We start from the raw sequence: 51,387 nt of genomic DNA, 5'->3' as shown, positions 1-51,387 counted from the left end.
AAACTTATTATGTAATAATGAAAAATAAATGAATAATTCTATATCAATCAATGGTTTGTTATGGTATCAAACCAGAGACAATGACTCTCAAAAACAAAAGATATCATTTAATTTCTTATACTTAACAGTTGTTTAAAACATAAATTTTTCATCATTAGCGCATGTGCTATTTTAATCTCTGCTCCATGAACTGGTTATCGCTAAAATCTTGGGTTCAATATTCATTTCAAGTACTTTTTAACAGCCAATCTAATATATTTGCTAAGCGAATAAACATATGGCTAGTTTATTTTTAGAGTACTGGGTTTTTTGTGCATGAGTGACACAGCTTTATCGCTAAAAAGTAGCTGTACAGCTGTTATTTTTGCTGACACATAGCGCGTCTTTACGAATCCAATGCCACCATAACTACGACACTTTACGAAAGTCTAAAACCTGCTGTCTGACCACTCGCTCAATTTGCTGCCAATCCGCAAGATTATGGCGAGAATATTGCACACTAAGATCTAATGCCATCTGTGGCTCCAAATCGAAGAGGTGTTGACAAGGTGGGCTTGGCACATATCTATTACTGCACTCTATATAGGTTATGATTTGTCCCGTCTTATCTCGCTGTATAAAAACATCTTTTGCATATCTGTTTTCACGGTAAGGACGATTCGTCTTCGAGTCTATACCGGGCGGCGCATAAACTTCTAATCCGTATTGGTCGTTATCAAGTTGTTCATATTCGTGAACAGGACTTGCTGCTGAGCTAGGATGGAGCGCTCCATCACCAATACGATGGATTCCGCCTGCACCGTAATACCTGTCTCCAGAAGTGACATTTACCGATATCCAAGGACTGTCTGGTAGGTTCTTTTCCTCATTATAAGCACGCTTTATCTCCTTGTTACTCCCATCAAGTATGGTATGGTCGGTGTAGCGCACATCAAAACCAAAGCTATTGATCTTTGAGTCATAGCTGCGTGTGGGTTTGGGACCTTCTCGTTTTTTACTCCAAGCAGGGTCGCCGTCATACTCAACCAAATGTACGAGGTTTTTAGGCAAATCCACAGGGACACCACCCAAATCGCCAATATAGTTGGGCTTTGGTAAAAACTTTGCCAAGATCCCTTTATGGTTACCCAGCGCTTGCAAGGTTTCAAAAGCAGATTTATGACCAGAATAAAGACTGAATAGCGATAGCAAAAAGAACAAAGTTAGACTTAGTTTTCGATACAGATTCATTGTGTTTACGACCTTGACCAACGGTAAAATACATACTAACAATAGTTTGCTAAATTACACAGCCTTATTGTTTACTGACATAAAAAAAGCCTCACAATCGTTGTGAGGCTTTTTTCTTAGCGTGAAGATTTAGCGGTATGTCGGCAAAAAGACGACTTATTACTATCAGTCACCCTTTGCAATCTTAGGTGGACCCTTGAGTAAGTGCTCATCGACGAACTCATCTGCTGAGTTATGGTCTGCTGATTCATCCGTAATATAGCTTTGCTGCGCACGATACAGGATCAGACGATCTCGTCCTAAGCCGCGCAATAACGCATACATCATCACGAATATCACCAAGGCAAACGGTAGCCCTGCCACGATAGCCGCAGCCTGCAAAGCTCCCAATCCACCAGCAGCAAGCAATACAGCGGCGATGAGACCTTCTGCCGTTGCCCAGAATACGCGCTGGATTTTTGGTGGGTTGGTATCACCACCAGCCGTCAGCATATCAATAACAAAACTGGCCGAATCTGATGAGGTCACAAACCAGAGGATAATCATCACCACAACCATCAACGTGATCGGTTTTGCAAATGGATAATACTCGACCAATTTGAAAATCGCACTACCCGTATCGTCTTGTACTGCGGCTACTAAGCCTGGGCTGACGCCTGTCACAGAAGACAGAAGCTCCATATGAACAGCGACGCCACCAAAGGTAGTGAACCAGAAGAACAAAATCAGCATTGGAATGAGCAGTACGCCAAGCGTGAATTCACGAATGGTACGACCACGAGAGATACGAGCGATAAAGATACCAACGAATGGTGCCCAGCTTACCCACCATGCCCAGTAAAATATCGTCCAACTGCTCTGCCAATCTGTTCCACTATAAGCCTCACCCCATGTGCCCAAAGACACGATAGCGGTCAGGTAGTTACCGATGTTTTCGATAAAGCTATTAAAGATAAACAACGTTGGCCCTAAGACCACCATGAATACCAACAGCACAACGGTGAAACCAATATTGATATCACTCAGTCGTTTGATACCTTTATCTAAACCCATCATAAGAGAGGCGATGGCAAGGGCGGTAATAAAGGCAATCAGAATAAACTGTAACATCAGACTATTCGGCGCACCAAACAGCTTCTCAAGTCCAGAATTGATCTGCATCACCCCAAGCCCAAGCGAGGTAACCACACCGAACATCGTACCGAATACGGCTAAGATATCGACGGTATGACCCCATTTGCCATAAATCTTTTTACCCAGTAGCGGGTATAGGGTAGATCGAATCGATAACGGCAAACCACGGCGAAAATGGAAATACGCCAAAGACAATGCCACAACCGTATAAATACCCCAAGCGTGTAGTCCCCAATGCATAAAGGAGATGTTCATCGCTTGCTTGGCAGCTTCAACCGTTTCGGCCTCGCCCATTGGTGGTGCCATGTAGTGATACAGCGGCTCCGCGGTACCCCAATAAACCAGACCAATACCGATACCTGCTGAAAACAGCATACCGATCCAAGAAAACAGGTTGTACTGTGGTCGCTCCGTCTGCTTACCTAGCCGAATGTCGCCATAGCGACTCATTGCTAAATAAATACAAAGCGCCAGTGCTGAGTTGACCAAAATGATGAACAACCAGCCGAATTTATGAGTAAGAAAGTCTTGTAAAAAACTAAAGACCGCCGCTGCTGTTTCGGTAAAGAGCGCACCAAAAATGATGAACCCAACGATCAGTAGCGACGATGTAATGAACACGGGTTTACTCACCCGTGGAAAAGGTCCTAATCTGCCTACTTTTACTTCATCCATGTGCAAGTCTCAAAATTTAAGGAATATAACTTTAACAAAATAGGCATTAACTATCAATGAATTACAAAATAAACCTTGATAAACACTCTATTTTGCTCTAGACAATACATCGATTTTTCTATATTAACCAGAAAAGTATCGGTTGGTAGATGACTTTATTGTCATGCTACTCAGGCATCAGCCTGAGTAGCTGTGCATCGTTGCCATCTTCCAATACCCAAACCTGCCCGTGGGCCACGAGCACGCTGCGAATACGGTGACCCATATCATAGCGGTAGCGCTCATGTGCTGTTGGTGGCGTCTCATCATTATCTAGCTCTACCACGATCAGCGCTTTTGAAGACAAGCCGCTGATCAGCACATCGCCTTGCCATGCAGGAAAGTCATTGTGCGTGCCAGCTTGGTAAAAGCTGATTGATGATGGCGATATCACAGGCGTCCACGAAATGTGCGGCGCGGCAAATTCAGAGCGTGTGTCGTGATCGGGAATATCAATGCCTGAGTAGTTGCGGCCATTTGATACCACAGGCCAGCCATAGTTCAGACCTTTTTTAATTAAATTAAACTCATCACCACCGCGCGGACCCATTTCATGCGCCCATAACTGACCACGCTCATCAAACATCATACCCAATACGTTGCGATGTCCCAACGTCCACAACTGCTTGGTCACGCTATTGTTATTTTTATTGTCAATAAACGGATTGTCCTCAGGCACGCTACCATCAGGATAAAGCCGCACAATTTTGCCCAAATTGACACTCATGTCTTGTGCTGGTGTTTTTTTCTGCCGTTCACCTGAGCTGATGTACAAATACTGACCATCAGGGGAAAACAGCAGGCGGTGACTATAATGCCCTTGACCTTCCACTTTGGGCATTTGTTGCCAAATGGGCGTGATGTCCTGCAAACGTGGTGTCTGTGTATCCAGACCCGTCAACGTCGCTTTGATGACCTTCGCGCCATAGGTATTACCACTGCTGCCCGCTTCAACATAACTGATATAAATGGCCTGACTGCTGGCAAAATCGGGCGCTAAGATAATATCACCCAGTCCGCCCTGTCCACCATACGCCACGTTAGGAACACCGCTAATACGGCGCTTGTCCCCTGAAGCGCTATCGACCACAAACAGCTCGCCTGACTTTTGCGTGACCAGCAGCATAGGGTCAGTACCATCGGTGGTCGGCAGAGCAGTCATCGCCCACGGTTCGATAAAGCGCGCGATGGTTTGGGTGGTAAAGGCGGGTTTGTCTGCCTTTGTTCTTTCGTGGTCTATGTCCGCTTGTGCCTCTGCTGAAGTATTGGTAGCACTGGGGCTACTGGTCGCTTGCGCGTTGCTCTCAGCGGTATCTGTCTGAGCCGCACGCTCAGGCTCCGTCGTTGAGGAGTTGGAGCATGCCGATACGCTCATCAAGAGCGCCGCGACACTGACAATACCGCCAAGGCGTTTGCTATTTGAGATGGTCATGGTCGTCACCTACTTAACCTGTCAATGGAAACTTTTATATCCTTTACAGTTATAACACAGCACAGACGCCTTAATCGTAAACAAATAAAACCCCCTACCTGTTTATACCAGTAGAGGGTTCCGATGAATACGATGTCTGGGTTAGCCGTATGATCAGCTCATCCGCAGCTTATCAAAGGTTAATTTATCATCCGCGCCGACATCGACCTTGATGATGTCGCCCGCCACAAAGTCGCCCGCTAAGAGCTTGAGTGACAACGGGTTTTCGATCTCTTGCTGGATGGCGCGTTTGAGTGGACGCGCGCCATACACTGGATCGTAACCGACAGAAACCAGTTGACTCATGGCAGCATCGCTTAGGGTGATACCCAGCTCACGTTCTTGCAAACGGTGACGCAAGCGATCCATTTGAATATCCGCAATGCCTGCCATTTGCGCTTGTCCTAACGCATGGAAAACCACAATCTCGTCAATACGGTTGACAAACTCAGGACGGAAGTGCTCACCGACCGACTCCATGACGGCTGCTTTGACGTCTTGATAGTCTTCACCGACCATCTCTTGGATTTTGTTTGAGCCTAAGTTACTGGTCATAATGATGACGGTATTTTTAAAGTCCACCACGCGCCCTTGAGAGTCAGTTAAGCGACCATCGTCCAAGACTTGCAGCAAAATATTAAACACATCAGGATGCGCTTTTTCTACCTCGTCAAACAGTACCACGCTATATGGCTTACGGCGTACCGCTTCGGTCAACGCGCCGCCTTCTTCATAACCGACGTAACCTGGGGGCGCACCCACCAAACGGCTGACACTGTGTTTTTCCATAAATTCACTCATGTCGATACGTACCATCGCCTCTTCTGAGTCAAATAAGAAATTGGCCAGTGATTTGGTCAGCTCAGTTTTCCCCACCCCCGTTGGCCCAAGGAACAAGAACGAACCTGAAGGACGGTTGGGATCAGACAGTCCCGCACGGCTACGGCGTACCGCATTAGCAACCGCTTCGACTGCTTCGTCTTGACCGATGACACGCTCATGGAGTTTGTCTTCCATGCTCAGCATTTTTTCACGCTCACCCTGCATCATTTTGGTAACAGGAATACCAGTAGCGGCGCTGACCACTTCTGCGATTTCATTGTCAGTGACTTTGTTACGCAGCAGCTTGACATTTGGCGCATTGGTTTGCTCTTTTTGCTCTGCCAAATCCGACTCATGAATACGGCGCTCAAGCTGGGGAATGGTTTCATATTGCAGCTTAGACATGGCTTCATAATCACCTTCGCGGCTGGCCTTGTCATAAGCAATACGTGCTTTGTCCAGCTCGTCTTTGAGCTGCTGGCTGCCTTTCACTAGTGCTTTTTCGGCTTGCCAGATCTCATTCAGATCAGCGTATTCTTTTTCCAGCTCGTCCACTTGCTGGTTAAGGGCTTTAAGCTCAGCTTGTGCGCCTGCATCTTCTTCGTTTTTGAGCACTTCACGCTGCATTTTGAGCTGAATCAAGCGACTGTCCAGCTTGCCCAAAGACTCAGGCTTGCTGTCCATTTCCATACGCAGACGACTGGCCGCTTCGTCGACCAAATCAATGGCCTTGTCTGGTAGCTTGCGATCGGTGATGTAGCGATGGCTCATACGCGCCGCCGCAATGATGGCGCTGTCTTGAATATCGACGCCATGATGCAGCTCGTAACGCTCTTTGAGACCACGCAAGATGGCGATGGTGTCTTCAACCGTCGGCTCATCAACCAGTACTTTTTGAAAACGGCGCTCAAGAGCGGCGTCTTTTTCAATATATTGGCGATACTCATCCAGTGTGGTTGCGCCGACGCAGTGCAGCTCACCACGTGCCAATGCAGGTTTGAGCATGTTGCCTGCGTCCATCGCGCCATCACTTTTGCCTGCGCCAACCATGGTGTGCAGCTCGTCGATAAACAAGATGACGTTGCCTTCTTGCTTTGCCAAATCGCTCAGTACGCTTTTGAGGCGCTCTTCAAACTCACCGCGAAATTTCGCGCCAGCGATCAATGCACCCAGATCTAGCGACAAGACTTCTTTATGGCGCAAGCCTTCTGGTACGTCGCCGTTGACGATTTTTTGAGCCAAGCCTTCTACAATCGCGGTTTTCCCCACACCCGGCTCACCGATCAACACAGGGTTGTTTTTGGTACGGCGCGAGAGCACTTGAATGGTACGGCGGATTTCTTCGTCACGACCAATCACAGGATCAAGCTTGCCCAATTCGGCACGCTCAGTCAGATTGATGGTGTATTTATTGAGCGAGTCGCGCTGGTCTTCTGCGTTTTGGTTGTTCACCGTGTCATCACCGCGCAGATTTTCGATAACGTCTTTGAGCTTGCTGGCGGTCACACCCGCGCTTGCAAATATCTTTTTGGTGTCGCCTTGCTCAGCGAGCGTTAGCATCACCCATTCGGTAGCGATAAAATCATCGCCTGCTTTTTGCGCTTGACGATCGGCTAGGTTCAGTACTTTGACCGAATTTGGGTTAAGGTTAACTTCACCTGTCGGCTCTGCGATGGTGGCTTGGTTATCAAGCGCCTTTGCCACGCCATTTTTAAGTGCAGGAATCGACGCACCTGCCTGCTGGCAAATGGCGAGGTTGGCTTCATCTTGTAGCAAAACGGCCAATAAATGCACAGGGTCGATACCCGTATGGTCACGACCAAGCGCGAGGCTTTGGGCTTCTTGGATAGCGCCTTGCAATTTTTGCGTAAACTTTTCAAATCTCATTGTGATGTCCTTAGATTATCGGGATAAAGTAGCGGCTTGTTATAAGTATGTGCCGCTTACTGATGTTTTCTATATAGGGCACAGTCGCTGCGCTTTCAATACAAATGAGTGAAAAATACACTATTTTTTATTAAGTTTTACCTCACAATATATCTGTTATGGCTTATAACCATTCTATTGGCAATGGTATCCTAATGTCACTATTTATTGCGAGTTCAGCTATTGTTTAAGAGTGTTCATCACCAGTATGGCGCGCAATAAATACAGACAAATGACAGCGCGCCGAGACAACAACGCCAAGCGGATATGCGTTAATAAGGTCTGGATATAATCAACGATGGTTAGGATGGGAATGGGCAAGTACGGCGCTTGCCCTTTGGTTATGGCTTATCTTTTATTCGACTTATCCTTTATTCATAAACAGTAGCTCTTCATAAACAGAGGCGCGGCATACGCACTTATTCGACGATTTCAATCGGTACGCCAACGGCCACCGCTGCCATGATTTCATCCATTTCCTCATTGGTAACCGCGATACAGCCATCGGTCCAGTCGCGCTGCTGATTCAGCAGTGCCAAATGTCCAAAGCCATTCATTTGACCATGAATCATGATATCGCCGCCCGGACTGGCACCAAGTGTCGCCGCATGCGCCCGATCTGCCGCATTGGGATAACTGATATGAATGGAGCGATAGGCAATAGAGTTTTCGTTTTTGTAATCTAAAGTATAGCTTCCTGTCGGCGTGCGCTCATCGCCTTGAACTTGCTTATGGCCAACAGGATTGTCCCCGAGTGCAATGCGGTAGGTTTTGAGCACCTGTCCGTCATGCATCAGCTGTAAGATGCGCTCTGACTTATCAACAAAAACTTTGTCCGCCTGCACGCCTGCCATAGATTGGCTGGTGTATAGATCGCCGCTTTGCGCGGCAGCGGACATTTGGCTGTATACGGTCAAACCCAGTAGCAGTCCAAAAGAGATGAACATCAGACCAATAGCGGCCCCGCGATGACGATGTTTAATAATAGAAGATGACATAACCAAACAGTTGTAATGTGTGTGCTACTCAATATAACAAAGCGGTAGCACAAACTGTATGGAAAGTTTATGATTTGCCCGTCAATACTACTTATTTGCGACCATCACCTGCCTAGCGCGTGTTATAAACATTATAAGCCTTAGGTCATCAAACCATACGAATGGCACCATCTAAACGGATGACTTCACCGTTCAGATAGGCATTATCAATGATATGGCTGACCAATTTGGCAAACTCTTCAGGCTGACCCAAACGCTTAGGATACGGTACAGCACTCTCTAGCTGCTCGCGCGCCTTTTCGGGAATACCTGCCATCATTGGCGTGCCAAACACCCCCGGCGCGATGGTCATCACACGGATACCATGGCGGGCCAGCTCACGTGCCAGCGGCAAGGTCAACCCTACCACCCCTGCTTTGGACGAAGCATAGCTGGCTTGACCAACTTGACCATCAAAAGCGGCGATAGAAGCGGTGTTGATAATCACCCCTTGATCGATATTTTGCGCGGGTTCTGCACCGTCGCTCTGGTTGCTGACGCGGCGCGCGATACTGGCGGCAACCAAACGTGCGACATTGAAGGAACCGACAAGGTTGATGTTCACGCCGCGACTAAAACTGTCCAAATCTGCAGGATTGTTGTCACGGTCGAGCAGCTTTTGTACCACCACGATGCCAGCGCAGTTGACTGAGCCTTGTAAACTGCCAAATGCCTGCTCAGCCAGTTCTACTGCCGCTTGTACGTCGTCGCTACTGGTGACGTCACAATGGATAAAGCGCACGCTATCGCCCAGCGCTTCACTTAGTGCTTGCCCGCGCGTGTCGTTGAGGTCTGCAATGATGGCCTGCCCCCCTTGTGCCACCAGCGACCGCACCACCGCCTCGCCCAATCCTGATGCCCCGCCTGTGACCAAAAAACTGTTTGATGCTACTTGCATGATGTGTCCTTAACCCTATCTGGTATCTGAATATAATGTGTTGTATTGAACGCACTGGCGCGGCTTACTACGCTGATAAGCTGCGTAATAAAAAGCGCTGTATTTTGCCGCTTGGGGTTTTTGGCAAGCTGGATACAAACTCTACCTCACGCGGATACGCATGAGCTGAGAGTCTGGTACGTACCAGCGCTTTGATTTGCTGGGCGATCTCATCTGTGCCCTCCATACCCTCTTTAAGTACCACATAAGACTTGATGGTATGCCCGCGTACTTCGTCGGGCACGCCCACGGCGGCAGACTCGGCAACGGCGTCATGCTCAAGCACGGTGTTCTCTACATCGGTTGGCCCAACGCGGTAACCTGCCGTAATGATAATGTCATCATCGCGGCCCAAAAACCAATAGCTGCCGTCTTCATGGCGCTCGACCACATCCCCTGTCAGATAGTAGTCATCGACGAAGGCTTGTTTTTCATTCCAGCTGTAGCCGCTGAAATAAAACGCAGGCGACTGACTGACCACCACTGCCAGCTGTCCCGGCTGACCATCGGGCAAGACATTCATATCGTCATCGAGCACCACCAGCGTGTGCCCCAGCATCGCCACGCCCATAGAGCCGACTGGTCGATTGTGCGACAGCGCATGATGCGCGCAGCAGGTCATGCCCGTTTCGGTCTGACCGTACTGATCGCGCACATGACAGCCCAAATGCGTCTCGACCCAATTGACCACTTCGGTATTTAAAGTCTCGCCAGCAGAATTGGCACAGCGCAGGACTAAGCCGTCAGTGTGATTAGCCGCACTGGTATCTTGCTCAGTCCTGTCCGCAAACACGCCGCTTGATTTGAGCATGCGATACGCGGTCGGCGACGAGGCCAAATTGGTGATACCATGCTTGACCAAAAAATCGCGGGTGTTGGGCGCATCAAAGCCGGCTTCATTAAAGTAGGTGGTTACGCCCATCAGTAGTGGCCCTGTGATGGCATAGTACAAGCCGTATGCCCAACCTGGGTCGGCCATATTCCAGTACTTTTCATCTGCACGCAAATCAATGGCGTAACGCATATACAGATAAAATGCGGGTAAAGCTGTTAAGGGCACGCTCACGCCTTTCGACTTACCGACCGTTCCTGAGGTAAACATCTGCAAAAACGGAGCCTCTGCATCCAATATCACAGCATCAAAGCGGGTTGGCTGGCTGGCTATTTTGGTTTGATAATGGTCATCGCCCCACATCTCGCTGTCTGCTTGCGTACCGACCATCACCATTTTGGTTTGTGCGGCCAGCTCCGCAAACTTGTCTCGATTGTCGCTGTTGGTGAACACCACCTTGGTCTGAGCTTTGTCCAAACGGTACTTAATCGACTCGTAGCCAAAGGCGGTAAACAGCGGCTGATAAATCGCGCCAATGCGCCATGTCGCCAGTACCACAACCAGCAGCTCAGGCGTACGTGACAGCATGGTCGCCACACGATCGCCTGCCTGCACGCCATAAGACTGCAATAGGTTGGCCACTTGGGCGCTATAAGTGTCCAGCTCACCAAAAGTCATGGTAGTGACTGTGCCTGATAGGTCTTCGTGGACTAAAGCTGGGTGGTCGGCGTGACCGTCACGTACATGGCGACCGCAGCACGCCAAATAAGCGTTTAGGCGGTCATCAAGGTGGCTACCGAAGATATCCTGTAACAGCGTATCCATATCAAACTGTTCATAATGCTCGGCATAGCTGGGAGCGCTGTCGGTATCATGATTGGTTTGGGAGTGCTGATTGTCAGTATTGGCGGTCGTGGTTGGGGCGCAGCGACTGGTGGCTGCGCGTTCAGAAATGGTAGTCATAGCGCTAATCCTTTAGCAAATAATCATAAAAGCGGCTGATTTCCTACAAGCCGTGTGTCCTTATTCCTTATCACTTCTATTAATAACGTATTTTTTATATTGTTTCAATACGAATCGTATCATTTTTATTGTTTTGAACCATCGCGTCATACCCTCAGTATTCTACCGCGCGCAAAAAGCCCAGCAGTGCCTTTTCTTCACATTGCTGATGACTGCGAGTGCGTCCGCGCCGTGCTTGGCGATAACGCTCATAAAAGCCGCCTGCCAAAAAGGCTTCGATAATTACGGGATGGATATAAGAGGCGCGGCATACCGCAGGGGTATTACCCAGCTCGTCAGCGACAGCTTTGACCATCTGTGTGACCACAGCTTGACGCTTGTCACTGTCCGCGCCGCTTTGACGCACCGCATCACCGTCCGCATCGATACAGGCTTCGTATAGATGATGCGCCGCCAGCACGCTTGCCATCCATGTGCGAAAGTCCTTGGCGCTATATAGTGCCTCATCACAGTCGATATGCTCACGCAGATAGGCATTGATATCAGCACTGTCCACTTCTTGCTTATCGCCATGGTCATCGAGGTATTTAAAAATACGATATCCTGGCAAATCTGAGCAGGCGCGCACAATGTCAACCAAGCGCTCGTCTTGCAATTCAATATGATGGGTTTTGGCACTTTTTCCGACAAAATCAAAGGCCAGTCCATTGTCCGTTTCGCTCACATGCTTGCTACGCAGGGTACTGAGGCCATAGCTTTTATTCAGCTTGGCATAACGACTGTTGCCGACCCGAATCAAGGTGGTTTCTAATAGCTTCACCACCGCTGCCAATACGTTGGCGCGTGATAGCGGCGCCGCTTCCAAATCGTGTGCCACTTGGGCGCGCAGACTGGGTAGTCCGTTGGCAAAGCCGATCATGGCATCAAATTTTGCCTTGTCACGGGCACTGTCCCATTGCGGATGATATAAGTATTGTTTGCGCGCCTTGTCATCACGGCCAGTCGATTGCAGATGGCCATCGGGATATTGGCAGATCCACACCTCAGACCACATAGGCGGTATCACCAGCGCATCAAAGCGCTGACGTAGCGCTTTGTCTTTGACCGTCTGGCCTGTCGCATCACGATAGGTAAAGCCACGCCCCCAGCGGCGACGGGTATAACCGGGTTCTTCATCACTGACATAACGCAAATTGGCGCGGCGTGCCAGTCGTTCATAATCATGGCGCGTATCTTGTGTGGTTGATTGCTCATTTGTTTTATCCATAAAAATACTCATTTCATCATTTTATGGTTTTAGCATAGTAAACCGCGGTTATTTTTGCTGTTTGTTTGCCACGGACAAAGTGTAATCCTGTGTAAAATAAAACAGTAATGACAATAGCGATAAGGGTTATAAAGGCTGCATTTTTGAGGCATAATTCAGTACTATTCAAAACTTAAGTTTATTAAAAATGAATCATTCACCTATCAAGACAACACCACTTTCTACAACCAATTACGAGTTGTGGTTACCATTATGGCAAAACTATCTGACATTTTATGAGACCCAATTATCAGCAAGCACAACAGAGGCGATTTGGCACAACTTGCTGAATGAAAGCGTTCCCATCTATGGATTTGGCGCATGGAGAGACGATATTTTGGTGGGCATAACCCATGTGGTGCTACATCCCAACACATGGAATATCAATGAGTGTTGTTACTTAGAAGATTTATATGTCGTTGATCATGTCCGTGGTCAAGGCGTGGGACGCGCATTGATTGAGCATGTCTATGCCTTTGCTCAGGAAAAAGACTGCAACCGCGTCTACTGGACGACGCAAGACAGCAACATCGCTGCTCGTAAGCTCTATGACAAGCTGGCAGATTTGACCGATATGGTGCAATATCGTAAAAACCTATAAATAACTTGCCTATAAAATAACCATAAAAAACGCCAAGCATTTGAGCTTGGCGTTTTTTATGGTGAGACTGTTCAATGTAGAAACAGGTCAATATAGAAACCGTTATTCACCATATAGGCATAGATAAGCCGTTTCTACCTCAACTTTTACTTGGAACTTTTGATTGGCTTCAACAGTAAACTGCTCGCCAGCATTAAACGTTTGCCAGTCATCACGCTCTGGTAGCTTGACCGTCAATGCACCGCTGACCACGCTCATGGTTTCAAACTCACTGGTGCCAAACTCGTACTCACCAATTTCCATAACACCTACCGTGGCAGGCTTAGTTGCTGTTTGAAAAGCAATCGAAGTTACTTTGTCATCAAAATAATTATTTACGCTTGGCATAATCTTCCTTAATTACCTGTTAGTTAATATGTTATTTTACAGTCCTGCTTTTAGACTGGCTTCAATAAATTGATCCAGATCGCCATCCAATACCGCGCCTGTGTTAAAGGTTTCAACCCCTGTACGCAAGTCTTTAATACGGGAGTCATCGAGCACGTATGAGCGAATCTGACTGCCCCAGCCGACGTCTGACTTATTATCTTCGACCGCTTGCTGTTTTTCCATACGTTTTTGCATCTCAAGCTCATAGAGCTTGGCGCGAAGCATCTTCATCGCCGTGGCTTTGTTGCCATGCTGACTACGTTCGTTCTGACAGGTCACGACCACGCCCGATGGCTCATGGGTGATACGTACCGCAGAGTCTGTGGTGTTGACGTGCTGACCACCTGCCCCTGAGGAGCGATAGGTATCAATGCGTAAATCCGCTGGATTGATGACAATCTCGACATTGTCATCAATCTCAGGCGAGACGAACACCGCTGCAAACGAGGTATGACGCCCATTATTACTGTCAAATGGTGATTTACGTACCAAACGATGGACACCGATCTCAGTACGCAGCCAGCCAAACGCGTAATCGCCTTTGATCTCAATCGTCGCCGACTTGATACCCGCAACGCCGCCCGCTGACACTTCAATCACATCAACTTTGAAGCCGTGCGCTTCCGCCCAGCGTGTATACATACGCAGCAGCATCTCCGCCCAGTCTTGTGCTTCGGTACCACCACTGCCTGACTGGATATCCAAATAGCAGTTGTTTGGGTCCATCTCACCGCTAAACATACGGCGAAATTCTAGATCTGCCAAACGCGTCTCGGCACTATCTAGCTCGGTTTGTACATCGGTCAGCAAGGCTTCATCTTCAGCCTCTACTGCCAGCTCTAGCATGGCAGACGCGTCTTCTAATGTGGTTTCTAAAGAGACTACCACGTCGATGACGGCATCCAGTTGGCTCTTTTCTTTGCTGATTTTGGTGGCACGCTCAGGGTCATTCCACAGTTCTGGATTTTCCAGCTCCAAATTGACTTCTTCTAAGCGTTCTTGCTTGCCATCGAAGTCAAAGATACCCCCGAAGGTCGCGACCACGATTGCTTAGGTCTTTGATTTGTTCTTGGTATTGATTGGTTTCCATAATAGTTCCTGTCATAAAAGTAAAATACTGCCGCTGACTGTCTCAGCGCCAGTCATTATCAGCACAGACGCGCTCGGTTATCATGATGAGCGGCGCTATGGGTCATGCGCATACGGATGCAAAGTGAGCTATATCGCCCAGTCCTCTACCGCCCAGTGGTGGGCAAGTGCATGCGCATGCAGGCTGTCATCAGGTGACACGCAGACGGGCACATCCGCCCATTCTAACAGTGGAATGTCATTCTTTGAATCAGAATAGGCATAGGTTTTGTCAAACGTGACGCCAGCGGCGCGCTTGTTGTCCAGCCATTTATCCAAGTGGTAAATCTTACCCGCCTGAAAATTTGGCTTGTCGGTCAGCTTGCCTGTATAACGCGCATCCACAATTTCAAGCGGTGTCGCCAGTACATTGGCCGCCATGATATCAAAACGCTCAGCGATTGCCGATACCACAAAGTCATTGGTTGCTGAGATAATCACCACTTCATGGCCACGGTCTAAATGCTCTCGCAGCACCGCTACCGCTTTTGGACGCATGTGCGGCTCGATCTCATACTTAATATAGTCTTCACGCAATTCGTGTAAGCGATCAAGCGGTAACGTGGTCAAAAACTGCGCGACAAATTCATTGTATTCCGTGGCATCGAGCGTGCCTTCGATATACTGCTCATAAAATGCTTGATTGGCGGTGCGGTACTGCGCTTCGTCAACGAGACCGTGTTTGACAATATATTCGCCCCATAGATAGTCACTGTCGACATCCAGTAAGGTATGGTCTAAATCGAATAATGCCAGTTGCTTCTGCTGCTTTTGTGCTTGATTTACCTGCTGTACTTGATTTGCCTGCATAGTGAGACCTTATCGTTGATTGCTAAAAAATATGACGTGTTTAATAAAATTGGGTATGGTTGTTGACCAAAAATGAAAGCGTTGATCAAATACAGCCTTTAGCCTGTTATCTGTTAAATTAGGCTTAGGATACCTATATGCTTTTAATAAAAAGTGCCTTTAATAAGAAATGTCTTTAATCAGGCATTGCTATTTCGGTCAGACCTTCTTTATAAGTCTCACAAAGCTCAGCGTAATGGTGTGCTGACATTTTTAGCATGGCGGCTTGCTCATCAGTCAGCGTTTTGACGACTTTTGCAGGTGCACCCATCACCATTGAGTTGTCTGGAATCACTTTGCCTTCTGTGACTAGGGCTTTGGCACCAATGATGCAGTTCTTACCGATTTTGACATTATTAAGCACCACCGCACCAATGCCAATCAGACTGTTGTCACCGATTTGACAGCCGTGCAGCATCGCCATATGACCGATAGTGACGTAATTGCCAATATTGGCCTCGATACCCAAATCAGTATGAATCACACTGTTTTCTTGCACATTACTATAGTCACCGATATGAATGTGGCCGACGTCACCGCGCAATACCGCCCCAAACCAAATGCTGGCTTTATGACCCAAATACACATCACCGATTACTTGTGCCGAGTCAGCGACCCAACCATTGAATGGTACGGCAAAGCTTGGCGTTTTGTCCAAATATTTAAATATCATCATCCATCCTTAGTTCGTATGATTGGTATAAAAAACTGCAAATTATGGCATCAGTCTATTTTTGCCTATGATGCGCGATTTTTTAGCGGCGAATGCCCACCTTTATAGTACAATCAGCCGCGCTTACTTTATCCATTTTTTCGATGGCAGCATCGATTATTGCTACTGCTGCCCTATCAAGGACGTATTTATGCCGCGCACCCCCTACGCCCCCATTATCCTACTCGCCAGCAGCATGCTCATCGCCGCGCCCAGTCAGGCCGACAGTCATTCAGGCGTCAAACGTGCAGGCGATATCATGGCTTTGACGATCCCTGCCCTTGCCTACGGTAGCACCCATTATATGGATGATAAAGCGGGACGTCAGCAATTTTATCAGTCATTTGCAGCCAATGTTGCCGCCACCTATGCGCTCAAGTCAACCATTGATAAAGAGCGGCCCGATGGCAGCGACCAAGACTCCTTTCCTTCAGGGCATACGTCACTGGCTTTTCAGGGTGCCAGCTTTATTCACAAACGCTACGGCTTAGAATACAGTATTCCTGCTTATGTGGGGGCAACCTTTGTAGGCTATAGTCGGGTAAAAGCCGACAAACATGATGTGGGTGATGTGCTGGCTGGCGCGGCGCTTGGTGTGGCCAGTAGCATGGTGCTGACCAAACGCTATAATGATGATCTGCTGCTCACCACTGATCTTGCTTCTGATTATTATGGTTTTGCTGTCCATTACCAATTTTAATCGCTGCGTTTGCGTACAGTGCTAGCCCTTCTCGCAAAATTTTAGTATAATGCGCAAAATCTGTGCCTAAGCGAGCGGACATGATGCGAGTTACTCATTCACTACCCAGTGAGTTTTGTAGTTCTCATTGCTGATGTCTTCTCGCTTTTTTGTGGACAATTTTTGCCTTTATGTCGATTTTTCGGTGTCTTCACGGGTACTTTGAAATGATAAACAGGCACATATTGCACCACAAACTATATGGGCACCCCCAAATTAAAACGGAGGCAAACCTTGAATTCATCGGCAGATATACAAGCAATTTTGGCACTGGCAGACGGCACAATTTTTCACGGTGTAAGTATCGGCAGTATGGGTCATCGTGTCGGTGAAGTGGTATTTAATACAGCCATGACAGGGTATCAAGAAATATTAACCGACCCAAGCTATGCCCGTCAGCTCGTCACACTGACTTACCCGCACATCGGTAATACGGGTACCAACAGTGAAGATAGCGAATCTGGCAACACCCATCAAGTCTGGGCTGAGGGTTTGATCATTCGTGATGCCACCATGGCGACCTCAAGCTTTCGCAACACCGAATCCCTCACCGCCTATCTACAGCGCAACGATACCGTTGCCATCGCAGATATCGACACCCGCCAGCTCACCCGTGTGCTGCGTGACCAAGGCGCACAGCACGGCTGCATCATGACGCCCGCTGAAGGCAATGTCATCACCAGCGACGACGAGCAAAAAGCGATTGTGTTGGCGCAAGGCTTTGCAGGCCTAAAAGGTATGGATCTGGCCAAAGAATGCTGTAACCCTGACGGCTTTGAGTGGACTGAAGGCACATGGGAGCTATCAGACACCCTACTCAACCGTGATATCGAAGGCAGCCATGACACCGGTACAGGCGGCTTTTTTAAGCAGCTTGGCAAGCAAATCGAGCACAAATACGACGTGGTGGCCTATGACTTTGGCACCAAAACCAACATCCTGCGTATGCTTGTTGATCGCGGCTGCCGCGTGACGGTTGTCCCAGCACAAACCCCGATTGCTGACGTACTGGCGATGAATCCAGACGGTATCTTCTTATCAAATGGCCCTGGCGATCCAGCGGCTTGTGACTACGCCATCGACAGCGTACGCCACATTATTGAAGAAACAGACGTACCAACCTTTGGTATCTGTCTTGGTCATCAGCTCGTTGGTCTTGCTAGCGGCGCGAACACCATGAAGATGAAAACGGGCCACCACGGTGCCAACCATCCTGTACAGGACTTGGATACAGGCACAGTGATGATCACCAGTCAAAACCACGGTTTTGCGGTTGATGAAGACACTTTGCCAGAAAACGTGAAATCAACGCACCGCTCATTGTTCGATGGTACCAACCAAGGCATCGAGCTGACCAACAAGCCTGTCTTTAGTTTTCAAGGTCACCCAGAAGCCAGCCCTGGCCCGCACGACTGCGCGCCACTGTTTGATCGCTTTGCTGAGATGATGGAAAAGGCTAAAACTGCTCAAGCTTAACGGTTCGTTATAACTTGATAATAAGTCAATGCTTGAATCGCTAAAAGCGGTTTGAGCAGTACTGTAACAAAGCATTGTAAGTATAAAACGCCATAAGCGTTATTAGAAATAAAGATTACTTAAAATATCATCAAACGAAGGTAGCTCTAACTATGCCAAAACGTACCGACATAAAAAGCATTCTTATCATTGGCGCCGGCCCCATCGTCATCGGTCAAGCGTGTGAGTTTGACTACTCAGGCGCACAGGCGTGTAAAGCATTACGTGAAGAGGGTTACCGCGTTATTTTGGTGAACTCAAACCCTGCCACCATCATGACCGATCCTGTGATGGCAGACGCCACCTACATTGAGCCAATCACGTGGCAGACGGTTGAGCAAATCATCGCCAAAGAAAGCCCTGATGCGATTTTGCCCACCATGGGCGGCCAGACCGCACTTAACTGTGCGCTTGAGCTGGACAAGCACGGCGTATTGACCAAGTACAACTGTGAGCTGATCGGTGCGACCAAAGACGCCATCGAAATGGCAGAAGACCGCGATTTGTTTGATAAAGCCATGAAGCGCATCGGCCTTGAGTGCCCGCGCGCTGAAACCGCTGAAACCATGGAAGAAGCCTTTGCCACCCAAGCAAAAATGGGCTACCCATGTATCATTCGTCCGTCGTTCACCATGGGCGGCTCAGGCGGTGGTATCGCTTATAACCGCGATGAGTTCATTGAGATTTGTGAGCGCGGGTTTGACTTATCACCCACTCATCAGCTGCTCATCGATGAATCACTCATCGGTTGGAAAGAGTACGAGATGGAAGTGGTTCGTGACAAAAACGACAACTGCATCATCATCTGTGCCATCGAAAACTTTGATCCTATGGGCGTACACACTGGCGACTCAATCACCGTCGCACCCGCGCAGACGTTGACTGATAAAGAATATCAGATCATGCGTAACGCCTCACTCGCGGTATTGCGTGAAATCGGTGTTGAAACGGGCGGCTCAAATGTCCAGTTTGGCCTCAACCCAGAAACAGGCCGTATGGTCGTCATCGAGATGAACCCACGGGTATCACGTTCATCAGCGCTAGCATCAAAAGCGACGGGCTTTCCTATTGCCAAAATCGCCGCCAAGCTGGCAGTCGGCTATACCTTAGATGAATTGCAAAACGACATCACAGGCGGCAAAACACCAGCGAGCTTCGAGCCTGCACTTGATTATGTGGTTACTAAGATTCCACGCTTTAACTTTGAAAAATTTGCCCAAGCGGACAGCATTTTGTCAACGCAGATGAAATCGGTGGGTGAAGTCATGGCCATCGGTCGTAACTTTCAAGAGTCGATGCAAAAAGCCCTACGCGGCATGGAAACTGGCGCGAATGGCTTTGATGAGCAAATCGACTTATCAGAAGTCAGCGCTGACAAAGCCCGCGTTGAAATCACCAACCGCTTGACCATCCCGACCCCTGAGCGCATCTTCTACATCGCAGACGCGTTCCGTGTGGGCATGAGTGTCGATGACGTGTTTAACCACACCAAAATTGATCCTTGGTTCTTGGTACAAATCGAAGACATCGTAAAATCAGAAGCCAAAGTGAAAAGCTTGGGCTTTGGCGGCTTAAATGCCGATAACTTACGCAGCTTTAAGCGTAAAGGCTTGTCTGACTTGCGTATGGCTGGTTTACTTGGCGTGTCACAAAAACAGCTGCGTAAAAAGCGTTGGGATCTAGGCGTCTATCCTGTGTACAAGCGTGTCGATACTTGTGCGGCCGAGTTTGCCACCAGCACCGCCTATATGTACTCAACTTACGATAGCGAATGCGAAGCCAATCCAACCGATAAAAAGAAAATCATGGTTGTCGGCGGCGGCCCTAACCGTATTGGTCAAGGTATTGAGTTTGACTACTGCTGTGTTCATGCGGCACTTGCCATGCGTGAAGATGGCTATGAAACCATCATGGTCAACTGTAACCCTGAAACCGTTTCCACCGACTATGACACCTCAGACCGTCTGTATTTCGAGCCAATCACGTTAGAAGACGTGTTAGAGATCGTCCGTATCGAAAATCCCGACGGAGTGATCGTGCAGTTCGGTGGTCAAACACCACTTAAACTGGCGCGCGCGCTAGAATCGGCAGGCGTTAAAATCATCGGTACCAGTCCTGATGCCATCGACCGTGCAGAAGACCGTGAGCGTTTCCAGCACATGATCCATCAGCTCGACTTAGTCCAACCATCAAACGCGCTAGCAACCAGCATGGAAGACGGCTTGGTCAAAGCCAAAGATGTGGGTTATCCACTGGTCGTACGTCCTTCTTACGTCTTGGGTGGCCGCGCGATGGAAATCGTCTATAACGAAGATGAGCTAAAGCACTACTTACGTACTGCTGTACGCGCCTCTAACGAAGCGCCTGTGCTACTCGACCGTTTCTTGGATGATGCCATCGAAGTCGATGTTGACTGCGTCAGCGATGGTAATGAAGTGGTGATCGGCGGCATCATGCAGCACATTGAGCAAGCAGGCGTCCACTCAGGTGACTCAGCCTGTTCACTGCCACCATATTCACTGTCTGATGAACTATGCGATGTGATGCGCGCACAAACCATCGCGATGGCCAAAGAGCTTGGCGTGGTCGGTTTGATGAACGTTCAGTTTGCCGTTAAAGGCGAAACCATCTACATCCTAGAGGTCAACCCGCGTGCCGCTCGTACCGTACCCTTTGTTTCTAAGTGCATCGGTACCTCGCTTGCGCAGGTCGCTGCACGCTGTATGGCTGGCACGTCACTTAAAGACCAAGGCTTTACCAAAGAGATTGAACCTTCATTCTACGCCGTCAAAGAAGCGGTCTTCCCATTTGCTAAGTTCCCAGGCGTTGATCCCATCCTAAGCCCTGAGATGAAATCAACAGGCGAAGTGATGGGCGTGGGCAAAACTTTTGGCGAAGCGTTTTATAAAGCCATCATCGGTAGTAACGAGCGTCTACCAGGCTTGCCTGTTGAAGGCGAAACCAAAACGGTCTTTATCTCTGTTCGCGACAGTGACAAAGCCCAAATCCCAGCAGTTGCTCGCCAACTGGTCAACTACGGCTTTGACTTGGTCGCAACCGAAGGCACGCAAAAAGCCATCGAAGCCCAAGGTATCGCTTGTAAACGCATTAACAAGGTGACCGAAGGTCGCCCGCATATCGTTGATGCCTTGAAAAATGGTCAAATCGACCTTATCATCAACACCACTGAAGGCAAGCAGGCTCAAGAGGATTCGTTCTCTATTCGCCGCAGCGCCCTACAAGGTAAAGTGTTCTACGTGACCACGCTTGGCGCTGCAGATGCGGTTTGTAAGTCCTACGCGATTGACTTGCCATTTCAAGTCTATAAGCTACAGGACTTGCATGAGCAAGCAAAGGTTGTTGACGCGGCTGAATAATTTCAGTAAATTAGAAACGACTGTACCGTTTATTTAATACATTTTTGACCATCACGCTATGCTCATTATTGAGAGGGCGTGATGGTCACTGTATTGCCTTTTTATCTAACAAACTCATTGCAATAACCTCGACACCATCTCATCATGAGATGGTGTGATTTTATTGGTTTAAGGAAAAAACATGCAACGCTACCCTATGACCCCGCAAGGACATGCGACCCTAGAAGCTGAGTTAAAACAATTAAAAAGTGTCGATCGTCCACGCATTACCGCTGCCATTGCAGAAGCGCGTGAACACGGCGATTTAAAAGAAAACGCAGAATACCATGCCGCCCGTGAGCAACAGGGATTTTGTGAAGCACGTATTCGTGATATCGAAGCCAAACTCAGCGGGGCACAAGTTATCGACCCTGCGACCTTAAAGCAAGAAGGCCGCGTGGTATTTGGTGTGACTGTGGTCATTGAAAACATGGATACCGAAGAAGAAAAACGCTACAAAATCGTCGGCGATGACGAAGCGGACTTTAAAGCAGGCAAAATCTCAGTCAACTCGCCCATCGCACGCGGCTTGATCGGTAAATTTGAGGGCGATGAAGCCCGTATCCAAACCCCAAGCGGTTTGGTCGAATACGGAGTGATGGAAGTGATTTACGGCTAAGTTGGTTGAGCGCAGCACCCGTTACACAATACTGCTTTTTTATCGCTGTTGTTTTGGCGCATAATTCCATTGACCCCATCATGCTAAGCACTTTGTGAATCATGACGATGATCCGTCATTGTCAGTATTGATACCCTCGCCAAATGACAGCTTGATTCTGTCGTTTGGTGGGGGTTTTGCTTATCTGAGCTGCGTTTTCGTTGTTCTACTTTTTCATTGTTTACAAGGAATTTGCCATGACTGTGTTTACTGATTATCGCCGCACACCGCAACCTGCTACAAAATCGATGCTAACCGCCGCCTTATTTACCACCTCTGTACTGGCCGCCTCTGCTGGTCACGCCGCGCCTGAAGTGACGATCAGTCCATCTGCAACAGGCAGCACCGCGATCGTCGAACAAAGTGCCGATGGTCAAGTGGCTACCATTGCCACCACGCCAAATGGCATCACCATGCAAAACGGTATGCCTTTTGCTGCTGTCAGCGTTAATACCATACCGCGCTATCGTATCAATCAAGGCACCACTACCGTCACCACCATGCCAACCGCCAGCGCGACCACCCAAGTTGGTGTCACTCAAATCGGTGCAACACCCAATACTCGAGTGAGCGTGATTAACGCACCGATGACGACTCAGACGCTACCTGTCACCACCGTGACCAGTGTGCCTGTCTTAAATGCACCGACGGTTACGACCATTGCCAGCCCAGCAATGACCACGGTGTCATTGGATACGTTGCAGTTACAACCGACATTTAGCGCGCCCGATCTGGTAAGCGCCAACACCAAAATCATGAAAATTATGAAAAACAGCGATGGTCGCGATGTTGCCGTCCCTGCCAGTCATGTTGCCTCAGGCGATGTGATTGAATATCGCACCACCTATATCAATACCAGTGCGCAGCCTGTCAACGATCTCAATGCGACCGTGACTTTGCCAAGCGGTGTTAAACTGGTCTCACTAAGCAGCCCATTACCAACGCTGGCGACCACGGGTGGCAACCGCTATCAGACTATTCAGCAAATGGGCAACACCACCGTGATTCAAGAAAACTACTCTGGCTTGCGCTGGAATTTGGCAAATGTGACCACGGATGCACCACAAACGGTCGTGATTCGCGCGAAAGTGCAATAACCTGTTTGTCGCAAACGAAATTGATGAATAAAAAAGGTCTTAGTATCCACATACTAAGGCCTTTTTTATGCGATCGATGCTATTCATCAAACGACAGCCGTTGTCGTGTTATTTTTTAATTTCTCTTTTATTTACAGTGACTTACGTTGTATTTTGTTAAAATAATACTCTATAAATAAAGGATAGCGATGACGTTATGGCAGCCATTAATTATGAAAGGTTACAAGGCAAGCTCAATATTCTAGCAGACGCCGCCAAGTATGATGTGTCATGCTCTTCCTCTGGCAGCACGCGCAAAAACCAAGGCGGCAGCTTAGGCAATGCGGCAAAATCTGGCATTTGTCACAGCTATACCGAAGACGGACGCTGCGTCAGCTTGCTCAAGATTCTGCTCACCAACCACTGTATCTACGACTGCGCTTACTGCACCTCGCGCAAGAGCCATGACACCCCGCGTGCGGCGTTTACGGTTGAAGAAGTGGTTGAGCTGACCATGCAGTTTTATCGCCGCAACTATATCGAGGGGTTGTTTTTAAGCTCTGGTATCTTTAAAAGCGGCGACTATACGATGGAGCGCTTGGTGGAGGTGGCCAAAATTTTGCGCACCCGCGAGGGCTTTAACGGCTATATTCACCTAAAGACCATCCCCGATTGTAGTCCTGAACTGCTCAGACAAGCAGGCTTATATGCAGATCGCTTAAGTGCCAACATTGAAATTCCAACCAAATCAGGACTGGCATTGCTCGCACCAGAAAAATCACATGAGCAACTCAAAGCGCCGATGGCGACGGTAAAAGAAGAAATTATCACTATCCGTGAAAGCCGTAAAACCCACAAAAAAACGCCCAAATTTGCACCTGCAGGTCAAACCAGTCAGATGATCGTCGGTGCCAGTAACGAGACCGATCTGCAAGTTATTCAGCTCTCCAGCCACTTTTATCAGCAGTATTCACTTAAGCGGGTCTATTATTCAGGGTATGTGCCAATGTTGACCGACAAGCGCTTGCCGGCCGTTGGTACGCCTGTACCGATGATTCGTGAAAACCGCTTATATCAAGCCGATTGGCTGATGCGCTTTTATGGTTTTGGCGCGCATGAAATCGTCGAGGCCGACGCGCCATTTTTGGATTTGGATTGCGACCCCAAGCTGGCTTGGGCGATACGCCACCGCGAGCATTTCCCCGTCAATATCCAGACGGCCCCTTATGAGATGATCGTACGCATACCGGGTATCGGTATTAAAACAGCAAAAAAAATGATCAAGGCGCGTCAGTTTAACCATTTAACCTTAGCGCATCTCAAAAAAATGGGCGCAGCAGTCAATCGTGCCAAATATTTTATCGCCATGACGGGTAAAAACGAACACCTTGCCCACTTGACGCGAGACAATTTTCGCAGCTATGTGCTGGCGCAAACGCAGACCAAATTTAAGAGCCAGCGTGATGGCCAGTTGGCGCTGTTTTGATGGGCACTTATGAGATTGATACGCTCAAACCCACCATTTTGCTCTATGAGCCCTGCTTTGAGGGCTGGCTCAGTGCGGTGTTTTATGCGTATGAGCAGCAACTGCACACGGATTCTGAGCTACAGCTGATCGCACAAGATGGCTTTGTGCCGTCACTGATTGATCATACGGTGAGCGTCACTGTCAATACGGAGCACGCGCAGCGGGTACTGAAGCGATTGCACACGCAGCTTGGCCGCTCAGGCATTCGCCAGCTGTTGTGGGGGTTGTTATCTGAGCAAGCAGATATCGGCACCGTGCTGTTTCGCGTGGTCAAATATGCCATTGACTCCCCTGATCGGGCGGTAATGGCAGACTTGGGTCATCTGGATGTACTGACACTGGCACAGACAGTCAAGTCAGTAGGCCGCGAAAAACACCGTATGGAGGCCTTTGTACGCTTCGAGCATACCACAGAGGACATTTATTTTGCCCGTATTGAGCCAGATTTTAATGTTTTGCCCTTGATTGGGGCGCATTTTCGCCAGCGCTATCAAGATCAGCACTGGGCGATTTATGATGTGCGCCGCGGTTATGGGATTTATTATGACAAAACCAAAGGCGATACGTCAGCGCCTGCTGCGCTACAGACCATCACTGATATTGATCACAACGTGCTCACACATCCTGCCAGCATTCACAGTCCCGCCGAACAGCAGTACCAACGCTTTTGGCAGGGCTACTTCACCAACGTCAATATCAAAGCGCGCAAAAACCCCAAGCTGCACAGACAATATTTGCCGCAACGCTACTGGAAATACTTGAGCGAAAAACAGGTATTACCAGATGCAGCGCATGTGCAAAAACGGCGCGGTTGTTAAGGCGCTGCCACTACTATCAACTGAGTCTGTTGCTGATGCGCTGACTTGATGACGCCAGTCGGTGTTTAAGGTTGAGTTTTGGGGGCTTTTACCCGACAATAGCGTCTTGATACCTTCAATTTGTGATCTGTCCTTATGAAAGTGATGCGCTTACTGTCGTCTTTAAAACATGATGAGTCCGAACGCGGCATCTTTCATCTGGGACGTGCCTTGGTCAAAAACGGTCACACCTCCATTATCGTCGCCAGTGCTGATGCAGATAACAACTTGGTCAAGCGCTTAGAGCGTGATGGCAATCTGTATCATCAGCTGTATATGAACAAAAAATCATGGCTGGCCATCATGCAAGTCGCGCCATTACGCCATCTTATCGAAAAATACAGTCCTGATATCATTCACGTGCATTCACGTACACCTGCGTGGGTACTGCATTTGGCGCTGCGCCGTGCGCGGGTCAAGCAACTGCCCAAGCTGGTTTCGACCATGTATGGCTTTTATCCAATCAATAAGTACTCACAAGCGCTTCTCGATGTCGATACGCTGATCACCGTCTCTGATAGTGTCACCAACTATTTGACGGAACGCTTGCACCCTGATGACCCCCTACCTAAACGTGTTAAACGCATCTACCGCGGCGTTGATACACGTCGCTACCCTTATCGGCACAACCCTTCTGTCTACTGGCTACGCCGCACTTTTGCAGAATACCCTGAGCTTGAGCACAAAAAATGGCTGGTCTTCCCCACGGTAATTGGCAACGAATACGGTCAAGAATGGCTGATTGATATTTTGGGCAATTTGCAAGAGCAGTTTCCCAATATTCATGCGGTCATTATGGATGAAGACAAGCGCGAAGGTGATGTGGCTTACGAAGACTTTTATCAACGCACCGCCTCACTGGATTTAGATGAGCGCATCACCTATGTCGGTAGCAAACGTAATGACATGCGTGAGTGGCTATCGGCAGCCAACGTCGTCATGGCACTGGCCAACCAACCAGAATCCATTGGTATCAATGCCCTGCAGGCCATCCATCTGGGCACACCCGTGATCGGCTGGGATCAAGCCGCCTTTAGCGAGATTTTGCAGCCGCTCTACCCACAAGGTTTGGTCAAGCACTATAACGCCCAAGCCCTGTGTAAAGCAGTTAAGCATCAGCTTGATAGCGTCACCCGTCCTGAGATGACCAATCAATTCACCATGCGTGAGATGATCGAGCAGACGCTGGCGGTTTACCAGCACTTGTATGAAGAAACCCAAATTGAAGAGCGGCGACGCAAAGAGGCTCATGCTGCCCGTAAATCAAAGTTAACAAGGCAGCAGCAAGCAAATGATGAACCAAACGTCCAACAAAAAGCCCAAGTGGATGAGCAACAAGCAGATCATTAAACAAACACTGGCAGCCGTATTTAACCCTTATGACTGCTCAGCCATGAGGGTTAAACACGCTATATACAGCATAAATCGCTACTACTGCTATTTTAGCCCATTTAGTGATACACGTTTGAATTAGAGACATGCCCTAGGGCGTGTCCCTATTTTAAAAATGGTGATAAAAATGAGATAAATCGAAGATAAACAAGGAAAATAGCGCAGGTAATATCGAGATATTGACCAGCTATTTAACGCCGTTTAGCAAAGATTTAGCCATTTTTAGCCCATTTAGTGATACACGTTTGAAGTAGGGACACGCCCTAATAAGTAGCAGGCGTGTGGGCGCTGACGATGCGCGTTTGGCTGTTACTGGGGTTGATAAAAGTATGCGGATGAGCAGTATTAATCACATAACTGTCGCCTTGGTTGAGCAGATACGTGGTGTCATCGATACGAATCATAATGGTACCTTCAATGACCGTCCCAATTTCTTCACCTTCGTGGGAGATTTTTTCTTCAGTAGAGCTGTTTGGCTCATAAAGTTCGATTAAAAATCCAAGGTTGCGGCTAGGGCTATAGTTATAAACCTGTTTTAGTGATACGCGGCTATTCGACTCGCTAAGCTCAATCAAATCGTTTGGCGTCACTACCACACGAGGCTTGCGCTCTTTCCACTCATCACTAAAAAACGTCGCTAAGTCCGAATCCAATACGGACAATATCGCCTTGAGGGTATTGATGGCAGGGCTGACTTTGTTACGCTCAATCGCGCTGATTGAGGTATTGGTCAAACCCGCCATCCGTGCCAGCTTGCGCTGAGAAAAACCTTTGGCAAGGCGCAGCTGATTGATTTTTTTACCCACGTCCTCCTCTTCAAACTCAGGCCGTTCTACGGTTGCGGATTTATCGTTGTTGGTGGTGTCGGCAGCATGGTGATTACTGGCTGCCGCAGTGTCGGGCTTGTCAGTGATTGGTGCTGTTTTTTTTGGGTCTTTTTCTTGCATGGTCAATAAATTTCCTAAACAAAAATTTGGACATTTCATCTTTATCGTAATTCAGTTCTGGGTGCCATTGTACACCAATCATGAATGGATGATGTGGCAAACTGATCGCCTCAACCAACCCATCACGCGCATAAGCCTCTACTTGTAATGACGCACCGACTTGGGCAATCGCTTGCTTGTGCAAAGAGTTGACATGCCACTCATTGCCAAATGCTGCCAAACGCCCACCTGCCTCAATCAGCACATCGTGAACGGGCTGATACTGCACTTCAAGTGGTGCGTTACTGTCTTCTAAATGCTGCTCATAAAACCCCTCTATCTCGCGCCAATCTGGATATAGCGTGCCGCCAAAATGGACGTTCATTTCTTGCAAACCGCGACATACCGCAAACAATGGCAGATTGTTTTGGGCAGCATAATCAAGCAGCTTGAAGCTAAGCTCATCACGGTTTAGATCCTGTTTTTCCTCTACATGTGTTGCGCCGTAGCGTGCAGGCGACACATTACTGTAGCTGCCAGTCAATACCACCCCATCGACCAGCGCCATCACTCCCTCAAAGTTGGCCTCCTGCGCGGCAGTGTATGGCAGCAAGATGGCATTGCCACCATGAAAATTAATGGCATCGATGTATTTTTGATAGACCGCTTGTGTGGGCTGACCGTCTACCATCTTGTGGCATGAGACGACTGCGATGATGGGGCGATTTTGCTTCATATTACACATCCCTTTGATTTATAAGCTAAAAATCCTTTGTGATTGCGGTATTATCCTACGTATGGAGATAAGAACGCCATTAAAATTTACCATAACTCCAGTATAAATGTAAATTATAAATACCGACAAATAATTATTTTGCTCACTATGAGTATTATAAATTACTTATTCGCGCCTATAAATAAAAATTGACATATATAAATTTCACCCCTATATTAATAATAACCAATAAGAGCAGCGCATGATGCGCCATCACATAGGCGTCTCACCTCTCAACACCAATCGGGATAATAGGGACAACAGATATGACAATAGCCAACGGAATGGTCGACGCGATTAGCGACAGTGAATATGTATATGTGGCCGTTAGTGACATCAACGGCTTACTTCGTGGTAAGCGCATCCCTTTCGATCAAATGGAAAAAGCAGAAAGTGGTGCGGTACGTTTGCCCATGTCGATTTTGGGCGTCGACATCTGGGGTGCTGATGTCATTGAATCCTCGCAGTGTAATGGCGATATCGATGCCATCGCCAAACCCACAGGCCGCGCCGCCTACCCACTTCTCAATACCAGCGCGCCGTCATCGCTACTTCCTGTATGGCTCTATACCGAAGACAACGAGCCTTACTACGGTGATGCCCGCCATGTCCTTAACTACATCAGCGAGAAGTTCAAAGCGCTAGAGTTGACACCCGTCATGGCGACCGAGCTTGAATTTTATTTGCTTGATTACACTGAGGGCGAGACCCCACAACCGCCCATTCGCCCCAAAAGTGGCTTGCGCCTCAACAAGACCTCTATTTTAAGCATCAACGATCTACTGCAATTTGATGACTTTTTAGATGATATCTACGCCCAGTGCCGTAAACTTGATATTCCCGTCGATGCCGCGCTGGCCGAAAATGGCTGTGGTCAGTTTGAGATTAATTTATTACACGTCAACGACCCACTTAAAGCCGCAGATGATGCCATTTTGTTCAAACAAGTCGTTAAAGCGGTTGCCGCAAAACGCGGACTGACGGCTACCTTTATGGCCAAACCCTTTGGTCTACAATCTGGTAACGGCTTTCATGTTCACTGTAGTTTGCTTGATAAAGACGGCAACAATGTCTTTGATGATGGCTCCGATGAAGGGTCAGAAACCTTGCGCCATGCCGTTGCAGGTCTACTAAAGACCATGTCAGACTGTACATTATTGTTTGCACCGCACGTCAACTCTTATCGCCGCTTCACGCCCGGTACACTTGCACCCAATAATATTTCTTGGGGCTATGAGAACCGTACCGCCGCTGTGCGTATTCCAGGTGGTGACACCAACGCACGCCGCATTGAGCATCGTGTCTCAGGCGCTGATGCCAACCCTTATTTGGTTTGTAGTGCGGTACTGGCAGGGATGCTGTACGGTATTGAAAACAAACTTGAAGCCCCAGCCCCAATCAATGAAATCACCTATGATGACAATGAGCTTGAAACCCTTCCCCTAGATTGGCTCTCTGCCATTCGTGCGTTTGAAGAAAGTGATACCATTGACTCATTGTTCCCAAGTGAAATGATTGAGCTACTGACTGCCGTCAAAAAGCAAGAAGCTAAGCGCTTTGCCCAGCAAGTCACCAACCTTGAATACCTCACCTATTTACAGGATGTCTAATATGTCAAATAGTAATGCGACAACCCCTATCAGCCCAAACCGCCAATCTAATAACGCACGCAATATCCCGCATTATTCAGACAAAGGCCAATATCCTGACAGCTACTATGCAGCCAGTCGCAATCAAAAACCCAATCGACTGGCGCTCACTACTGACATCAAAACGGAAATTTGTGTGGTCGGTGGTGGCTATAGCGGACTGTCAACGGCGCTACATTTGATCGAAAGCGATCATGAGGTGGTGGTGCTTGAAGGCGCACAAATTGGCTGGGGTGCATCGGGGCGTAACGGCGGTCAGATTGTCAACGGTCTCAACGCAAGCCTTGAAAAAATCAAAAAATCTTATGGGCAACAAAACGCTGATTTTGTTGGCAAACTGGTCACCCGCGGTGGCAAAATCATTCGCCGCTTTATCCATGATTACCATATCGACTGCGATTTAAAAGAAAAAAACGTCTTTGCTGCGTTTAACCAAGGCCAAATGAAAGACTTAATATCCACACATAAATTGTGGGAATCGCATGGTATGCAGGATCGTGAAATCCTTGATAAAGCAGGCATACAGCGCTATGTCAATACCGATGCTTATATCGGCGGTGTCATCGACCATTCAGGTGGGCACATCCATCCGCTCAATCTGGCGCTGGGTGAGGCATCTGCCATCGAGTACGGCGGCGGCACAATCTATGAAAATACCTTGATGGTCGATATCGAATATAACGACGACTCAATTAAAATCATCACTGAATTTGGGACCGTCACCTGCCAGCAAGCGGTTATCTGCGGCAATGCCTATCTCAATAAAGTCATTCCCAAACTGACCGACCGCGTGATGCCCGTATCCACCCAAATCATTGCAACCGAGCCCCTCGGTGACTTGGCTGATACCCTAATACCCTCTGATGTCTGCGTTGAAGATGTGCGCTATATTTTGGATTATTATCGCCTCTCGGCGGACAAGCGCATGCTGTTTGGCGGCGGTACGGTCTATGGAGGTCAAGATCCCTCAGATATCACCGCCAAAATCAGACCCAATATGAACAAAATCTTTCCTCAGCTGCGCGATGTCAAAATCGACTATGCATGGAGTGGTAACTTTGCACTGTCATTCTCACGCGTCCCGCAAATGGGCAAGCTGCATGATCGGGTATTTTTCGCTCATGGTTATAGTGGGCACGGCGTGACGGGCTCGCATTTGTTCGGACAGATACTTGCCGATGCCATCAATGGCAATACCAAAGAGTTCGACACTTTTGCACAGATTCCATGGATCCCGTTCCCGGGTGGTCGAGCGCTACGTGTGCCTTATTCTGTCATGGGCTCATGGTGGTATGCACTAAAAGACAAAACGGGTATGTAACTCTATTACATGCCTTACAATGAGCACTAAACAAATACAGCGCTCTGATTTTAATAATGATTATTAAATTAACTTACCATAGCAATGGATTACTATGGTAAGGCTAGGTAGAAAGTCTAGTTTCTACTATCTATCTAGCGTCAGTTACAGCATAAAATTTGTCCTAAAAATAGAGTTTGACAGGGAGCGTGAATATGAATATGAAACTCAATGATGCCGTCGAAGGGCAGTATCATAACAAGCGAGTCTTTCTCACCGTGCTGGGCGCAGTCGCTATTTACTTAGTGTTTGCGTGGCTATCCACCACCCGTGGCCCAGACGAGTCATGGGGTGCATTATCTTTATTGCCAACGCTGTTGGTACTCGTCGTCGCCATTGTCTCTAGGCGACCCTTTGAGTCGATGATCGCAGGCTGCGTTGCTGGCCTTGTCATGCTCAACCCATTGGATTTGGTCTCTCCTTTTGCCGACAACATGTCGATGGTATTGGGTAATGACACCATTATTTGGATTGTGCTCGTCTGTGGTTTGATGGGCGGTTTGATTCAATTACTTGAAATTAGCGGCTGCCTTGATGGCTTTAGCGAATGGCTACAAAAAATCATTAAATCGCGGCGTCAGTCGTTGCTCGCAACCTTTGCATTGGGCGTGGTGGTCTTTATCGATGATTACTTAAACTGCCTTGCCGTCTCCACGTCTGTCAAAAAACTCACTGACGTCTATCAGGTCTCGCGCGAAAAGCTTGCCTACATTGTCGATTCCACTGCAGCGCCCATGTGTATTATCGTTCCTATCTCTACGTGGGCCGTCTATTTTTCTGGCCTACTAGAGGAAAACGGCGTGGCCGCGGATGGCAAAGGCATTGGGCTTTATATCAGTGCCATTCCTTATATGGCCTATGCGTGGTTTGCTCTGCTGATTGTCTTTTTGGTGGCTTATGGCATCTTAGGTGACTGGGGACCCATGAAAAAAGCGGAGAAACGCGCCAAATCAGGTCATCCTGTCCCTGAAGCCTTTGTCGAAGAGCAGCTGGTCTCAAACGTCCAAGCCAAACGCAAGGTGTCTTTTAAAGCCAATATCGCAAACTTTGCCTTTCCGATGATCCTGCTTATTGTGTCAACCATTTATTTTGAAGTCGATCTATTACGCGGCGCGCTGCTCACCTGTTTTGTCACCGTTGTGATCTATTGGATGCAAGGTATTTTGAGCTTTGAAACCCAAGTGGAATCTATTTTTAAAGGCTTTAAAGTCATGCTCTATCCGCTCTCAACGGTTATTGGCGGATTTTTCTTAAAAGCCATTAACGACGATCTTGGTATGACCACCTATGTGATTGAAGCCATCACGCCTTATATGACCATTGTGATCTTTCCTGCGGTTATCTTTGCGGTCATGGCGTTCTTAACCTTCGCCACCTCATCAAGCTGGGGTCTGTACGTATTGGCCATGCCCATCGTATTTCCAATCTCACTCTCATTAGGCGTCAGCACGCCACTGATGATTGGTGCGTTGTTATCAGCCTCTTCATTCGGTAGTCATGCCTGCTTCTTTAGTGACTCATCACTACTGGCGGCGCAAGGTGCGGGCTGCTCTCCTATGCAGCATGCCTTTACCCAGTTCCCTTATGCCATGCTCGGCGCAGTGTTATCGGTCGTTGCCTTCTTAGTATTGGGTTACACAATGGCATAAGCCAAACCCAGTACTGATAGCGTCATTGTTGGCTAACGAACTCACTAATGGTTCGCTAGCCAACACACCCCTCTACCTTTACACCATATTATTCATCTGCTATTAAAAGGATTTAGCTCATGCGAAACGTTACCGTTGCCACCACCCAAATGGCCTGTGGTTGGGATATACAAAAAAACATCGCCACTGCGACTGATTTGGTCACCAAGGCGGCCAAAGCAGGTGCCAATATCATCTTACTCCAAGAATTGTTTGAGACGCCCTACTTCTGCCAAGTTCATGACTTTGATTACTTCAAACTGGCGACGAGCGTTGCTGATAACGCGGCGATTACGCATTTTCAGCAGTTGGCAAAAGAGCTACAAGTGGTATTACCGATCAGCTTTTATGAACAATCTGGCAATACCTTTTTTAATAGCGTGACTGTAATCGATGCTGATGGCGAGATACTGGGCACCTATCGCAAGACTCATATCCCAGATGGCATTCCTTATGCCGAAAAATTCTACTTTACCCCCGGTGATACAGGCTTTAAGGTTTGGGATACCAAATATGCCAAAATTGGCGTCGGTATCTGCTGGGATCAGTGGTTCCCTGAATGCGCGCGTAGCATGGCATTGATGGGCGCAGAGCTACTGTTTTACCCGACTGCGATTGGTGATGAGCCAACCCTCGGTATCGACTCAAAAGGCCATTGGCAGCGCTGTATGCAAGGTCATTCTGCCGCTAACCTCATGCCCGTGATCGCATCCAACCGTATCGATACAGAGACCATCAGCCAAAATGGTCAAGACAGCACCATGCAGTTTTACGGTGGCTCGTTCATCACCGATGGTCGCGGCGAGATCATCCAAGAAGCCTCTGCGGATAAAAACGAAGTCATCAGTAGCACTTTTGACTTAGATAAGCTAGCCATCGAGCGACGTCAATGGGGCGTGTTCCGTGACCGTCGTCCATCCATGTATGGCACGCTTTTGACTCATTGATAATTGATTCTCTACTTGTCACTTATTTTCTCTATTTTTATCATCGCTTACAGGCGATAAGGTGATTTTATGTCTATGCTACTGACCGATACGACACCGCAGCAAGATGGTTTCCATATGCCAGCAGAGTTTGAACCCATAGAAAAAGTATGGATGATATGGCCCTATCGTCCTGACAACTGGCGACAAAATGCTAGACCTGTACAGCAAACCTATGCCGCAGTCGCCAAAGTGATTCGCCAGTTTTGTGACGTTGGCATGTTGGTCAATGCCGAGCAAGAGCAGGCCTGCCGTGCGATGCTGCCCAAAGATATTGACGTGCTCACCATACCCAGTAATGATGCGTGGGCGCGTGACATTGTACCTACGTTTGTGACTAACGAACATGGTGAGCTACGCGCCTGCGATTGGCATTTTAATGCGTGGGGCGGCGACTACGACGGTCTCTATACGCCGTGGGATGATGATGATAAGCTCGCGGCTCGTCTGTGTGAGCAATTGGACATCAGCCGCTATCGTCCTGATAACTTTGTGATGGAGGGCGGCGCCTTTCATGTCGATGGTGAAGGCACTGTCCTGACCACTCGTATGTGTCTGCTCAGCCCCGGACGCAATCCACACCTGAATGAAGCACAAATCGAAGACACACTAAAAGCCTATCTCAATGTACAAAAAGTGCTCTGGATTGATGATGGTATTGACCCCGATGAAACCACGGGGCACGTTGATGATTTGGCCTGTTTTGTCAGACCCTCTGAGGTCGTCTGCCTTTATACAGATGATCTTGACCACCCTTTTTATGAGGCCACCCAAAAAGCGCACCAGCAGCTGAGCACCATGACAGACGCCAAAGGACGCACGCTCACCGTACATAAGCTGTGCTGTACTCAGCAGCCCGTCACCTTACCTGAGGACTACGACATTGTGCAATCTGATGATGCCAAACCGCGTTTGAGTGGTGATATCTGTATCGCCTCTTATGCCAATTTCTTGATTTGTAATGAGGCAGTCATTGTGCCGCAATACGATGATATCAATGATGCGCTTGCCCTTGAGCAGCTGGCTGCGATCTTTCCAGACCATCAAGTGATTGGCGTACGTACTCGCGAGATCGTCTATGGCGGCGGCAATATTCACTGTATCACCCAGCAGCAACCTGTGACCAAAGCATCACTCTAAAATGCGTCACGTGCCACGGGATACACCATAATGAATCATTTGTAGCAGTAGCCAAAGCACGAATATAAAAAGCTTGAGTATAAAAAACAAACACAAATGGATAGTAAATCCAAAGACCTATTAGAAAAGGACAAAGCAATGAGCGATTATCAAATTAACAATCCAGCCACTGGCGAAACAGAAGCCACTTACCCCACCGCCACTGATCAAGACATTCAGCAGGTTATTGAACAAGCGGACAGCGCCTTTGACACATGGCGACATGTACCCATGGCTGAGCGCAGCGCCCTACTGCATAAAATCGCCGATCTTTATCTTGAGCGCAAAGAGGCACTGGCACGCATCGTTACCAGCGAGATGGGCAAACCGATTGCACAGGCCAAAGGCGAAGTGGCATTCGTCGCGCAGATTTTTCGTTATTATGCTGATACCGCAGAAGCGCTGTTAGCCCCCAATCGTATCGATGTTGATAGTGGTAGCGCCGTGGTCGAAAAGCGCCCTGTTGGCGTATTGTTCGGTATCATGCCGTGGAATTATCCGCATTACCAAGTGGCACGCTTTGTCGCGCCAAACTTAATGGCAGGCAACACCATTATCCTAAAACATGCGCCGCAGTGTCCAAAGACTGCTGAAGCCATTGCCGACATCATGGAGGCCGCTGGCGCGCCGACAGGGATTTATAACAATATTTTTGCCACCAATGAGCAATCGGCGACCATTATTCAAGACAGCCGTGTCCAAGGTATCTCCTTAACTGGCTCTGAGCGCGCTGGACAAGCCGTAGCCAAAGAAGCGGGCAGCGCACTGAAAAAAGTAGTACTAGAGCTTGGCGGCTCAGATCCGTTTATTGTTGCCGCTGATGCTGACCTTGAGTTGGCTGTCAAAAATGCCATCTCAGGACGTTTTGGTAATACAGGACAGGCCTGTAACGCCGCCAAACGTTTGATCATCGTCGATGAGATTTATGATACTTTTGTCGAGCGCTTTGTCGATAGCGTTCAGCAGATGACGCTGGCTGACCCCATGGAAGCCTCAACTGCCATTGGCCCCATGTCGTCAGTGGCTGCGGCAACCAACCTACAAGCGCAGTTAGATAGTGCCATCGATGCAGGTGCGACAGTACTGGTAGCAGGTGGCATGGATAAAGACAAAGCAGGCGCGTGGTTTGCCCCTGCGGTGTTGACCGATGTCGATGACAGTATGGACGTCTACCGTGAAGAGCTGTTCGGCCCTGTGGCAGTGATTTATAAAGCGCGCGATATCGACCATGCCATCGCCATCGCCAACGATGTGCCATTCGGTCTGGGTGCGTCGATACAGACTGAAAGCAACACACTGGCCAAAGACATTGCCGACCGCTTAGAAGTGGGTATGGTCACCATCAATGCTGACTCAGGCAGCGAGGCAAACACCCCCTTTGGCGGCGTGAAGCGCTCAGGATTTGGCCGCGAGCTGGGCAATCTGGGCATCACCGAGTTTTTAAACTATAAGCTCATCCGTGATAAGTCGCCGAGCAGTGACGCGTAATTGACTACAGCATAAAGCCGCCCGTAGTGCTGCTTTGGCTATCAAACCCAAGGTTATTAAAACCAAAAAAATAGAGCCACAACGCTGGGTTGTGACTCTATGGACGGTCTGATTAAGTGCGCTTCATAGCGCTCAGGTATTCGAAACAGTGTTGATGCTCACTGATGTTTATTTGTACCCGTGCTCTTTTAGCCATTCTTGATTCATGGCTTTGAGTTCGACCAGCTCATGATCCATGATTTCTTTACTCTTACCAGGGCTTTTCATGCTGGCGTAGCCGTATAACGCACCGCCAAGTACCGTCCAGCCAAGGAAGATCCACCACTCGATTGCCACGAGTGCCGAAGGCATACCGGGTAAATATAAGACCAACATACCAAGGCTCAGGATGATGGTGACGATACCAACCAATTTACCTGCTGGTACTCTAAACGGACGTACCATGTTCGGTTCACGGTAGCGCAGAACTAAGAACGAGATGGCGACACAAGTATAAGCGATGACGATACCAAACCCGCCCGCATCAACGATCCATACCAGCATTTTGCGACCAAAAAGTGGCGCGAGGGTGGCAAGACCACCAATCAATAAGATAGCGTTGACTGGAGTATTGTACTTAGGATGCAGTTTGCACAAAAACTGCGGCAACATGTGCGTTTTACCCATCGCATATAACAAGCGACTACCACCGATCAAAAATGCATTCCAGCTTGATAAAATACCCAGCACCCCACCGATAACCAGTAAGATGCCAGCCCATTTGCCATTCCATGCATTGGTCATCGCATCGGCGGTGGCCAGTGTTGAATCTTGCGCTTGTAGTAGTGGTAAGGTTTTGCCCACACTCCATGCAACGGCGATGTACCACAGTACCGCGATGATGATTGAGACAATCAAAAATTTACCGATATTGGGACGGGTTAAGTTGATCTCTTCTGCCGCTTGTGGAATCACGTCAAAGCCGACAAACAAGAAGGGAACCATCACCATTACTGTCATGATACCGCCGACACCACCGATAAAGTTCGGTGCTTGTACCGAATCTGAGGTTTCAGGGTTGAACAATAACGCGCCAACGAACAGTAAAATACCCACGCAGAAGATACCAACGACAGCGAGTTTTTGGAACCACGCGCTCACTTCCATACCGCGTATATTAAGCCAAGTGATGGCAATTGACCCGATCATCCCCACAGCAACCCACGTGGCATAGACATCCCAGCCTGCCACATTCCACAGATAGCCTTGGCTATAATTGGGTATGATATATTCAACAACGGTAGGCAATGCCACTGCCTCAAAGGCCACGACAGAGAAATAACCAAATAATATACTCCATGAACAGATAAAGGAGATGTTCACACCCAATGCCCGATGGGTATACGTGTGCTCGCCTCCTGTAATCGGCATGGATGCCGCCAGCTCAGCATAGGTGATACCAATGAGCACAACCACCAAGCCGCCGACGATAAAGGCGCTGATCGCGCCCCAGATACCAGCTGAGATGATCCAGCTACCTGCCAGTACCACCCAGCCCCAACCCACCATGGCACCAAAAGCCAATGCAATAATGTCGAACACACCTAACGATTTCTTTAAACCAGACATAACTTACTCCTTGTCCGTTTGTCATCCATCCTAATCCTTTACAAACGCTCCAAACCCATATGGTTTACACCATCGCTTAAAGCGCTCCGCTTCCAACTGTCATACAGCTGTTTTTTATCCTATGGGTTATCGGTTTTTGATAACCCAAATAACAAACGACGCCTTGTCTTACAAGGCGCCGTCGTTAAGCAAAAGCATGACGCAGTCTGCTTGCTTCAAAGTGGCCTTGCTGTCTAAACGGTCACTGACCATCAGTTGATGGCTTTTGATTTAGCAAACTATGCGCTGAGAATAGACCCGATGATATCGAGGCCTTCTTGGAGCACTTCTTCTTCAACCGTCAATGGCACCATCACACGGATGGCATTGCCATACATACCGCAAGATGCAAGCAGCAAGCCTTGCTCAAAGGCTTTGGCTTTTAAGTTGGCTGCTGCTGCGGCATCAGGTTTGCCATCGCTATCAACCAACTCAAACGCAAGCATCGCGCCTTTGTAACGGATATGACCGATGCTGCTTAGGTTCAAGCCTTTTAGGAATGAGGCGATGGTATCGCCAATCTCAACACTACGCTCAAGCAAGTTTTCTTCTTCAATCACTTCCATAACGGCAAGCGCCGCCACACAAGCCAGCGGGCTACCTGAATAAGTACCACCCAAACCGCCCACTTGCGGTGCGTTCATGATGTCTGCACGGCCAACGACTGCTGAGATTGGATAGCCGCCTGCCAAACTTTTGGCAGTGGTCATCAAATCAGGCTCAACGCCGAGCTGCTCACCTGCAAATAGCGTACCCGTTCTAGCAAAACCACATTGTACTTCATCAAAAATAAGCACGATGCCATGCTCATCACAGATCTCGCGTAGAGCCTTGGCAAATGATGGCGTCACTTGGTGAAAGCCGCCCTCACCTTGTACTGGCTCAACAATCATCGCTGCCACTTCACTTGGATCGATGTCCGCTTGGAAGATCATATCAAGGCTGTGTAGCGCTTGTTCTTCAGTGACATTCAGCTCTTCTGCTGGGAATAGCGCATGGAACACAGGACCCGGCATAGGGCCAAAGTTCTTTTTGTATGGCAATACTTTACCAGTCAAGCTCATACACATCAGCGTACGACCATGCCAACCGCCGACAAAAGAAATCACACCGGGGCGACCTGTTTTGGCACGAGCGATCTTAATGGTGTTTTCAACGGCTTCGGCACCAGTGGTCAAAAACAGCGCGCGCTTTTCACCACTGATTGGGGCTTTTTCGCATAACTTTTCGGCAAGCTCAACATAGCTTTCATAGCTGATCATTTGCGCGGCGGTATGCGTAAACTTATCAATCTGCTCATGAACACGCTGAGTGATTTTTGGGTGGCTATGACCGGTGTTTAGCACTGAGATCCCGCCAACAAAATCAATATAGCGCTGACCCTCTACGTCCCACACTTCTGAGTTCTTTGCTTTTTCGGCAAAGATTGGAAAAGCCACACCCAACCCTGTAGGTAGGACAGCTTTGCGGCGCTCAAGTAATGATTGATTGGTAGTCATGGGAATGTCCTTTTCTGTGTTCGTAACATAAATGCCATCTGGTGAATGGCGGTTCATTTGATACTGAATAGATAACGAGCGGTGCTTATGTGGTAGCACACACCGCAGATATCTAAAACGTCTTACTAAAAATTGAATAAGGGATACGATTAGCTGATATCAGAGCACCAGTATTTGGTCGTAATGTAGTCTTCGATACCATACTTTGAGCCTTCACGACCAAAGCCAGACTGCTTCACGCCGCCAAATGGGGCAACCTCTGTAGAGATGAGGCCCGTATTGTGACCGATAATGCCGTATTCAAGCCCTTCGGTGACGCGCCATGAGCGGGCATAGTCGCCGCTGTAGAAGTACGCGGCCAAGCCGTAAATGGTATCGTTAGCCGCACGAATCACTTCTGCTTCGTCTTTAAAGGTAAAGATGGTTGCAATCGGGCCAAAGATTTCTTCAGAGGCGATGTCCATGTCACTGCTGATATCAGTGATAACGGTCGGATTGTATGTCAGCTTCGAGGCATCGTTAACGCTACCGCCAGTGACCAGTTTGGCACCTTTGTCTAAGGCATCTTTTAGCAACGCTTGGACTTTATCTAAGGCTTTTTCATTAATGAGCGGGCCAATGTCGATGCCCTCTTCTAAGCCGTTGCCCACTTTGAGCGCTTCGACTTTTTTGACAAAGACCTCTAAGAACTTGTCTTTGATGCTGTCTTGCACGTAGACACGGTTGGCACACACGCAGGTCTGACCTGCGTTGCGGTATTTAGAGGCGATAAGGCCGGCAGCGGCTTTCTCAAGATCGGCATCATCAAAAACAATAAATGGCGCGTTGCCACCCAGCTCGAGTGATAGCTTTTTAATCGTTGGCGCGCATTGCGCCATCAGCGTACGACCAACTTCGGTAGAACCCGTAAATGACAGCTTGTGAATACGCGCATCGCCCGTTAGGATTTCACCAATGGTCGACGATTTGCCCGTGACCACTTGCAGCACGCCTGCAGGAATGCCTGCTTGCTCTGCTAAAGCGCCCAATGCCAATGCTGAAAACGGCGTTTCGGTAGCAGGTTTGACGATAATCGTACAGCCTGCTGCCATCGCAGGTGCGACTTTGCGCGTGATCATCGCTGCTGGAAAGTTCCAAGGGGTAATGGCAGCGCAAACACCGACGGGCTGCTTAAGGACGACGTGACGTAATTGCGTACTGTTGGCAGGAATGACATCACCATAAACGCGCTTGCCTTCTTCGGCAAACCAGCGGATAAAGCTGTTGGCATAACCAATCTCGCCGCGCGACTCAGTGAGCGGCTTGCCTTGCTCAGCGGTCATGATGATAGCAAGATCTTCTTTATTGGCATCGATAAGATCTGCCCATTTTTGCAGCAGCTCTGCACGCTCTTTGGCCGTTCTTGCCGCCCAATCTGCTTGGACATCATGCGCATAGTCAACGGCTTCATTGACATCATCAGTTGTGAGGCTTGGTACGGTACCAATAAGCTCATCGTTAAAAGGATTATTGACTTCAAGTACCGCATTGTCGCTAGCAGCGTGCCAGCCGTCTTGAGTGAAGCAAGATTGTTTGAGAAGATCTGGATTGGATAGCTGTAGCGTGTTTGACATGTTGACGCTCCTTGTCATATGAGTTTGTTTATAAAAGTGGATATAGCCGTAGCCATTAAATAATAATTGATAATTGGTTTTATGTTCAATATACTGAACATTAATTCCATATATGAGACATCATTATAGGAACAACTGATTACTGTTTGCAACCTATAATCTACACATTTATTATTTTTTTCTATTTTCCCGTCTCACCATCAACCGATAGGGCATTTATGAGTACATCGACAGTTCCTGCTTTAGACAAAACCTTTCAAATTTTAGATTTGGTCACCGCAAATCCGCAGCCACTCAGTGCTGCTCAGATTGCCAAAGAGCTGGCCTTTGCGCGCAGCTCAACGCATAATATTTTGCAAAGCTTACTGAACAAACATGTCATTTATAAAGACGTGGATGGACGGTTTCATTTGGGCTCTTATCTGCTGTATTGGGCAGGGCGCTATGAGCAGCAGCAAAGCGTGGTGCAGTTGTTTAAAGATTTGATCGTACAGTATCCGCTATTGCGGCAACATACGGTGACGCTGTCCAATTTGGATTTGGGTGAAGTGGTGTTTTTGGCGTGTCATGAGACACCCGAGCCGCTTGGTTTTACCTTTCGCGCAGGGGTACGCGTGCCTGCCGTGTTTTCGGCAACGGGTAAGGCCATGCTGTCAACGATGTCGATGCCGATGATTGAGTCGCTATATGATGGGGTGTTTCCTGAGCCAATAACGCCGCATGGGGTCAAGGATTTTGAGTCATTGGCAGCAGAGCTGACCGATATTCAGCAGACGCGCATCTCACTGGATGATGGTCAGCTGCGTGACGGCATGTACTGCTTGGGGACGTATGTGCGCGGCGCGGCAGGTCATGCCACAGCGGGGCTGGCGGTCAGCTTTTTGCAGGGTGAATATGAGTCCAAACGTGAGGAAGTCAGCGCGGTATTGATTGAGCTGGCACAAAAAATGGAGCAGTGTTTGGGCTATAAAAAAAGGTAACTCAATAATCAGACCTATAAAAATAGGACGTGAGGTTATTTGCTGGTATGACTGTCATATTGCTTAGACTGCTCTGTCATTTTGGCTGATAGTCTGCCCAGCCGTACTTAAAATATTTCGGATTGGGAGAAAAATCGCCTGCGCCAATATTTAAATCAGGCGCAATCTCTTTTGGTAATTTGTAGTCGGCCCATGTGGCTATCTTTGATTGATTACTGCCGTAAGCGCGCCACGTGCCATAATATACGTTGTTAAAATAACTGTCGGAGTAATAATCAATAAAATCATAGTGCATGACACCATCATCCGTCAGATACCATTTGCTATACAACTGACCTTCAAACACACCACTATATCGCTGCTTAGGGTTTTCTGTGAGATGGTAGTAAAATACGGCAAACCCCTGCTCTGCTAATCCTTTATCTCGATATTCTTCATCAACGCCATAGTCGAATGTATTGTAACGATAGATATCCGCCAATATCAGACTGCCTTGAAAATCAGTCTTATTTTGCTTAACTTGAGCACGCCCTGATACCAGATATCGGTTGGGATGCTGAGGATCTCTTGTGACACGATCAATATCCATCATAAGACGCTGGTAGTTATCCCCAATAATACCAATGGTATGGTGATTGATCGATGCTGCGATGACCGTGGTGAAGTCATAATTGCGCCTGTCATCTCTATACACCTTGACAGCCTTTCTGCCTCTGCGGTCGTTGTCCTCTTTAAAAATCGCCAGCGCTGTATCATGAGCTTGAACGCTATTTTCTATATCAGTGTCCGTATTACCATAGCTATAGGTTGCCAATGAGCCAGATAATATGAGTGTCCATAACTGATGTTTTTTAATCATTTTTATTATCCATAACAACCATATCCAGCTATTCAAATGTTTTTATTTTTCATCAAAAAAGTATTTATATCTGCTTATAATACTGCCTCATCAAAAAATAAGCAGTTTGGTCATAAGAGGCTCATAATGATGCACTGTGCTTATCTTGCATTGGAACCCAATTCATGAAAACCCTATCTTATAAATCTAAATCGATACCGATGTTTATCCTATCAGTTTTTAGCCTATTCAGCCAAAACGTATGGGCCAACAATGACTGTAATCTGCCAAAATCTGCGCCATATGACGTCGTAAATTGTTTGCACGACGGCCTATCAGTTGTGGGTCAAAATGGTCGCTGGGGCTACGTTGATGTGAGGGGTAAAGTTGTCATTCCTCTTCAATACGATAGCGTTTGGAATTTTTCCGAAGGGCTGGCTAGGGTCGAGAAGAACGCTAAAGTGGGCTTTATCGATAAGTCAGGTCACCCTGTTATTCCTTTACAATATGATAATGGCTGGTCATTTGAACATGGCATTGCTTTGGTCGTCAAAAATAACAAACGAGGCTTTATTGATAAGATGAATCAAGTAATTATCTCCATAAATTACGACTCTATTGAAAGAGTAACTGATAATTTATTCATCGTTAATATAGGTGATAAAGATGGATTCATCGATAGAGATGAGCGTGAAGTAGTGCCATTAATATATGACAGAATAGGCCCTTTATCAGAAGGGCTAATGTGGGCGAGAAAAGGTTGGGACGTGGGGTTTTTTGACACCTCAGGTCGGCTTGTTATTCCTTTGCAGTATGAAAATGCGGATGATTTCTCAGAAGGTATGGCAATCATCATAAAAAACCACAAATATGGTTTTATAGATAAAAAAGGTAAAACCGTCATTCCAATAATCTATGATGATGCGTTACCTTTTTATAAGGGCTTAGCCTTCGTCAAAAAAGAAGAGGAATATGCGTTCATCGATAAGACAGGAAAAGTGGTCGTTACTCTGCCCTATGATTATATCTGGGGGTTTTCTTGGGGTTTGGCACTAGTCACAAAAAATGATAAACATGGCTTTATCAACAAGGCCGGTGAAGTCATCATTCCTTTAGAGTACGATGATGCTTGGACGTTTGAATCTGATTTAACCAATGAAGTTGTCGCTAAAGTAGAAAAAGATGGTGACATTTTCTATATTAATCGAGAAGGAGAACGAGTAGATTTTACGGTAGACTCGCCTTAAACAATATGATTTGCTCTACATATTTTGTAGAAGATTGGCAAATTGCGCGCGACTAATAAAGCCGCGCGCTGTTTTTTTACATCGCTGGTTTTTTAAGCGCAGACGTACGCCACTGCCTATCGTCTGGGTGATTGTTCTCATTGATTCTCTAGATGCGTAGGTGCTTATTCATTTATAAGCCCTGACAAAAACGCCTGCAAATTGTCATTAAGCTTGGGCAGATAATAACCACCTTCAACCAAGACAATCAGCGGCTTGTTTAAGGCGACCATCTTTTGTGCCAAGACCTCAAAGCCCTTTGTACTGACCGCACATTTTGCCTCTGGATCGGCCTCATAAACATCAAAGCCTAAGACATGAACGATAACGTCAGGATCAAATAGCGTCACTGCCGCGATCGACTTATCGACATACTCAAAAAACCCAGCTTCATCGGTGCCATGTGGCATCGGAAAGTTAACATTAAAGCCTTCTCCCGCGCCCGCCCCTTTTTCAAACTCATGACCTGTGACCGCTGGATAAAAGTTAATTGGGCTGCCGTGCACCGAGGTATAAAGCACATCGCTGCGCTCATAAAATATCTCTTGGATACCCTGCCCATGGTGCATATCGGTGTCGATGATGGCGATTTTTGCGTATTTTTGTCGCAGGTGTTCGGCGATGATAGCAGCGTTGTTCAAATAACAGAATCCGCCCGCCGCGCTTTTACGTGCATGGTGCCCCGGTGGACGCGAAAAGCAAAGCTGGGTTTGATTTTGGCTACGTTCGGCACTAGATACCTTATCATTTAGCAAGGCTTCAGCCGCATTGAGCGCCGTCTGCGCTGACCAATAGATAGATGTCCAAGAATGCTCACTGATAGGGGCGCTATCGTCAGCCTGATACTTAGCGGCTTTTGCCATAATGCCAATGCCGGGGTTGTCATACGGCACAAAAATACCCGTTTGCACCTGTGCGCCCAAGTCTTCCTCGACCGCCATCCACTCATCATAGCCATGCTTGAGAAACTGAACATAACCAAAATCATGGACGGCCAATATGGGCGCAATACCAATGTCAACGGCTTTAGTCACCGCCAGACCCAGCGCTACTGGTGCTTTTAGCAACTCGGTCATACGCTCCGGTATCTCAAGCGGCTCAAACATCTTGCCGTAAGAAAAGTACGGCAGTGGTCTGTGCAGGCTGAGGTTGTCATGGCTGTATATTTTCATGCGGAACCTTCCTTGTTAAAAGTGGTTGTCTAAAAGTAAGCTAAAACTGTGCGGTCTTCTGTCCTTATAATTCATTTCGCTCATATTTCTATACAATACCATCAGCCTTTAGCTTGGCAATCATCTCGCTATCATAACCCAAATCCGTAAGCGTGCTGTCGGTATGCTCGCTCAGACGCGGCGGCGGCGTACGATAATTGACAGGAGACGCGGAGAGTTTTATCGGATTACCAAGGGCGCGAACGGGGCTACCCTGCTGAGCAAAATCGACGATCATCTCGCGAGCCTGCGCTTGCGGCATAGCCAACGCTTCCGCGACATTATGAATCGCACCGCAAGGTACGCCTGCCTGCTCCAAAATCTCAAGCCAGTAAGCACGAGACTGCTTGGCAAATATTGTCGTCAATTCAGCACACAGCAGTTCACGATTGGCAACGCGATTAGGATTGGTCGCAAAACGCGCATCAAGATGCCAATCGACTGACAATACAGTGCACAGCTTGGCAAACTGATGGTCATTACCGCAGGCCAAAATAAAGTGCGCCTCCCCTTTAGCTGCAAACACTTGGTAAGGCACAATGTTGGGATGCTGATTGCCCAATCTTGGCGGTATTTTATCTGAGGCCAAATGATTCATACCGACATTGGCCAGCATAGACAACGCACTGTCTAAAAGTGCGACATCGACATGCTGACCAGCGCCAGTATGTTGCCGCGCCAATAGCGCGGCTTGGATACCAATCGTCAGCTGCAGCCCTGCAAATAAATCGACCACGGCCACGCCCACCTTGTGCGGTTCGCCATCACTTGGTCCTGTGATACTCATTAGCCCTGACAAGCCTTGGATAATATAATCATAACCAGAACGCCCCGCATCTGGACCCGTCTGCCCAAACCCTGTCAAAGAGGCATAAATCAGGCGCGGGTGTTCTTGTTTGAGACTGTCATAATCTAAGCCGTATTTTTTAAGACCGCCGACTTTGAAATTCTCGACCAAAATATCACTGTCAGCAATGAGCTGTTTGATAATGGTCTGCCCTGCTGGCGTGGTGATGTCCACCGTCAGCGATTTTTTGTTGCGATTGATGGTGGCGTAGTAGGCGGAGGTGCCATCGCTAAAGGTGGGCGGTGCCCAGTGGCGCGTCTCATCACCGATATGTGGACGCTCAACTTTAATGACGTCTGCACCCAGATCAGCGAGCACTTGCGTACAAGAAGGGCCTGCCAGCACTCTTGATAAATCGAGCACCTTAATACCCTGTAAGGCGCCTTTTGGCATATTATCCATGTCCATTATATCTGCCATGAGATTTCCTTATACTGTGGCGTATTTTCTATTTGTTTAGATAATAAAATTGCTATTCATCATTTGGTTTTGAGCACATAAATGAGAAATAACAACTAAAAAAACGTACGCTACTGTTGATGCTCTGTTAAAAAGCCAAGCAGCAACGTACGTCATAAAATAAAGCTGTGTTCACTATATCTAGTAGGAACGATTAAAAGAACGCTTGAATACCTGTCTGTGCACGGCCCAAGATCAGCGCATGAATATCATGCGTACCCTCGTAAGTATTGACCGCCTCAAGGTTTAGCACATGACGAATAATGTGGAACTCATCAGAGATACCGTTACCGCCGTGCATATCACGCGCCACACGAGCGATATCGAGCGCTTTACCGCAGTTATTACGTTTGATGAGTGAAATCATCTCTGGCGCCGCATTGTGCTCATCCATCAAACGACCGACCCGTAGCGCAGCTTGTAGACCAAGCGCAATCTCGGTTTGCATATTGGCAAGCTTTAACTGTACCAACTGGGTGGCGGCCAGTGGACGACCAAACTGCTTACGATCTAGCGTGTACTGACGCGCTGCCTTCCAGCAGAAATCTGCCGCGCCCATACTGCCCCACGCGATACCATAACGGGCTTTATTTAAGCAGCCAAATGGCCCTTTTAAACCACGGATATCGGGGAAAGCATTGGCTTCAGGAACGAATACTTTGTCCATGACAATCTCACCAGTGACTGATGCGCGCAGTGAGAACTTACCTTCAATCTTCGGTGCAGACAGTCCTTTCATGCCCTTCTCTAAGACAAAACCGCGAATCTCGCCTGCATCATCTTTTGCCCAGACCACAAACACATCCGCGATAGGACTGTTGGTAATCCACATCTTATTACCCGTCAACTCATAACCACCATCGACGGCACGCGCACGCGTCGACATTGAGGCAGGATCAGATCCCGAATCGGGCTCAGTCAGACCAAAGCAGCCCACGTATTCACCTGTGGCAAGTTTTGGCAGATACTTCTCTCTTTGCTCTTCTGTGCCATACGCCCAGATTGGATGCATCACGAGGCTTGACTGCACACTCATCGCTGAGCGGTAGCCCGAGTCGACCGCTTCCACTTCTTTTGCAATCAATCCATAAGCGACGCTAGATAGACCTGCGCAGCCATAGCCCTCGATGGTCACACCAAGCAAGCCCATTTCACCCATTTGGCGCATGATATTGCGGTCAAAATGCTCATTACGGTTGGCATTGACGATGCCGGGCATCAGCTCTTTTTGAAAAAACTGACGAGCGCTGTCGGTGACCATACGTTCTTCTTCGGTGAGCTGATCGCGTAGTAAAAAAGGATCTTCCCAATCAAAGCGCGGGCTGGTAGATGTTGACATGTGGATCTCCTTGATATCAGTCATCCTGACTGACGAATAGTATTTAGTAAATGAAGTGGTTTAATAAGTCATTGACTTTGTTATTCCGCTGTGTGAAACTTAGTTTCATTTAATAAAGCCATTTAAGCAAACTTTCGCCGCCCTGTAAACCTTTATCAAAAAGATAGCGATTAAAAAAGATAAGCATTAAGAGAGATGGAAATAATATGACCACACCTACATCAGCCACTACACCGCTAGTTGAGCGCATGCATGACACAATGAGTTATAGTAAGGAAAGTAACGATCGACAGTTTGTGACGGCACTGGGACGCGGATTGGTGATACTGGCGGCCTTTGAACATCATGAGCGCCTTACCCATCAGCAGCTGTGTCAGATGACAACCCTGCCAAAAGCAACCATCACTCGCCTGATTCATACGCTGACCACATTGGGATTTTTGCGTACCAATGAATACGGCCAGTATCAATTGGGCAGTAGTGCAGTACGTCTGAGCGCGACCGCATGGAGTCGTCATGACATGGTCGCATCAGCTGAACCATTGCTGCGCCAGTTCGCCAGCGACAACGAAGTATCGGTGAATCTAGCGACCGAGGTCGAAGGAGAGATGCGCTATCACGCTTGCTATCGTAGCCCTGCCCGTCTATCCGTCAACTTGCAGGTTGGCTCAGCCGTACCCGTGGCACGTACGGCGATTGGACGGGCGTTTTATGCCGCAAGTTCAGCTGCGAGACAGGCGGTGATTATGAGCAATTTGAAAGAAAATTTATCTACTGAGGACTATCTTCACGCACAGACTGCGCTCAGTCAGGCAGCCCAGCACTATGAGCAATACGGCTATACCGTCTCTGATGGGGAGTTTTCTACTGACATATTGGCGGTCGCAGTGGGGGTATATGATGTTGCAACGGGACAATATGCGTATTCGCTCAATGCCAGTGTGCCAAGCGCTAACTGGGAAGCGGATGATTATGCGGCGATGATCGTGCCCAAATTGCAGGCATTGGCGGAGCGGATTGGTGGTGGGGTCTAGAGGTGGCTAAGTCGATTGATCCGTCAAAGTATGTACGTTTCAGCCTATGATCAGATTAATGTTTTGTTAATATCAGCTTAAATGGAGAAGTTTTCACTGGAAAAAATAATCACTCGCTTTGATATTGAGTCTTCATCGTAAAAATAAAGTCAGCGCATATCGGTAATTTGATAGTTTATCGTCATTCCAAAAAACACTGATTATTTTCTTTGTACCATGCCCATGCTTTATCCAACGCTTCTTGTGGACAGTTAAAATTATCGGCGTATTTTTGATAAAGTAAGATTTGATAATATGAAAAATCAAAGAATCTGTATAGGATACCCGTGTCTATATAGTCTTGATAACGCCAGTATTTGTTATAATAGTCGGTCATAAAATTAGGATCTTCAATCATTCGACTGGCAAACTTGTCTTGGTACGCATCCTTATTTTCTTCACCAAAAAAGTCATAAAAATCTTCTCTGTAGCCACTCAAACTCATATAAAGCATTTTTTGTGGATTAAAATGCTTAAAGATTATAGGGTATAAAGGCGTTACTATACTTTCTTCTTCATCATAACCTAAATTTTTTACGAGCTTTTTAGAACCTCTGTACATGATGGTAATAATTAATAATCTTCCGAATAAAAAAGAGTCTAGTAGTCCAATTCTAAACTCGTAGCCTATACCTTCATTATTAGGATCGCTAATTTCTATAGAATGATAAGCATTTATACAGCCATCCTCAGGAAATACCTCAAGCTCAACATTATCCTTGTTTGGTAGGTAAATATTATTATAGTTATCAGTATTAAAAACATAGCTTTCATCGCTATCCTCTAAAAAGAAGTACTCAGATAGCATTCCAGGCATCTCTGAAACGTAGAATAAATTATTCCCAACGATTAGCTTAGATTGCAAAGCTTTTGGTAGGTTTTCTTTTTTCAGTTTATAAGCTGTCACATGAAATTCACGATCAATAAAGTATTCAATAAATGGGGCTAAGCTATAGTCTTTATCATCATCAAGCTTAGCTACTATTTTAATCGGGTCATCGCTCATTTTAACCTCAAAAAATTATAAAATGTTATCTCGAAACTTGCGCCAAAACCTCGTTCCAATTCCCTTTTAATGGCTGTTTTTCAACATATAACCATCTGATAATCGCCAGTTGCAAGCGTACATAATTTGGATTCATCGTTATAGGAAATCTATTTTCTTCTCTCTGGCGATCAGTTTTCCAATAGGGAGAGCGAATAACATCAAATACCTCGTCAAACATTGTATTAAGCTCAGCACCTACCTCTGCGCCAGACTGCTGCTCAATC

Annotated in this window: 41 protein-coding genes; 18 read left to right on the top strand and 23 right to left on the bottom strand. The window is 47.7% G+C overall.

What is annotated here, in order from left to right; translation table 11 throughout:
- Positions 1–408: 408 nt before the first annotated feature.
- From ACFI32_RS13040 to ACFI32_RS13005, 8 genes are all read right to left on the bottom strand, one after another.
- Entirely contained in the window at positions 409–1,230 is an 822-nt protein-coding gene (locus ACFI32_RS13040) for a hypothetical protein (RefSeq protein ID WP_462627032.1), read from the bottom strand.
- 165 nt (positions 1,231–1,395) lie between these two features.
- Positions 1,396–3,039, bottom strand: a complete 1,644-nt coding sequence (locus ACFI32_RS13035) for a BCCT family transporter (RefSeq protein ID WP_462627031.1) — start codon at positions 3,037–3,039, stop codon at positions 1,396–1,398.
- A 166-nt stretch (positions 3,040–3,205) separates the two neighbouring features.
- Positions 3,206–4,510, bottom strand: coding sequence for a PQQ-dependent sugar dehydrogenase (locus ACFI32_RS13030; protein WP_462627030.1), 1,305 nt, complete (start codon positions 4,508–4,510; stop codon positions 3,206–3,208).
- Positions 4,511–4,663: 153 nt separating this feature from the next.
- Complete coding sequence (gene clpB, locus ACFI32_RS13025) at positions 4,664–7,258, bottom strand: ATP-dependent chaperone ClpB (protein ID WP_462627029.1); 2,595 nt, start codon at positions 7,256–7,258, stop codon at positions 4,664–4,666.
- A 458-nt stretch (positions 7,259–7,716) separates the two neighbouring features.
- Positions 7,717–8,295: a L,D-transpeptidase family protein gene (locus ACFI32_RS13020; RefSeq protein ID WP_462627028.1), complete on the bottom strand. Its 579-nt coding sequence runs from the start codon at positions 8,293–8,295 to the stop codon at positions 7,717–7,719.
- Between the two features lie 148 nt (positions 8,296–8,443).
- The gene (locus ACFI32_RS13015) at positions 8,444–9,232 is read right to left on the bottom strand and encodes an SDR family NAD(P)-dependent oxidoreductase (RefSeq protein ID WP_462627027.1); all 789 of its coding nucleotides are present in this window, start codon (positions 9,230–9,232) and stop codon (positions 8,444–8,446) included.
- Between the two features lie 67 nt (positions 9,233–9,299).
- The gene (locus ACFI32_RS13010; protein ID WP_462627026.1) at positions 9,300–11,066 is read right to left on the bottom strand and encodes an AMP-binding protein; all 1,767 of its coding nucleotides are present in this window, start codon (positions 11,064–11,066) and stop codon (positions 9,300–9,302) included.
- Positions 11,067–11,220: 154 nt separating this feature from the next.
- Positions 11,221–12,333: a DNA topoisomerase IB gene (locus ACFI32_RS13005; protein ID WP_462627025.1), complete on the bottom strand. Its 1,113-nt coding sequence runs from the start codon at positions 12,331–12,333 to the stop codon at positions 11,221–11,223.
- Between the two features lie 187 nt (positions 12,334–12,520).
- Between ACFI32_RS13005 and ACFI32_RS13000 the strand changes: the two genes are divergently transcribed.
- Positions 12,521–12,973, top strand: a complete 453-nt coding sequence (locus ACFI32_RS13000) for a GNAT family N-acetyltransferase (RefSeq protein ID WP_462627024.1) — start codon at positions 12,521–12,523, stop codon at positions 12,971–12,973.
- A gap of 102 nt (positions 12,974–13,075) precedes the next feature.
- Here ACFI32_RS13000 and ppnP read toward each other — a convergent pair whose 3' ends face one another.
- From ppnP to ACFI32_RS12980, 4 genes are all read right to left on the bottom strand, one after another.
- Complete coding sequence (gene ppnP, locus ACFI32_RS12995; RefSeq protein WP_462627023.1) at positions 13,076–13,360, bottom strand: pyrimidine/purine nucleoside phosphorylase; 285 nt, start codon at positions 13,358–13,360, stop codon at positions 13,076–13,078.
- Between the two features lie 36 nt (positions 13,361–13,396).
- Positions 13,397–14,492 (bottom strand): peptide chain release factor 2 gene (gene prfB, locus ACFI32_RS12990; RefSeq protein WP_462627022.1). Its coding sequence is split into 2 segments (ribosomal slippage): positions 13,397–14,419 and positions 14,421–14,492, totalling 1,095 coding nucleotides; the frame shifts between segments, so codons are not numbered across the junction.
- A gap of 128 nt (positions 14,493–14,620) precedes the next feature.
- The gene (locus ACFI32_RS12985) at positions 14,621–15,340 is read right to left on the bottom strand and encodes an HAD family hydrolase (RefSeq protein WP_462627021.1); all 720 of its coding nucleotides are present in this window, start codon (positions 15,338–15,340) and stop codon (positions 14,621–14,623) included.
- A 175-nt stretch (positions 15,341–15,515) separates the two neighbouring features.
- Complete coding sequence (locus tag ACFI32_RS12980; protein ID WP_462627020.1) at positions 15,516–16,052, bottom strand: gamma carbonic anhydrase family protein; 537 nt, start codon at positions 16,050–16,052, stop codon at positions 15,516–15,518.
- A gap of 190 nt (positions 16,053–16,242) precedes the next feature.
- Between ACFI32_RS12980 and ACFI32_RS12975 the strand changes: the two genes are divergently transcribed.
- From ACFI32_RS12975 to ACFI32_RS12940, 8 genes are all read left to right on the top strand, one after another.
- Positions 16,243–16,791, top strand: a complete 549-nt coding sequence (locus tag ACFI32_RS12975; RefSeq protein WP_462627019.1) for a phosphatase PAP2 family protein — start codon at positions 16,243–16,245, stop codon at positions 16,789–16,791.
- A gap of 273 nt (positions 16,792–17,064) precedes the next feature.
- Positions 17,065–18,306 carry a glutamine-hydrolyzing carbamoyl-phosphate synthase small subunit gene (carA, locus tag ACFI32_RS12970; protein WP_462627018.1) on the top strand — a complete coding sequence of 414 codons (1,242 nt, stop codon included), beginning with the start codon at positions 17,065–17,067 and terminating at the stop codon, positions 18,304–18,306.
- A 152-nt stretch (positions 18,307–18,458) separates the two neighbouring features.
- Positions 18,459–21,722: a carbamoyl-phosphate synthase large subunit gene (gene carB, locus ACFI32_RS12965; protein WP_462627017.1), complete on the top strand. Its 3,264-nt coding sequence runs from the start codon at positions 18,459–18,461 to the stop codon at positions 21,720–21,722.
- Between the two features lie 181 nt (positions 21,723–21,903).
- Positions 21,904–22,380: a transcription elongation factor GreA gene (gene greA, locus ACFI32_RS12960; protein ID WP_462627016.1), complete on the top strand. Its 477-nt coding sequence runs from the start codon at positions 21,904–21,906 to the stop codon at positions 22,378–22,380.
- 236 nt (positions 22,381–22,616) lie between these two features.
- The gene (locus ACFI32_RS12955; protein WP_462627015.1) at positions 22,617–23,516 is read left to right on the top strand and encodes a hypothetical protein; all 900 of its coding nucleotides are present in this window, start codon (positions 22,617–22,619) and stop codon (positions 23,514–23,516) included.
- 196 nt (positions 23,517–23,712) lie between these two features.
- Positions 23,713–24,981: a putative DNA modification/repair radical SAM protein gene (locus ACFI32_RS12950; RefSeq protein ID WP_462627014.1), complete on the top strand. Its 1,269-nt coding sequence runs from the start codon at positions 23,713–23,715 to the stop codon at positions 24,979–24,981.
- Complete coding sequence (locus ACFI32_RS12945; protein ID WP_462627033.1) at positions 24,981–25,841, top strand: TIGR03915 family putative DNA repair protein; 861 nt, start codon at positions 24,981–24,983, stop codon at positions 25,839–25,841. Before ACFI32_RS12950 ends, ACFI32_RS12945 begins: the two co-directional genes overlap by 1 nt.
- A 135-nt stretch (positions 25,842–25,976) precedes the next feature.
- Entirely contained in the window at positions 25,977–27,230 is a 1,254-nt protein-coding gene (locus ACFI32_RS12940) for a glycosyltransferase (RefSeq protein ID WP_462627013.1), read from the top strand.
- A gap of 305 nt (positions 27,231–27,535) precedes the next feature.
- Here ACFI32_RS12940 and ACFI32_RS12935 read toward each other — a convergent pair whose 3' ends face one another.
- On the bottom strand, positions 27,536–28,219 hold the full coding sequence (locus ACFI32_RS12935; RefSeq protein ID WP_462627012.1) for a cupin domain-containing protein: 684 nt from the start codon (positions 28,217–28,219) through the stop codon (positions 27,536–27,538).
- A complete protein-coding gene (locus tag ACFI32_RS12930; protein ID WP_462627011.1) occupies positions 28,179–28,934 on the bottom strand; it encodes a gamma-glutamyl-gamma-aminobutyrate hydrolase family protein in 756 nt (251 codons plus the stop codon). The genes ACFI32_RS12935 and ACFI32_RS12930 overlap by 41 nt, the downstream gene beginning before the upstream one ends.
- 305 nt (positions 28,935–29,239) lie before the next feature.
- On the opposite strand from ACFI32_RS12930, the gene ACFI32_RS12925 reads away from it, so the two are divergent.
- The 6 genes from ACFI32_RS12925 to ACFI32_RS12900 all read left to right on the top strand — a co-directional run bounded on the left by ACFI32_RS12925 (position 29,240) and on the right by ACFI32_RS12900 (position 37,323).
- Positions 29,240–30,583, top strand: a complete 1,344-nt coding sequence (locus ACFI32_RS12925; RefSeq protein ID WP_462627010.1) for a glutamine synthetase family protein — start codon at positions 29,240–29,242, stop codon at positions 30,581–30,583.
- 1 nt (position 30,584) lies between these two features.
- The gene (locus ACFI32_RS12920) at positions 30,585–31,943 is read left to right on the top strand and encodes an NAD(P)/FAD-dependent oxidoreductase (RefSeq protein WP_462627009.1); all 1,359 of its coding nucleotides are present in this window, start codon (positions 30,585–30,587) and stop codon (positions 31,941–31,943) included.
- 194 nt (positions 31,944–32,137) lie between these two features.
- A complete protein-coding gene (locus ACFI32_RS12915; protein ID WP_462627008.1) occupies positions 32,138–33,631 on the top strand; it encodes a Na+/H+ antiporter NhaC family protein in 1,494 nt (497 codons plus the stop codon).
- Positions 33,632–33,750: 119 nt separating this feature from the next.
- On the top strand, positions 33,751–34,617 hold the full coding sequence (gene aguB / locus ACFI32_RS12910) for an N-carbamoylputrescine amidase (protein WP_462627007.1): 867 nt from the start codon (positions 33,751–33,753) through the stop codon (positions 34,615–34,617).
- 69 nt (positions 34,618–34,686) lie between these two features.
- Complete coding sequence (gene aguA, locus ACFI32_RS12905) at positions 34,687–35,796, top strand: agmatine deiminase (RefSeq protein ID WP_462627006.1); 1,110 nt, start codon at positions 34,687–34,689, stop codon at positions 35,794–35,796.
- Positions 35,797–35,934: 138 nt separating this feature from the next.
- Entirely contained in the window at positions 35,935–37,323 is a 1,389-nt protein-coding gene (locus ACFI32_RS12900) for an NAD-dependent succinate-semialdehyde dehydrogenase (RefSeq protein WP_462627005.1), read from the top strand.
- 168 nt (positions 37,324–37,491) lie between these two features.
- Here the strand turns inward: ACFI32_RS12900 and ACFI32_RS12895 are convergent, their stop codons facing one another.
- The 3 genes from ACFI32_RS12895 to ACFI32_RS12885 form a co-directional block, all read right to left on the bottom strand.
- Positions 37,492–38,931 carry an APC family permease gene (locus tag ACFI32_RS12895; RefSeq protein ID WP_462627004.1) on the bottom strand — a complete coding sequence of 480 codons (1,440 nt, stop codon included), beginning with the start codon at positions 38,929–38,931 and terminating at the stop codon, positions 37,492–37,494.
- A 278-nt stretch (positions 38,932–39,209) separates the two neighbouring features.
- Positions 39,210–40,469 (bottom strand): 4-aminobutyrate--2-oxoglutarate transaminase, encoded by a 1,260-nt coding sequence (gene gabT / locus ACFI32_RS12890; RefSeq protein ID WP_462627003.1) that lies wholly within the window; start codon positions 40,467–40,469, stop codon positions 39,210–39,212.
- A gap of 149 nt (positions 40,470–40,618) precedes the next feature.
- Positions 40,619–42,082 (bottom strand): NAD-dependent succinate-semialdehyde dehydrogenase, encoded by a 1,464-nt coding sequence (locus ACFI32_RS12885; protein WP_462627002.1) that lies wholly within the window; start codon positions 42,080–42,082, stop codon positions 40,619–40,621.
- A 218-nt stretch (positions 42,083–42,300) separates the two neighbouring features.
- Here ACFI32_RS12885 and ACFI32_RS12880 point away from each other — a divergent pair, with 218 nt between their 5' ends.
- A complete protein-coding gene (locus tag ACFI32_RS12880; protein ID WP_462627001.1) occupies positions 42,301–43,062 on the top strand; it encodes an IclR family transcriptional regulator in 762 nt (253 codons plus the stop codon).
- Between the two features lie 76 nt (positions 43,063–43,138).
- Here ACFI32_RS12880 and ACFI32_RS12875 read toward each other — a convergent pair whose 3' ends face one another.
- Positions 43,139–43,921 carry a hypothetical protein gene (locus ACFI32_RS12875; protein WP_462627000.1) on the bottom strand — a complete coding sequence of 261 codons (783 nt, stop codon included), beginning with the start codon at positions 43,919–43,921 and terminating at the stop codon, positions 43,139–43,141.
- Positions 43,922–44,085: 164 nt separating this feature from the next.
- Between ACFI32_RS12875 and ACFI32_RS12870 the strand changes: the two genes are divergently transcribed.
- Positions 44,086–45,147 carry a WG repeat-containing protein gene (locus ACFI32_RS12870; RefSeq protein WP_462626999.1) on the top strand — a complete coding sequence of 354 codons (1,062 nt, stop codon included), beginning with the start codon at positions 44,086–44,088 and terminating at the stop codon, positions 45,145–45,147.
- A gap of 164 nt (positions 45,148–45,311) precedes the next feature.
- On the opposite strand, the gene ACFI32_RS12865 is transcribed toward ACFI32_RS12870, so the two are convergent.
- The 3 genes from ACFI32_RS12865 to ACFI32_RS12855 form a co-directional block, all read right to left on the bottom strand.
- On the bottom strand, positions 45,312–46,358 hold the full coding sequence (locus ACFI32_RS12865; RefSeq protein WP_462626998.1) for a histone deacetylase family protein: 1,047 nt from the start codon (positions 46,356–46,358) through the stop codon (positions 45,312–45,314).
- Between the two features lie 88 nt (positions 46,359–46,446).
- The gene (locus ACFI32_RS12860) at positions 46,447–47,664 is read right to left on the bottom strand and encodes a CaiB/BaiF CoA transferase family protein (RefSeq protein ID WP_462626997.1); all 1,218 of its coding nucleotides are present in this window, start codon (positions 47,662–47,664) and stop codon (positions 46,447–46,449) included.
- 193 nt (positions 47,665–47,857) lie between these two features.
- Positions 47,858–49,042, bottom strand: a complete 1,185-nt coding sequence (locus ACFI32_RS12855) for an acyl-CoA dehydrogenase (RefSeq protein WP_462626996.1) — start codon at positions 49,040–49,042, stop codon at positions 47,858–47,860.
- Positions 49,043–49,248: 206 nt separating this feature from the next.
- On the opposite strand from ACFI32_RS12855, the gene ACFI32_RS12850 reads away from it, so the two are divergent.
- Positions 49,249–50,076, top strand: a complete 828-nt coding sequence (locus ACFI32_RS12850) for an IclR family transcriptional regulator (RefSeq protein ID WP_462626995.1) — start codon at positions 49,249–49,251, stop codon at positions 50,074–50,076.
- A gap of 181 nt (positions 50,077–50,257) precedes the next feature.
- Here the strand turns inward: ACFI32_RS12850 and ACFI32_RS12845 are convergent, their stop codons facing one another.
- Positions 50,258–51,121 carry a hypothetical protein gene (locus ACFI32_RS12845; protein WP_462626994.1) on the bottom strand — a complete coding sequence of 288 codons (864 nt, stop codon included), beginning with the start codon at positions 51,119–51,121 and terminating at the stop codon, positions 50,258–50,260.
- Between the two features lie 25 nt (positions 51,122–51,146).
- On the bottom strand, positions 51,147–51,387 hold a 241-nt coding region (locus ACFI32_RS12840), incomplete at its 5' end, for a hypothetical protein (RefSeq protein WP_462626993.1).

The organism is Psychrobacter sp. PSi21, from assembly GCF_054960615.1.
Note: the sequence above shows the minus strand (reverse complement) of the source record. Positions and strands in the feature narration are given on the sequence as shown.

Bases quoted from the DNA above. Each gene is read 5' to 3' on its own strand.
- ACFI32_RS12860 (WP_462626997.1), bottom strand. From the start codon at position 47,664: ATGGCAGATATAATGGACATGGATAATATGCCAAAAGGCGCCTTACAG.
- ACFI32_RS12945 (WP_462627033.1), top strand. From the start codon at position 24,981: ATGGGCACTTATGAGATTGATACGCTCAAACCCACCATTTTGCTCTAT.
- aguB (WP_462627007.1), top strand. From the start codon at position 33,751: ATGCGAAACGTTACCGTTGCCACCACCCAAATGGCCTGTGGTTGGGAT.
- aguA (WP_462627006.1), top strand. From the start codon at position 34,687: ATGTCTATGCTACTGACCGATACGACACCGCAGCAAGATGGTTTCCAT.
- ACFI32_RS12925 (WP_462627010.1), top strand. From the start codon at position 29,240: ATGACAATAGCCAACGGAATGGTCGACGCGATTAGCGACAGTGAATAT.
- ACFI32_RS12940 (WP_462627013.1), top strand. From the start codon at position 25,977: ATGAAAGTGATGCGCTTACTGTCGTCTTTAAAACATGATGAGTCCGAA.
- ACFI32_RS12885 (WP_462627002.1), bottom strand. From the start codon at position 42,082: ATGTCAAACACGCTACAGCTATCCAATCCAGATCTTCTCAAACAATCT.
- ACFI32_RS13005 (WP_462627025.1), bottom strand. From the start codon at position 12,333: ATGGATAAAACAAATGAGCAATCAACCACACAAGATACGCGCCATGAT.
- ACFI32_RS12920 (WP_462627009.1), top strand. From the start codon at position 30,585: ATGTCAAATAGTAATGCGACAACCCCTATCAGCCCAAACCGCCAATCT.
- ACFI32_RS12875 (WP_462627000.1), bottom strand. From the start codon at position 43,921: ATGATTAAAAAACATCAGTTATGGACACTCATATTATCTGGCTCATTG.
- ACFI32_RS13035 (WP_462627031.1), bottom strand. From the start codon at position 3,039: ATGGATGAAGTAAAAGTAGGCAGATTAGGACCTTTTCCACGGGTGAGT.
- ACFI32_RS12880 (WP_462627001.1), top strand. From the start codon at position 42,301: ATGAGTACATCGACAGTTCCTGCTTTAGACAAAACCTTTCAAATTTTA.
- ACFI32_RS12930 (WP_462627011.1), bottom strand. From the start codon at position 28,934: ATGAAGCAAAATCGCCCCATCATCGCAGTCGTCTCATGCCACAAGATG.
- ACFI32_RS13010 (WP_462627026.1), bottom strand. From the start codon at position 11,066: ATGACTACCATTTCTGAACGCGCAGCCACCAGTCGCTGCGCCCCAACC.
- ppnP (WP_462627023.1), bottom strand. From the start codon at position 13,360: ATGCCAAGCGTAAATAATTATTTTGATGACAAAGTAACTTCGATTGCT.
- gabT (WP_462627003.1), bottom strand. From the start codon at position 40,469: ATGACTACCAATCAATCATTACTTGAGCGCCGCAAAGCTGTCCTACCT.
- ACFI32_RS12955 (WP_462627015.1), top strand. From the start codon at position 22,617: ATGACTGTGTTTACTGATTATCGCCGCACACCGCAACCTGCTACAAAA.
- ACFI32_RS12935 (WP_462627012.1), bottom strand. From the start codon at position 28,219: ATGCAAGAAAAAGACCCAAAAAAAACAGCACCAATCACTGACAAGCCC.
- ACFI32_RS12950 (WP_462627014.1), top strand. From the start codon at position 23,713: ATGGCAGCCATTAATTATGAAAGGTTACAAGGCAAGCTCAATATTCTA.
- ACFI32_RS13030 (WP_462627030.1), bottom strand. From the start codon at position 4,510: ATGACCATCTCAAATAGCAAACGCCTTGGCGGTATTGTCAGTGTCGCG.
- ACFI32_RS12850 (WP_462626995.1), top strand. From the start codon at position 49,249: ATGACCACACCTACATCAGCCACTACACCGCTAGTTGAGCGCATGCAT.
- ACFI32_RS12975 (WP_462627019.1), top strand. From the start codon at position 16,243: ATGCCGCGCACCCCCTACGCCCCCATTATCCTACTCGCCAGCAGCATG.
- ACFI32_RS12915 (WP_462627008.1), top strand. From the start codon at position 32,138: ATGAATATGAAACTCAATGATGCCGTCGAAGGGCAGTATCATAACAAG.
- ACFI32_RS12870 (WP_462626999.1), top strand. From the start codon at position 44,086: ATGAAAACCCTATCTTATAAATCTAAATCGATACCGATGTTTATCCTA.
- ACFI32_RS13020 (WP_462627028.1), bottom strand. From the start codon at position 8,295: ATGTCATCTTCTATTATTAAACATCGTCATCGCGGGGCCGCTATTGGT.
- ACFI32_RS12980 (WP_462627020.1), bottom strand. From the start codon at position 16,052: ATGATATTTAAATATTTGGACAAAACGCCAAGCTTTGCCGTACCATTC.
- clpB (WP_462627029.1), bottom strand. From the start codon at position 7,258: ATGAGATTTGAAAAGTTTACGCAAAAATTGCAAGGCGCTATCCAAGAA.
- ACFI32_RS12895 (WP_462627004.1), bottom strand. From the start codon at position 38,931: ATGTCTGGTTTAAAGAAATCGTTAGGTGTGTTCGACATTATTGCATTG.
- ACFI32_RS12855 (WP_462626996.1), bottom strand. From the start codon at position 49,042: ATGTCAACATCTACCAGCCCGCGCTTTGATTGGGAAGATCCTTTTTTA.
- ACFI32_RS13015 (WP_462627027.1), bottom strand. From the start codon at position 9,232: ATGCAAGTAGCATCAAACAGTTTTTTGGTCACAGGCGGGGCATCAGGA.
- ACFI32_RS12865 (WP_462626998.1), bottom strand. From the start codon at position 46,358: ATGAAAATATACAGCCATGACAACCTCAGCCTGCACAGACCACTGCCG.
- ACFI32_RS12900 (WP_462627005.1), top strand. From the start codon at position 35,935: ATGAGCGATTATCAAATTAACAATCCAGCCACTGGCGAAACAGAAGCC.
- ACFI32_RS12985 (WP_462627021.1), bottom strand. From the start codon at position 15,340: ATGCAGGCAAATCAAGTACAGCAGGTAAATCAAGCACAAAAGCAGCAG.
- greA (WP_462627016.1), top strand. From the start codon at position 21,904: ATGCAACGCTACCCTATGACCCCGCAAGGACATGCGACCCTAGAAGCT.
- ACFI32_RS12845 (WP_462626994.1), bottom strand. From the start codon at position 51,121: ATGAGCGATGACCCGATTAAAATAGTAGCTAAGCTTGATGATGATAAA.
- ACFI32_RS13000 (WP_462627024.1), top strand. From the start codon at position 12,521: ATGAATCATTCACCTATCAAGACAACACCACTTTCTACAACCAATTAC.
- ACFI32_RS13040 (WP_462627032.1), bottom strand. From the start codon at position 1,230: ATGAATCTGTATCGAAAACTAAGTCTAACTTTGTTCTTTTTGCTATCG.
- carB (WP_462627017.1), top strand. From the start codon at position 18,459: ATGCCAAAACGTACCGACATAAAAAGCATTCTTATCATTGGCGCCGGC.